The organism is Qipengyuania sp. ABI-127-1 (assembly GCA_022953095.1).
Taxonomy (GTDB): domain Bacteria; phylum Pseudomonadota; class Alphaproteobacteria; order Sphingomonadales; family Sphingomonadaceae; genus Qipengyuania.
On record JALJCR010000001.1, the window covers coordinates 849030 to 900000 of the forward strand.

At 62.5% G+C, this 50971-nt stretch carries 42 protein-coding genes and 1 tRNA gene (2 of these 43 only partly in view); 20 read left to right on the forward strand and 23 right to left on the reverse strand.

Features of this window, described 5'->3' with window-relative positions:
• The 5 genes from MUY37_RS04110 to cysD all read right to left on the reverse strand — a co-directional run.
• Positions 1 to 1253 carry the 5' portion of an NAD(P)/FAD-dependent oxidoreductase gene (locus MUY37_RS04110; RefSeq protein WP_499194130.1) on the reverse strand. Its footprint begins 73 nt before the window's first position, so 1253 of the gene's 1326 nt are visible here — the first part of the coding sequence; it begins with the start codon at positions 1251 to 1253; the stop codon falls past the left edge of the window.
• Positions 1250 to 2725 (reverse strand): N,N-dimethylformamidase beta subunit family domain-containing protein, encoded by a 1476-nt coding sequence (locus tag MUY37_RS04115; protein WP_499194131.1) that lies wholly within the window; start codon positions 2723 to 2725, stop codon positions 1250 to 1252. Before MUY37_RS04115 ends, MUY37_RS04110 begins: the two co-directional genes overlap by 4 nt.
• A 427-nt stretch (positions 2726 to 3152) precedes the next feature.
• A complete protein-coding gene (locus MUY37_RS04120; RefSeq protein WP_499194132.1) occupies positions 3153 to 3470 on the reverse strand; it encodes a hypothetical protein in 318 nt (105 codons plus the stop codon).
• Between the two features lie 104 nt (positions 3471 to 3574).
• Entirely contained in the window at positions 3575 to 5527 is a 1953-nt protein-coding gene (gene cysN / locus MUY37_RS04125; protein WP_499194133.1) for a sulfate adenylyltransferase subunit CysN, read from the reverse strand.
• Between the two features lie 123 nt (positions 5528 to 5650).
• Positions 5651 to 6571, reverse strand: coding sequence for a sulfate adenylyltransferase subunit CysD (cysD, locus tag MUY37_RS04130; RefSeq protein ID WP_499194134.1), 921 nt, complete (start codon positions 6569 to 6571; stop codon positions 5651 to 5653).
• Positions 6572 to 6688: 117 nt separating this feature from the next.
• Between cysD and MUY37_RS04135 the strand changes: the two genes are divergently transcribed.
• Positions 6689 to 7666 (forward strand): helix-turn-helix transcriptional regulator, encoded by a 978-nt coding sequence (locus MUY37_RS04135; RefSeq protein WP_499194135.1) that lies wholly within the window; start codon positions 6689 to 6691, stop codon positions 7664 to 7666.
• Positions 7667 to 7873: 207 nt separating this feature from the next.
• Here MUY37_RS04135 and MUY37_RS04140 read toward each other — a convergent pair whose 3' ends face one another.
• Both MUY37_RS04140 and MUY37_RS04145 read right to left on the reverse strand, forming a co-directional pair.
• The gene (locus MUY37_RS04140) at positions 7874 to 8608 is read right to left on the reverse strand and encodes an acyl-CoA dehydrogenase family protein (protein ID WP_499194136.1); all 735 of its coding nucleotides are present in this window, start codon (positions 8606 to 8608) and stop codon (positions 7874 to 7876) included.
• Positions 8609 to 8619: 11 nt separating this feature from the next.
• Positions 8620 to 9756 (reverse strand): acyl-CoA dehydrogenase family protein, encoded by a 1137-nt coding sequence (locus tag MUY37_RS04145; RefSeq protein WP_499194137.1) that lies wholly within the window; start codon positions 9754 to 9756, stop codon positions 8620 to 8622.
• A 127-nt stretch (positions 9757 to 9883) separates the two neighbouring features.
• On the opposite strand from MUY37_RS04145, the gene MUY37_RS04150 reads away from it, so the two are divergent.
• Positions 9884 to 11305 (forward strand): aldehyde dehydrogenase family protein, encoded by a 1422-nt coding sequence (locus tag MUY37_RS04150; protein ID WP_499194138.1) that lies wholly within the window; start codon positions 9884 to 9886, stop codon positions 11303 to 11305.
• 3 nt (positions 11306 to 11308) lie between these two features.
• Here the strand turns inward: MUY37_RS04150 and MUY37_RS04155 are convergent, their stop codons facing one another.
• The gene (locus MUY37_RS04155; RefSeq protein ID WP_499194139.1) at positions 11309 to 14881 is read right to left on the reverse strand and encodes a hydantoinase B/oxoprolinase family protein; all 3573 of its coding nucleotides are present in this window, start codon (positions 14879 to 14881) and stop codon (positions 11309 to 11311) included.
• Positions 14882 to 15029: 148 nt separating this feature from the next.
• On the opposite strand from MUY37_RS04155, the gene MUY37_RS04160 reads away from it, so the two are divergent.
• The 5 genes from MUY37_RS04160 to MUY37_RS04180 all read left to right on the forward strand — a co-directional run bounded on the left by MUY37_RS04160 (position 15030) and on the right by MUY37_RS04180 (position 26883).
• Positions 15030 to 16283, forward strand: coding sequence for a serine hydrolase domain-containing protein (locus tag MUY37_RS04160; RefSeq protein ID WP_499194140.1), 1254 nt, complete (start codon positions 15030 to 15032; stop codon positions 16281 to 16283).
• Positions 16280 to 17716 (forward strand): metallophosphoesterase, encoded by a 1437-nt coding sequence (locus MUY37_RS04165; RefSeq protein WP_499194141.1) that lies wholly within the window; start codon positions 16280 to 16282, stop codon positions 17714 to 17716. Before MUY37_RS04160 ends, MUY37_RS04165 begins: the two co-directional genes overlap by 4 nt.
• Positions 17713 to 21555, forward strand: coding sequence for a GMC oxidoreductase (locus MUY37_RS04170; RefSeq protein ID WP_499194142.1), 3843 nt, complete (start codon positions 17713 to 17715; stop codon positions 21553 to 21555). Before MUY37_RS04165 ends, MUY37_RS04170 begins: the two co-directional genes overlap by 4 nt.
• 9 nt (positions 21556 to 21564) lie before the next feature.
• Positions 21565 to 23985, forward strand: a complete 2421-nt coding sequence (locus MUY37_RS04175; protein ID WP_499194143.1) for a PAS domain-containing hybrid sensor histidine kinase/response regulator family protein — start codon at positions 21565 to 21567, stop codon at positions 23983 to 23985.
• Positions 23986 to 24201: 216 nt separating this feature from the next.
• The gene (locus MUY37_RS04180; protein ID WP_499194144.1) at positions 24202 to 26883 is read left to right on the forward strand and encodes a hybrid sensor histidine kinase/response regulator; all 2682 of its coding nucleotides are present in this window, start codon (positions 24202 to 24204) and stop codon (positions 26881 to 26883) included.
• Between the two features lie 12 nt (positions 26884 to 26895).
• On the opposite strand, the gene MUY37_RS04185 is transcribed toward MUY37_RS04180, so the two are convergent.
• The 3 genes from MUY37_RS04185 to MUY37_RS04195 form a co-directional block, all read right to left on the reverse strand.
• Complete coding sequence (locus MUY37_RS04185) at positions 26896 to 28746, reverse strand: EAL domain-containing protein (protein WP_499195111.1); 1851 nt, start codon at positions 28744 to 28746, stop codon at positions 26896 to 26898.
• A 163-nt stretch (positions 28747 to 28909) separates the two neighbouring features.
• Positions 28910 to 29479 carry a PilZ domain-containing protein gene (locus MUY37_RS04190; RefSeq protein WP_499194145.1) on the reverse strand — a complete coding sequence of 190 codons (570 nt, stop codon included), beginning with the start codon at positions 29477 to 29479 and terminating at the stop codon, positions 28910 to 28912.
• Between the two features lie 249 nt (positions 29480 to 29728).
• A tRNA-Ser gene (locus MUY37_RS04195) sits at positions 29729 to 29820 on the reverse strand.
• A gap of 218 nt (positions 29821 to 30038) precedes the next feature.
• Here MUY37_RS04195 and MUY37_RS04200 point away from each other — a divergent pair.
• From MUY37_RS04200 to MUY37_RS04215, 4 genes are all read left to right on the forward strand, one after another.
• Positions 30039 to 30836 (forward strand): DUF1134 domain-containing protein, encoded by a 798-nt coding sequence (locus MUY37_RS04200; protein ID WP_499194146.1) that lies wholly within the window; start codon positions 30039 to 30041, stop codon positions 30834 to 30836.
• Positions 30837 to 30941: 105 nt separating this feature from the next.
• On the forward strand, positions 30942 to 32123 hold the full coding sequence (locus MUY37_RS04205) for an amino acid aminotransferase (protein WP_499194147.1): 1182 nt from the start codon (positions 30942 to 30944) through the stop codon (positions 32121 to 32123).
• A 6-nt stretch (positions 32124 to 32129) separates the two neighbouring features.
• Entirely contained in the window at positions 32130 to 32669 is a 540-nt protein-coding gene (locus tag MUY37_RS04210) for a GNAT family N-acetyltransferase (protein WP_499194148.1), read from the forward strand.
• Positions 32670 to 32786: 117 nt separating this feature from the next.
• Entirely contained in the window at positions 32787 to 33296 is a 510-nt protein-coding gene (locus tag MUY37_RS04215; protein WP_499194149.1) for a hypothetical protein, read from the forward strand.
• On the opposite strand, the gene MUY37_RS04220 is transcribed toward MUY37_RS04215, so the two are convergent.
• The 7 genes from MUY37_RS04220 to MUY37_RS04250 are packed head-to-tail and all read right to left on the reverse strand — an operon-like array spanning position 33281 to position 37739.
• Complete coding sequence (locus tag MUY37_RS04220; RefSeq protein ID WP_499194150.1) at positions 33281 to 33868, reverse strand: protein-methionine-sulfoxide reductase heme-binding subunit MsrQ; 588 nt, start codon at positions 33866 to 33868, stop codon at positions 33281 to 33283. The genes MUY37_RS04215 and MUY37_RS04220 overlap by 16 nt on opposite strands.
• Positions 33869 to 33885: 17 nt before the next feature.
• A complete protein-coding gene (locus MUY37_RS04225; protein ID WP_499194151.1) occupies positions 33886 to 34503 on the reverse strand; it encodes a riboflavin synthase in 618 nt (205 codons plus the stop codon).
• 20 nt (positions 34504 to 34523) lie between these two features.
• Positions 34524 to 35501 carry a bifunctional diaminohydroxyphosphoribosylaminopyrimidine deaminase/5-amino-6-(5-phosphoribosylamino)uracil reductase RibD gene (gene ribD, locus MUY37_RS04230; RefSeq protein ID WP_499194152.1) on the reverse strand — a complete coding sequence of 326 codons (978 nt, stop codon included), beginning with the start codon at positions 35499 to 35501 and terminating at the stop codon, positions 34524 to 34526.
• Positions 35482 to 35946 carry a hypothetical protein gene (locus MUY37_RS04235; protein WP_499194153.1) on the reverse strand — a complete coding sequence of 155 codons (465 nt, stop codon included), beginning with the start codon at positions 35944 to 35946 and terminating at the stop codon, positions 35482 to 35484. Before MUY37_RS04235 ends, ribD begins: the two co-directional genes overlap by 20 nt.
• A 34-nt stretch (positions 35947 to 35980) precedes the next feature.
• The gene (locus MUY37_RS04240) at positions 35981 to 36703 is read right to left on the reverse strand and encodes a M48 family metallopeptidase (protein WP_499194154.1); all 723 of its coding nucleotides are present in this window, start codon (positions 36701 to 36703) and stop codon (positions 35981 to 35983) included.
• A complete protein-coding gene (locus tag MUY37_RS04245) occupies positions 36700 to 37167 on the reverse strand; it encodes a YcgN family cysteine cluster protein (protein WP_499194155.1) in 468 nt (155 codons plus the stop codon). The genes MUY37_RS04240 and MUY37_RS04245 overlap by 4 nt, the downstream gene beginning before the upstream one ends.
• Positions 37155 to 37739: an SCO family protein gene (locus MUY37_RS04250; protein ID WP_499194156.1), complete on the reverse strand. Its 585-nt coding sequence runs from the start codon at positions 37737 to 37739 to the stop codon at positions 37155 to 37157. Before MUY37_RS04250 ends, MUY37_RS04245 begins: the two co-directional genes overlap by 13 nt.
• 96 nt (positions 37740 to 37835) lie before the next feature.
• On the opposite strand from MUY37_RS04250, the gene MUY37_RS04255 reads away from it, so the two are divergent.
• The 5 genes from MUY37_RS04255 (at position 37836) to ssb (ending at position 41866) form a co-directional block, all read left to right on the forward strand.
• The gene (locus MUY37_RS04255; RefSeq protein ID WP_499194157.1) at positions 37836 to 38429 is read left to right on the forward strand and encodes an ankyrin repeat domain-containing protein; all 594 of its coding nucleotides are present in this window, start codon (positions 37836 to 37838) and stop codon (positions 38427 to 38429) included.
• 3 nt (positions 38430 to 38432) lie between these two features.
• The gene (locus tag MUY37_RS04260; RefSeq protein ID WP_499194158.1) at positions 38433 to 39092 is read left to right on the forward strand and encodes a COQ9 family protein; all 660 of its coding nucleotides are present in this window, start codon (positions 38433 to 38435) and stop codon (positions 39090 to 39092) included.
• A gap of 54 nt (positions 39093 to 39146) precedes the next feature.
• Positions 39147 to 39386 carry a FeoA family protein gene (locus MUY37_RS04265; protein WP_499194159.1) on the forward strand — a complete coding sequence of 80 codons (240 nt, stop codon included), beginning with the start codon at positions 39147 to 39149 and terminating at the stop codon, positions 39384 to 39386.
• A complete protein-coding gene (gene feoB, locus MUY37_RS04270; protein ID WP_499194160.1) occupies positions 39383 to 41245 on the forward strand; it encodes a ferrous iron transporter B in 1863 nt (620 codons plus the stop codon). Before MUY37_RS04265 ends, feoB begins: the two co-directional genes overlap by 4 nt.
• Positions 41246 to 41344: 99 nt before the next feature.
• Positions 41345 to 41866 (forward strand): single-stranded DNA-binding protein, encoded by a 522-nt coding sequence (ssb, locus tag MUY37_RS04275; RefSeq protein WP_499194161.1) that lies wholly within the window; start codon positions 41345 to 41347, stop codon positions 41864 to 41866.
• A gap of 172 nt (positions 41867 to 42038) precedes the next feature.
• Here the strand turns inward: ssb and MUY37_RS04280 are convergent, their stop codons facing one another.
• Positions 42039 to 42569 (reverse strand): YceD family protein, encoded by a 531-nt coding sequence (locus MUY37_RS04280; protein WP_499194162.1) that lies wholly within the window; start codon positions 42567 to 42569, stop codon positions 42039 to 42041.
• Complete coding sequence (locus tag MUY37_RS04285; protein WP_499194163.1) at positions 42566 to 43081, reverse strand: ubiquinol-cytochrome C chaperone family protein; 516 nt, start codon at positions 43079 to 43081, stop codon at positions 42566 to 42568. Before MUY37_RS04285 ends, MUY37_RS04280 begins: the two co-directional genes overlap by 4 nt.
• A gap of 162 nt (positions 43082 to 43243) precedes the next feature.
• Between MUY37_RS04285 and MUY37_RS04290 the strand changes: the two genes are divergently transcribed.
• From MUY37_RS04290 to MUY37_RS04305, 4 genes are all read left to right on the forward strand, one after another.
• On the forward strand, positions 43244 to 43705 hold the full coding sequence (locus MUY37_RS04290; RefSeq protein WP_499194164.1) for an outer membrane protein assembly factor BamE: 462 nt from the start codon (positions 43244 to 43246) through the stop codon (positions 43703 to 43705).
• A gap of 53 nt (positions 43706 to 43758) precedes the next feature.
• On the forward strand, positions 43759 to 44319 hold the full coding sequence (gene hslV, locus MUY37_RS04295; protein WP_499194165.1) for an ATP-dependent protease subunit HslV: 561 nt from the start codon (positions 43759 to 43761) through the stop codon (positions 44317 to 44319).
• Between the two features lie 89 nt (positions 44320 to 44408).
• Positions 44409 to 45710, forward strand: a complete 1302-nt coding sequence (gene hslU / locus MUY37_RS04300) for an ATP-dependent protease ATPase subunit HslU (protein WP_499194166.1) — start codon at positions 44409 to 44411, stop codon at positions 45708 to 45710.
• Positions 45710 to 46114, forward strand: a complete 405-nt coding sequence (locus MUY37_RS04305) for an ACT domain-containing protein (RefSeq protein WP_499194167.1) — start codon at positions 45710 to 45712, stop codon at positions 46112 to 46114. Before hslU ends, MUY37_RS04305 begins: the two co-directional genes overlap by 1 nt.
• 392 nt (positions 46115 to 46506) lie before the next feature.
• On the opposite strand, the gene MUY37_RS04310 is transcribed toward MUY37_RS04305, so the two are convergent.
• The 3 genes from MUY37_RS04310 to MUY37_RS04320 all read right to left on the reverse strand — a co-directional run.
• Positions 46507 to 48012 (reverse strand): SulP family inorganic anion transporter, encoded by a 1506-nt coding sequence (locus tag MUY37_RS04310; protein WP_499194168.1) that lies wholly within the window; start codon positions 48010 to 48012, stop codon positions 46507 to 46509.
• A gap of 125 nt (positions 48013 to 48137) precedes the next feature.
• Positions 48138 to 49958, reverse strand: a complete 1821-nt coding sequence (locus MUY37_RS04315) for an ABCB family ABC transporter ATP-binding protein/permease (protein ID WP_499194169.1) — start codon at positions 49956 to 49958, stop codon at positions 48138 to 48140.
• A 198-nt stretch (positions 49959 to 50156) separates the two neighbouring features.
• Positions 50157 to 50971: the 3' portion of a lipopolysaccharide biosynthesis protein gene (locus MUY37_RS04320; protein ID WP_499194170.1), read on the reverse strand. The gene runs 688 nt beyond the window's last position; 815 of the gene's 1503 nt are visible here — the last part of the coding sequence; its start codon lies beyond the right edge, outside the window; the stop codon is at positions 50157 to 50159.

Sequence of the window (50971 nt, forward strand, 5' to 3'; positions counted from 1 at the left end):
AGCCAGCGGAACGGCTCGGGAGGCAAGGGAAGCGAGCGGCGGCGGAGAAGTTCGACCCAGCGGTTTTTCCGGTCCATGACGAGGTCAGCCGCCATCGACCCGGCGAAGGTCGCCTGCGCGATACCGTGCCCGTTATAGCCCATTGCGTGGACGATCCGGCCCGATTTGTCGGCACCGAAGAAGGGCAGGAAATCCGCCGTCATCGCGATCCATCCTCCCCAGAAATCATCGATCGCGACATCCCCGAGTTCGGGGAATCGTTCGCGGAACAGGTCCGCCAAGGTTTGGAAGGTCGATGGTTGCAACCCAGGCGCGAGCTTGCTGCCGAAGGCATATTGAACGACCTTCGAGCCCCCGAGGATTCTCCCATCGGGCAGGGGGCGAAAATTTTCGAGCGATTCATGCGCGGTATAGATGCCTTCGCGGCGCGCCCAGCCGACTCTGTCCCATTCCGACGCCGACAGCGGTCGGGTGCGAAAAAGGGACACCCGCAGCGGGAAGACGCGATGGGCCATCCGGCCGAGCGTCGATGGTGTATAGGCGTTCGTCGCCAGCACCAGCTTCTCGCAATCGAGCGATCCCCTGGCGGTTCGGAGATGGACCCGGCTGCCTTTCCGTTCGATCGAGGTTACGGAGGTGCCTTCGAACAGGTCGCCCCCGGCTTGCAGCACGGCTCGCCGTAGTCCCTGAACGTACTTGCCAGGGTGAAGATGCCCGCCGCTGGCCTCGATCGCGCCGAATTTGACGAATTGCGGCAGGTTGCGCGCACGCACTTCGGCCTCGTCGAGAAAATGGAAGGGAGCGCCGACCATCTCCGCGACCCCGGCCGCGCGCTCCAGCGGTGGGCGATGGCGGGCATGCAGACCGGCAATTACATTGCCCGACGGGCGATAGTCGCAATCGAGCGATAACCGGACGATCGTCTTCTCTGTATGCCTGACCGCCTCTTCCGCGAAGCCGACGAGGTCACCGGTGCGCTGCTCCCCGAAATGTCTCACCAGCGTAGGCAGATCCTTGCCGATGGTCGGCGTCAGATGTCCGGCATTGCGCCCGCTCGCTCCGGACCCGCAGAAATCCTGCTCGAGCAGCGCGACAGAAAGCCCGCGTTCACGCAGGGCCAGAGCGGTGGAAAGGCCCGTATAGCCCCCGCCGACTATCGCGACATCGGTTTTCACATGTCCGAGCAATGGCGCTTGCCGGTCCTCCGGTTCGGAAAGCCAGGGGCTCAGCTCACGGAATGGGAAGGCGTTCAATCCGACGTTCCAATCGGTACGCCGAAGCGGGTCAGGACGTTGCGCGTGATCCGGTCGACATAGGGATCGCCCGCGGCCAGGCCATGCACCCATTCGGTGGTCCCGGCATTGAACACTTCGCCATTCCCGCGGCGGAACGAGGCCATGACCGCATGCCCGTGTTGCAGACGTTCGCGATTGACCGGATTGTCTTCGCCGTGGGCAATGCGCGCGAGTATCGAGACATCGCCCGGCGGCACGATCGGCGGGTAGGGCGCGGCTGGGTCTTCGAACAGCGTGGCCGGTGCGAGCGCGATGATGGAGAGATCGTCGGGAACTCCGAACCCTCCGTCGGGCACGGGCAGACCGCGCCGGTCGAAACGAATGGGGCAGCCATCGTTCTCGTAGCCGACCAGCGGGATGTCGCCGCCGATGCAATCGCCGTAGTAGAGATCGGTCCCCTCCAGCGCCCAGTGCTTGTCGTCATAGATGGTGTAGGCGGCCGATCCCCGTCCGACGCACAGGCCCAGGCGGTGATAGCCGCCATAGAGGAAGGAGAGCCCCGTCATCTCCGCTTCCGGGCGTCCAAAGGCAGGGTGCGACCACATATGCGTGCCGTCGCGACTTTCTTCCGGCGTGCCCCAAAGGGGATCGTCGCTCTCCCCGCGCCATTTGTGGACTGCCATCTCCTGGCCGTCCTCTTCCCAGCGAACCTTCCAGTAGGCCGTATTGCCGGAGAAGATGATCAGATTTCCTCCCGCCTCGTGCAGACTGTCGATCGCATCGCGTGCAGGGGCCGACCAGTATTCGCTATGGCCGACCAGGAAGACGGCTCGATACGGATCGAGGATTCCGGCACCCGCTTCGAGATCCTGATCGGTGAAATAGTCGAGTTCGACCCCGTTTTCTTCCGCCCAGCACACGAAAGCGTGTTCCCACTTGCCGACGAAGCCGGCGGAAAAGTCGTAAGGGGATGGCTGGTGCTCAGCCATCCATTCGGGCGTTGCAGGGTGCGCGGGCTGGCCGAATTCGCGTGGGGCGGGATTGACCAGCCGCGGTTGGCCGGGGCGAGGTATCAGCAAGCCCTGCGCATAAGGCCGCATGCGCGATAGCCGCCCTTTTGCTTCCAGTTCGGACCCGGCAGCATCGACCTCGCCACGCATCAATTTTTCGACATGCGCGTAGGAGTTTGCGCCGCCCCAGTAATTGTAGGCCTGGTAGGTATTGGTCGCGAGGACGATCGCGGCCCGAGCGCGAGGTTTGCTTGGTGCGGGTTTCAGGTTGAAGAAATGATGGGTGCCTTCACCATCGACTCCAGCAAGGTGCAGGTCGTAATAGCCGGTCTTCCAGTCGGCGGGGATCGTGAACCGCAGAACGACGGGCCAATTACACCCGGAAGATTCGACATTTGCCGGTATCTCGCCTTGGTCGACGGCGATGTCCTTGAACGTCGATTTGAGTTCGTTTGCGCTGCCAACCCGCGAAATCTTCAAGTGGTAAAGACCAGGGGGTGCGCTGGCGTGTATGGCGAGTTCGTCTCCGGGCGCTACGCTGACCCGATCCGGGTAAAACCATGGCAAGTTCATAAATCGATAAGTATCGATTTAAATCGGTCTGTCAACGCGTGCGCGACAATGCTCATGCTTTCTCGGTTCCCGAGAAGAAGCCGGGCCGTCCAGCTCTTGAGGACATGTATGGGGTGGATCGATCGGAGGTCCGCAGTGAGGCTGGTGGCGGCACCGTCTACCACGGCTCACAGCGGCGGCCGACGAACCCGGCTTCGGACGCTCGAGTAGATTGTTCTCGCAACCCCAAGCCGCCCTTGGCGCAGGCCAATTGGCTTGAAACAGCTCAGCTCGAAACACGCGCAATGGCAATTCGCATTTCTCGGGGTGGTGTGGCGCGTTACTTCAAGACGGATCAGGGCCGTTCATCCATCATTCGCGGGCAGGCAATCAGGGCCTGTCGGATCGCCGCTATGTCATCGAAATCGGCGCAGTCCATAGCCGGGACGGCCCCCGGATCCGCGCTCACCGTGACGCCGGGCCGAAGGCGCAATCCGATGAAAGAATCGCCTTCGAGAACCGCAATCCGGCGCGGAAAATCGTCCAGCTCGCTGACGAAGACGACGGGTGCAAGCCCGATCGATTTGCGAATGATGACATCACGGCAGCCATCGGGAACGATGGTTTCGTATCCAGCACTTCGGGCTGTGAAAGACCACTTCTCAAGGATCAATCGCTCGACCACTCAATCGTTGAAACTGCCGATAAGGAAAGCAGGAAACACTGTCCGGGGCCTTGTGCGGGAGGGGGCCGTGCATGGCGACGGCCCCCCGATGCCTATTTGAGCGGCAGGATCTTGCTGATGATGTAATCGGCCGCTTCCTCCGGTGTCATTTCGACGGTGTTCACCCGGATCTCGGGGTTTTCCGGGGCTTCGTAAGGGCTATCGATCCCGGTGAAGTTCTTCAGCTTACCTTCGCGGGCCTTCTTATAGAGCCCCTTGACGTCGCGCGCCTCGGCCACCTCGAGCGGGGTGTCGACATGGATTTCGATGAACTCGCCGCCATCAATCATGTCGCGCACCAGTCGGCGATCGGCGCGGAACGGGCTGATGAAAGCGGTGAGAACGATAAGCCCTGCATCGGTCATCAGCCTGGCCACTTCGCCGATCCGGCGGATATTCTCGATCCGGTCGCTTTCGGTGAAGCCGAGATCCTTATTGAGACCATGGCGCACATTGTCGCCATCGAGCAGGAAGGTGTGGCGGTTCATGATCGCCAGCTTCTTTTCCACCTCGTTGGCGATGGTCGACTTGCCCGAGCCCGAAAGCCCGGTGAACCACAGCACGCGCGGCGTCTGGTTCTTCATCTGGGCATGATGTTCGCGGGTAATGTCGGTCGCCTGCCAGTGGACGTTCTGGCTGCGCCGCAGGCTGAAATGCAGCATGCCCGCCCCGACCGTGTGGTTGGTGATCTTGTCGATCAGGATGAAGCCGCCCAGCGCCCGGTTTTCGGCATAGGGATCGAACACGATGCGCTTGTCGGTGGTGATTTCGCACACGCCGATCTGGTTGAGATGCAGCGTCTGCGAGGCGAGATGTGACCCCGAGCCCGCCGGATTGTTGACGTCGATCTCGTATTTCGGGTGCGCAACGGTGACGCTGACCGTCTGCGTGCCCAGCTTGAGCCAATAGGCGCGCCCGACCACCAGCGGTTCGTCATCCATCCATACGATGGTGCTTTCGAACTGGTCGGCGACCTCGGGCGGACTGTCGGCGGTTGCCAGCACATCGCCGCGCGAACAGTCGATTTCGTCTTCGAGCGTGATCGTGATCGACTGGCCGGCGACGGCTTCCTCGAGATGACCTTCCGCGGCGGCTTGGTTTGCGGCGCCGGCGCTGGGCATGACGACAACCGATTTCACCTTGCTCGTCTTGCCCGACGGCAGCGAGCGCAGCATGTCGCCCGGTTTCACGGTTCCGGTGGCGATCTGGCCCGAGAACCCGCGGAAGTCGAGATTGGGGCGGTTCACCCACTGAACCGGCAGGCGGAATGCCTTGTCGCGATTGGCCGCACTGCGCACCTCGATCTGTTCGAGGTGGTCGATCAGCACCGGACCTTCATACCATGGCGTATTGTCCGACCGGGTGGTGATATTGTCCCCCGCAAGGCCGGACATCGGGATGGCGGTGAATGTTTCGATCCCGATGCTTTCCGCGAAATGCTCGTAATCCGCGACGATGGCGTCGAACTTTTTCCGGTCGTAATCGATCAGGTCCATCTTGTTGACCGCGAGCACGAGGTTCTTGATCCCGAGCTGGTGACACAGGAAGCTGTGCCGCTTGGTCTGGACCAGCACGCCCTTGCGCGCATCGATCAGAATGATGGCGGCATCGGCAGTCGAGGCGCCGGTGACCATGTTGCGCGTGTATTGTTCATGCCCCGGGCAGTCGGCGACGATGAATTTGCGTTTCTCGGTCGAGAAAAAGCGATAGGCGACGTCGATCGTGATGCCCTGTTCGCGCTCGGCGGCAAGCCCGTCCACCAGCAGGGCGAAATCGATCTCCTGCCCCTGCGTGCCGACCTTCTTGCTGTCGTTTTCGAGCGCGGCAAGCTGGTCTTCGAAGATCATCTTCGAATCGTAGAGCAGGCGGCCGATCAGGGTCGATTTGCCATCGTCCACGCTGCCGCAGGTGATGAAGCGCAGCATCGACTTGTTCTGGTGCTGCTCGAGATAGGCCTCGATATCCTCGGCGATAAGGGCGTCGGTCTGGTAGATAGGGTCGGTCATAATTCTTGTCCCGTCATCCCAGCGGAAACCGGGATCGTTGTCGGAAATGGGGGAGCTTGGGGCGCGCGGCCCCGGATCAAGTCCGGGGTTGACGCTTCGGAACGCTGCGCATTCCGTGGCGCGTCAGAAATACCCCTCCTGCTTCTTCTTCTCCATCGATGCGTCGCCCGCATCCTTGTCGATCACGCGGCCCTGCCGCTCGCTGGTGGTGGTCAGCAGCATTTCCTGCACAACTTCCTGCAAGGTAGACGCCTCGCTTTCGACCGCGCCGGTCAGCGGAAAACAGCCCAGCGTGCGGAAACGGATCGATCGTTCGGTGATCTCGGGGCGATAGCCCATGACCTTTTCCAGCCGGTCGATATCGTCGGCCATGAACAGCCCGCCTTCATGTTCGTAGGTCGGGCGCTTGGCGCTGAAATAAAGCGGCACGATCTCGATGTTTTCGGCCATGATGTACTGCCAGATGTCGAGCTCGGTCCAGTTGGACAGGGGGAAGACGCGGATGCTCTCGCCCTTCTTCTTGCGAGCGTTGTAGAGGTTCCACAATTCCGGGCGCTGGTTTTTCGGGTCCCAGCCATGGGTCGCGGTGCGGAAGGAGAAAATGCGCTCCTTGGCGCGGCTTTTCTCCTCGTCGCGGCGCGCGCCGCCGAAGGCTGCATCGAAACCGTATTTGTCGAGCGCCTGCTTGAGCCCCTCGGTCTTCCACATATCGGTGTGCAGCGGGCCGTGATCGAACGGGTTGATCCCGCGCTCTTCGGCTTCGGGGTTCCGGTGAACGATCAATTCCATCCCCGCATCCTGCGCCGCCTTTTCGCGCAGCGCGTACATGTCCTGGAATTTCCAGGTCGTGTCGACATGCATCAACGGGAAGGGCGGCGGGGCGGGGTAGAACGCCTTGCGTGCAAGGTGCAGCATCACCGCGCTGTCCTTGCCGATCGAATAGAGCATCACCGGCTTGTCCGCCTCGGCGGCGACCTCGCGCATGATATGAATGCTCTCGGCTTCGAGCCGCTGGAGATGGGTCAAAGTGGTGGTGTCGGTCATAAAATCGTCCTTCGAACCCGTGCTGGCTATCATCCAGGACTGCTTGCGCACCTCCCATATGGGAGGTATCCTGCTCGCGAAATGCGGATTCCCAATCTTGGAGAGACAGAACTTCTTGTGCCCCTGCATGACGGGGTTTTCGAACAACCTCTATGGCACACCTTCCTCGATCGCTTGCGCGGTGTGTCGGGCGCTTCGGGGGCAATGCTGGTTCTGCGCTCGCGAGATGCGCGCGAGCCCATGGTCCTGTCGCGAGGCGAATGTGCGGGTCAGGCAGCAGTGCTGACGAGCGAGATGCGCGAGGGCCGGGTCTATGCGCTGGCCGAACTTGCAGAGGATGCGGCCGGCGACCTGCGCGCGCTGCGGCTGTCCGATGGTGGCGGATTGGAAGCCTGGCTGGCGATCCTTTCGGACGGGGAGTTCCGCGCCGAACACTCCAGCCTGCTGGCTGCGCTTGCGCCGCATCTTCGTGTGGCGCTCAAGGTCTTGTCGTCGCTCGAGCGGGAAAAAGCGCGCGCATCGATGAGCGAGGACGCCTTCGCGCGCATGAATTTCGGCTGGATCGCGATCGATGCCCGGTGTCGGATCGTCGGGCTCGATGGACAGGCGCAGCGATTTCTTCAACGTTCGGGAGTGTTGCGGCGCGGCCCCTACGACCGGCTGATTTCGTCGTCTCCGGCAGCCGATCGCGCGCTGACCCGCTTCGCGCGGGAATGTTCGGCCGATAGCGGGGTTCGCCCGCGCGCCATCAATCTGGCGCGCGATCCCTGGATCGATATTCTCGTCTCGCCGGTCCGGCTCCCGGCGCTGGCGGGCGATGGCGAGGCCGTGGCGATGATCTATCTGCGCGGCGACCGCTCGTCGAGCGCGGACCGTCACGAACAACTGGTCGACCTGTTCGACCTGACGCCCGCCGAGGCGCGGCTGGCATGGTCGCTCTCGCAAGGCGCCTCGATCGCGGAAGCGGCAAGGCTGCATGGCCTGACGCTCGAAACGGCGCGCTATTACTCCAAGCGGATCTACGCCAAGACAGGCGCGCGCGGGCAGGTGGATCTGGTGCGCAATATCCTGACCGGGGTGCTCGCCCTGGCCTAGGGCAGGGCGCCTTTCCTACAGGGCAGGGGCTCCGCTATGTCTGTTTCCGGTAGCAGGGCAGGGCCGGGCTCGGCGTGAGGCGGGAAACGATCGGCAGCGGGAAAAAACGCGCAATGTGTCACCCTGGACCGGCGAAAAGAGCAAATAAATAAGTATTTTCAATAACTTGTATCTGTAGGATTAGGCGGACACCGATGTAACCATGTGTCACCTACAGGCCGGGTCGGTCCGCGCCGTGAGGTCGGGCCAGAACCGGTCCGCGCCGCGCGCGGTGACCGCGCTGCCAAGCCTGCGGCTCCAATGGGCATCGTTGCCATATTCCGAACGCCACTGCCACAGGCGCCGGGTCAAGTGGTGCAGGGCGTATTCCTGCGTGAACCCGATCGCGCCATGCACCTGATGTGCGACCGTGGTGCCGATTTCGACGGCCCGGTTGGCGCGCAGCTTCGCGGCGGCGATCTCGAACTCAGCAGCTCCGCGATTCAGCGCTTGCGCGGCACCCATGGCGGCGCAGTTCGCGGCGGCCGCTTCGCAGGCGAAGGTCGCCAGCGATTGCTGGACGGCCTGGAACTTGCCCAGCGGGCGGCCGAACTGCTGGCGTTCGTTGACGTAGCCCACGGCGAGGCCAAGCGCGGCGTCGAGCGCTCCGGCGATTTGCGCCGCGCGGGCGAATGCCATGGCGAGTTCGCGCTCGATGCTTTCGGCCCGCTCGACGACCAGCGCGGGAAGGTCGATGCCGAGTGCATGGTAGCCCGCCAGCCGGAAGACGGTCAGCGCATCGAGCCAGTCGCCGCCAAACCCGCCCTCAGCCTCGGGCACGAGCAAGAGCGGCAAGCCCAGTTCCTCGAACTGCGGCAGGGCGCGCTCTTCGCTCGCATCCGGGCCGAGTTCGGCGAAGAGCGGATCGGCCATTTCGGCCAGCATGCGGCGGGTGTCGTTCATCCCAAGATCCGTCATCGAAGCCCCAGCCCCCTGGCAATGATCCCCTTGACGATTTCCCGCGTGCCCCCGCGCAGCGAGAAGCTCGGGCTGACCTGGAGGAGATAGAAACACACGGCGCGGAGCACCTCGGCCTCGGCATCGCCAAAATCGACCGCAGCCTGCACCAGTTGGGGGATTGCCTGTTCGTAGGAATTGCCCAGATCCTTGACGATCGTCGCTTCCAGAGCCGGGTCTTCGCCGCGTGCCAGCTTGGCCGCGACCGATGCGCTCATCAGCCGCAGCGTCCAGGCCTCGGCGGCGAGGCGGCCGACAAGTTCCTCAAGCGCCGGGTCACTCGCCGTGCCTGCATGGCGGACCAGTTCGAGGAACAGCACCATCGAAGAAAGATACCTTTCCGGCCCCGAGCGTTCGAGCGAGAGTTCCGCCGTCGCCTGCTTCCAGCCTTCGCCTTCATTGCCGAGCAGGGCCGAGGCGGGCAGGCGCACCCCCTCGAGGAACACCTCGTTGAATTCATGCGCGCCGGTGAGATCGATGATCGGCTTCACGCTGACGCCGGGCGTATCCATCGGAATCACGAATTGCGACAAGCCCGCCTGCCGCTCGCTCCCCGCCTCGCTGCGCACCAGCGCGATCATGAAATGGCTGACATGCGCGCCGGTGGTCCAGACTTTCTGGCCCTCGATGATCCACTCGTCCCCGTCGCGCCGCGCCGTGGTCCGTACCGAGGCAAGATCGGAGCCAGAGCCCGGTTCGCTGAGGCCGATGCAGGCGAACGCCTCGCCCCGCGCGATGGCGGGCACCCAGCGGCGTTTAAGCTCCTCATTGCCCAGCCGCAGGAGCAGCGGCCCGCTCTGCCTGTCGGCGATCCAGTGCGCGCCCACCGGAGCGCCTGCCGCCAGCAATTCCTCGATCACGACATAGCGTTCGAGCTGGCTTCGCTCTTGCCCGCCATATTCCGTCGGCCAGGTCATGCCCAGCAGCCCGGCCTCGCCAAGCTTGCGGCTGAATTCGGGGGCGGGTTTGGTCCAGCTATTGGCCCGCCGCACCGGGTCGCGTGTCCCATGCTCGGCAACCAGCGCGCGCACCTGCTCGCGCAGGGCCGGTGCGGTGTTGGGCCAGTCGACAGCCTCGGTGACAAAAGTTTGCATGTCTCTCCTCTCATCGCCTCTCTCACCAATTTGCCGCCCCACCGCAAGACCCGTTGCATCGAGCAACGAATCCCGACAGTGTGATGGCAAGAGACGAATCCCCCAGATTTGCGCGAGGAGAGAGACGATGGCTGACTACAGAAACCTGATCGATGGCGAGATGGTCGACAATGGCGAATGGCTGGAGGTTTTGAATCCCGCCAACGAAAAGGTTGTCGGCCGCGTTCCCGCCTGCGGCAAGGACGAGCTCGACCGCGCGGTCGCCGCCGCCCGCCGCGCCTTCAAGGACTGGAAGAAGACCTCGCCCGAAGAACGCCAGAAGGTCGTCCAGGGCATCGCCGCCGCGATCAAGGAAAATGCCGACGAGCTGTTCCGTCTGCTGACTTCCGAGCAGGGCAAGCCGCATGCCCAGGCGCAGCAGGAAATCTACGGCGCCGCCGGTCTCGCCGCCGCGCAGTCGACGCTGACGCTCGACGATGTGGTCAACCAGGATGACGACACGCGCCTGTCGCGCACCCGCCGCGTGCCGGTGGGTGTGGTCGGCGGCATCGTGCCGTGGAACTTCCCCGTGATGATGGCGATCCAGAAAATCGTCCCCGCGCTGGTTGCAGGCTGCACCATCGTGCTCAAGCCTTCGCCCTTCACCCCGCTGACCACGCTGCGCATTGCCGAGTTGATCAAGGACGTGGTGCCGGCCGGCACGGTGAACATCATCACCGGCGAGGATCACCTAGGCCCGATGATCACCGAGCACCCGGACATCGACAAGATCACCTTCACCGGCTCGACCGCGACGGGCAAGAAGATCATGGAAGGCGCCAGCGGAGACCTGAAGCGCATCACGCTGGAACTGGGCGGCAATGATGCCTCGATCGTGCTGCCCGATGCCGATGTTGAGAAAGTCGCCGAACAGCTCTTCTGGTCGAGCTTCTCCAATGCCGGCCAGGTCTGCATCGCGGCCAAGCGGGTCTATATCCACAAGGACATCTACGACGATCTTTCGAAGGCGATCGCCGAATATGCCAAGACCGTGGTCGTCGGCGACGGATCGCAGCAGGGCACGGGCGTCGGCCCGATCCAGAACAAAAAGCAGTACGAGCGCGTGCTCGAGCTGATCCAGGACGCCAAGGATAATGGCTACAAATTTCTGACCGGCGGGGACAAGGACCCCTCGGGCACGGGCTATTACGTGCCGATCACCATCCTCGACAATCCGCCCGAAGATGCGCGGATCGTGGCCGAGGAACAGTTCGGGCCGGTCATGCCGCTGCTGAAGTTCGACAGCATCGACGAAGTGATCGAACGCGCGAACAATTCGGAATACGGCCTCGCCGGGGCGGTGTGGACCAAGGATACCGACAAGGGCGTCGAGATCGCCGAACAGCTCGAAACCGGCACGGTGTGGATCAACGAATTCATGCACCTATCGCCGTTTTCGCCCTTCGGCGGGCACAAGCAGTCGGGCTTCGGCGCCGAATACGGCTTGGACGGGTTGAAGGAATTCACTTATCCGCAGGTCATTACGGTCAAGCGCGACGCGGCCGTGTGATAGCTACTCCTGGTTCGGGCGGGGCGGGCCGAAGCCCCCTCCGCCCGGGGTCAGGATCACGAAAGTATCGCCGGGCTGCATTTCAGCCGACCCGGTCGCGCCGAGTTCCTCTTGCGTGCCGTCGGCGCGTTCGACCCAGTTTCGACCCGGGGCGGCGTCCTTCCCGCCGCAGATACCGCGCGGTGCCACCTTGCGCCGGTTGGCGAGCATATTGGCCCGCATCGGTTCGAGGAAGGTAATCCGCCGCTCGACCCCGTCGCCTCCGCGATACGCGCCGTCGCCCCCCGAGCCGTGGCGTATGGCGAAGCGGTCGAGCCTGACCGGCAGCCGCGTCTCGAGGATTTCCGGGTCGGTCAGCCGTGAATTGGTCATGTGCGTCTGCACCGCACTGGTGCCGCCATGATCGATCCCCGCACCCGAGCCGCCGCAGATCGTTTCGTAATACTGGTGCGCCTCGTTGCCGAAGGTGAAATTGTTCATCGTGCCTTGGCTCGGCGCGAGGCGACCGGTTGCGGCGAAGAGCGCATCGGTGACGACCTGGCTCGTCTCGACATTGCCCGCCACCACTGCCGCGCCGGGTCTCGGGTTGAGCATGGAGCCTTCGGGCACGATCAACTCGACCGGGCGCAGGCAGCCGTCGTTCATCGGGATCGCATCGTCGATCAGCGCGCGCAGGACATACAGCGCCGCCGCGCGTGTAATGGATTTCGGCGCGTTGAAATTGTCGGAGAGCTGATCGCTCGTTCCGGTAAAGTCGAACACGGCGGAGCGGTCGTCCCGGTCGATGCGGATCGCAACCTGTACCCTTGCGCCATTGTCCATCGGGTAGACGAATTCCCCGTCGTCCAGCCTGCCAAGCAGGCGGCGCACGCTTTCCTCGGCATTGGCGAGAACGTGATCCATATAGGCCGTGACGACATCGCTGCCCTGATCGCGCGCGGCCGATTGCAGCAGCTCCATCCCGCGCGTGCAGGCGGCTAGCTGGGCGCGCAGATCGGAAATGTTGCGATCGGGCTTGCGGGCTGGGTGGATTGCGGAAGCGAGCAGTTCGCGTATCTCGGCCTCGCGGAAATGGCCTTTGTCCACCAGCAGGATATTGTCGATCAGGACGCCCTCTTCCTCGATCGTGCGGCTTTCGGGCGGCATCGATCCGGGCGCGATCCCGCCAATGTCCGAATGGTGCCCGCGCGCGGCGACGAACGCGTCTGGATCACCGTCTTGATCGGCGAAGAACACCGGCACGATCACTGTGATATCGGGCAAATGCGTTCCGCCGCGGAAGGGATCGTTGAGGACATAGGCGTCACCCTTGCGGAAACCGCGCCCGTCGCGCCTTGCGCCGCGCGCCTCGATCACCCGCGCGATGCTGTCGCCCATGCTGCCGAGGTGCACCGGGATATGGGGCGCGTTTGCAATCAGCGCGCCGCCTGCATCGAACAGCGCGCAGGAAAAATCGAGCCGTTCCTTGATGTTGACCGAAGTCGCGGTCGACTGGAGCACGACGCCCATCTCCTCGGCAATTGCCATGAAGAGGTTGTTGAAGATTTCGAGCCGGACCGGGTCGACCCCGGTGCCCGCCGCGCGTTCGCGGGTGAGGGGCACCGTGCGGGTGAGGACGAGGCTGCCTTCCTCGGCGAGGCGCGCCTGCCAGCCCTCTTCGACCACGGTGGTGGAGGAGGGGTCGATGATCAGCAGCGGGCCGTCGCGGGTCTCACCCTCGCTCATCGCCGCGCGTTCGAGCGTGGACCAGCTACCCGAAGCCGCGCCGCTGGCAGCGACGGGCTCGGCCTGGAGCGCGCCGAGCCCGCCGGAAGTGCCGCTGGCCTCGACACTCAGCGCCTCGACGATGATCGGTGCCTCGGCATCGAAATAGCCGTAGCGCTGGCGATGCTGCGCGCGGAACTGCCGGTCCATCTCAGCAATTTCGCCGCAGGGAATTGCGAGCAGGCTGTCGCTGCCCTCGAAGCGGAGCCGGGCGCGGGGTTCGAGGGTTATGGCATCCTTGGCAATCCCCTGTTCGAGCAAAGCCTCGCGCGCCTCGCCTTCTAGCGCGGCAAGCTCTTCGCCCAACCCGTGCTCGAGGCCGCGCACCACGCTCACCTCGCGGATCGCCTTCACCGGGGCGAGCCCGATGCCATAGGCCGAGAGAATGCCTGCGAGCGGGTGCACGAGCACGGTCTCCATCCCCAGCGCATCGGCGACGCGGCAGGCGTGCTGGCCGCCCGCTCCACCGAAACAGGCCAGCGCATAGGCGGTCACATCGTGCCCGCGTGCGACGCTGATCTTGCGGATGGCGTTGGCCATGGAATCGACCGCGATGGCAAGGAAGCCCTCGGCGATCTCCTCGAGCGATTTCGGCTCGTCCAGCGCGGCAGCGACCTCTTCCAGCCGCGCCCGCGACGCCTCAGGGTCGAGCGCCTCATCGCCGCCGGGGCCGAACACGCTCGGGAAGAATGCCGGGTCGATGCGCCCGAGGAAGAGGTTGCAGTCGGTCACCGTCAGCGGGCCGCCCTTGCGGTAGCAGGCAGGGCCGGGATCGGCGCCGGCGCTCTCCGGCCCGACGCGGAAGCGCCCGCCATCGTACTGGCAGATCGACCCGCCGCCCGCCGCCACCGTGTGGATCTGCATCATCGGCGCGGCCACGCGCACGCCAGCGACCACGCTGTCGCCGGTGAGCTCGTATTCGCCCGCATAATGCGCGACGTCGGTGCTGGTCCCGCCCATGTCGAAGCCGATGAGCTTGCCATGCCCCAGCGGCTCGCATGCCGCGACCATGCCGACGACGCCGCCCGCCGGACCCGACAGGATCGCGTCCTTGCCGCGGAAGGCGCCGACCTCGGCCAGCCCGCCATTTGACTGCATGAAGCGCAAGGTCCCGACTTCGGGCAGGCCCGCCTGCAATCCCTCGACATAGCGTCGCAACACCGGCGAGAGATAGGCATCGACCACCGTCGTATCGCCGCGCGGGACGAGGCGGATGAGCGGCGCGACCTCGTGGCTGACGCTGACCTGCGAAAAACCGATCTCCCGGGCAATCGCCGCCAGCCGCTCCTCATGCTCGCGATATTTCCAGCCATGCATCAGGACGATGGCGAGGGCATCGAAACCGTCCTCGCGGAGTTTCTCGAAGGACCGGCGCGCGGCATCCTCGTCGAGCGGGGCGAGCATTTCGCCGTCCGCACCAACGCGTTCCGAAACTTCCACGACCTGCGCCGAAAGCTGCTCGGCGAGCACGATATGCCGCGCAAATATTTCGGGCCGCGCCTGGTTGCCGATGCGCAAGGCATCACCGAAACCCTCGGTGATCGCGAGGGCCAGTCGCTCACCCTTGCGCTCGAGCAGGGCATTGGTGGCAACGGTCGTTCCGATGCGCATCTCGGCCACCGGTGCCGCGCCGAAACGCGCCATCAGGCGGCGCACTGCTTCGCTCGCCGCATCGGAATAATGGCCGGGATTTTCGGACAGGAGCTTGTCGGTTACCAGACGCCCGTCCGGCGTCACCGCCACGACATCGGTGAAAGTCCCGCCGCGGTCGACTGCGAAGCGCCATGCGCCAGTGCCCTGGGTTTCGTTCATCGCCCGCGCTTCGCATGGCGGACAGCGGATTTCAAATCCTGCCGCCTGTTATCAGGGAAAGTCCCAACCGGCTGTTAACCATTCTCCGTTACGCCTCGGAAAGACCGGCGGGAGGGGGTCTCGCCGACGCTCGACACAGGGATCGCCCATGCAGCAGCACGCCCGCTCGCAAGAGCAAAATCGGACCGGCCTTTCTGACATCGCCAGCGAATGGAGCCGCGGATTCGTCGCACCGGGTTTCGAACCCGTCGCTCACGCCTTTGCCTCCGCCATCCAGGCGCAAAGCGCGCTGGGTGCGGCCTGCACGATCATTCATCGGGGAAGGACGGTCGCCGACTTGCAGGGGGGATGGCGGCAGAAGACCCGACAAGAGCAATGGCAGGGCGACGACATCGCGCTCGTCTACTCGCTGACCAAGGGGCTCACCGGAATGGCTGGAGCGGTCGCTGTGTCGCGCGGTCTTTTCGCCTATGACGAACCGGTCGCCGATATCTGGCCGGAGTTCGCCGCGCATGGGAAAGGCGCCATCACGGTCGGTCAGGCCTTGTCGGAACAGGCGGGCCTTGCCGCGATCGACTTCAAGCTCACCCTCGACAATATCGGCGACGAGGAGGCGATTTGCGCCGCCATCGCCGCACAAAAGCCCAACTGGACCCCCGGCGACCACAGCGGCAACCACGCCTATACGCTCGGCTGGATCGCCAGCGAGCTGATCTGCCGCCGCGATCCGCAAGGTCGCCGCCTGCTCCGATTTTTCGCCGAGGAAATTGCCCGGCCGCTCGGTGTCGATGTCTTTATCGGCCTACCCGACACCTTCGACCGCAACCGCATCGCGCGGATCAAGGGCTTCGGTCTTCAGGACCTCTTCATTCACCACACCACCATGCCCTGGCCGCTCACTTTCAAGATGTGTCTGCCCGGTACGCTGGCTTTCCGCACGCTCAACAACCCGTTGATCCTGGCAGGGCCGGGTGCGCTGGATCGCGAAGCATTCTGGCGGGCGGGGCAAGGCGCGGCGGGCGGCATGGCCTCCGCTCGCGGGCTGGCGGCGCTATACCAGGCTTTCGTCGAAGGAGGCAAGAAACTGGGCGTCACCCCCGAGGTGATGGCCACGCTTTGCGCAGGGCATGCTTATCCGCGCAAGGGCCTGAGGGACCAGGTTCTTACGGCCGACATGTATTATTCCCACGGTTTCGAAAAGCCTTTCGCCGAGTGGGAATACGCCCGCACCCGCAGCGCATTCGGCAGTTTCGCGGTGGGCGGCAGCCTCGCCTTCGCCGACCCGGAAGACGAAGTCGCCTATGCCTGGATCACCAATCAGCTCGGTACCGGCAAATGGGACGATCCGCGCGAGAAAATCGTGCGGGACGCCTTCTATGCCTGCCTGGAGACGCACGCATGAGTATCGCCCAGATCGTTCTGTCGGACCTGCACCTTGGCGCGCGGGACAGCCTGCTGACGCATGTGAACGCCCATGACGAAATCGCCGACGGGCCGTCCGAAGTCCTTGCCGCCTTTGCCGACGGATTGCGCGAAACGCTGCGCGAAGAGCCCAAGCCGCAGCTTGTCCTGCTCGGCGATGCGCTCGATCTTGGCCTGTCGCCTTTCGGCGATGTTTCGAAGAGCTTTCTTCAATTGATCGACGCCTTCTTTCCCGAAGATGGACAAGAGGTGTTTCGCCGCGACATCGTCTACATCGCGGGCAATCACGACCATCATATCTGGCGCATGGCGCAGGATCACGGTTTCATTGCTTCGCTGCAGGCAGGCGACATCCCCGGCGATCTCGAATACGTCACATCGATCACCGGGTCGCCAGCGCACCGCTGCCGCCTGATGGAATCGTTGATCGCGCACCGGCCGCACATGGCAGGGGCCACGGTAAGCATCGCTTATCCCAACTGGGGTCTCGCCGATGGCGATACGGGCCGCGCGGTGGTTATGCATCACGGGCATTATCTTGACGGGATGTACCGCGCGCTGTCGAGCCTGCGCGGCTTTCTCGAAAACGGCGAAGCGCGGCCCGAGACCATGCAGCAACTCGAGGCCGAGAATGGTCCCTGGATCGACTTTCTATGGTCCGACCTGGGCAGCGCGGGCGAGATCGGCGGTGAAGCGGGTTCGCTATACGCAACCATGCTCAGCGCCGGTGCGAGCCATGATTTCGCCGAAAGCATCGCGCGGCGGATTACCGGCGGGTTGAACTCGAAGCTGGGCATCAATCCGAAGATGCAGCTCAAATACGGTATCACGCTCGATAACCTTATCCGTGCGAGCGTCGACCTTACCGCTGGCCGTGCGGCGGAGCGTCAACGCGAGGGATACGGCCATGTGCTGGGTGAAGCCGAGATCGCGGATATCGGATGGTATCTCGGAAGCCCGGTCGCCCATCAGCTACGCGATGAACTGGGAGAATTGCCGCGCGAGCTGAGCTTCGTCTTCGGACACACCCACAAGCCGTTCCAGGATGAATTGATGGTCGAGGGGTACACATTGCCCGTCGGCGTTTTCAACACCGGGGGCTGGGTGCTCGACGAACCCACGCTGATGCCGGTGCAGGGATGTTCGGCGGTTCTGGTTTCGGATGACCTCGAAGTCGCGTCGCTGCGCCTGTTCAACGATCCCACCGACGGTGTCATGGCCCCGGTTCGGGTCGAAGGCAGCGGCCGCGTGTCGCGTCTTGCCGAAGAGGCCGGTGCCGCAGTCGAAAAGGCGGCCAGTCACTGGGCCGATTTCTCGCACATCGTCCATGAACGTATCGTCGAGGAGGCGGACAAACGTGTTCGCCGTATGCTCGACAAGTCCAACGAGGCTGATCGGGAGGCCGCGGAATGACCATGCAAAAGCGGATTGCCAGGAGCCTCGACCGGGCCAGGTCGCATTACACCGTCCTCGTTATCGGTTCGGGCTATGGTGCGGGCGTTGCCGCGTCGCGTCTGGCACGTGCCGGGCAGGATGTCTGCGTTCTCGAGCGGGGCAAGGAACTGCTGCCGGGCGAGTATCCGGACAGGATTTCCGAAACTCAGGGCTCGGTCCAGATCAATGCGAAGGGCGGACGCATCGGCGAGCCGGACGCGCTGTTCGAAGTCCATGCGAATGACGACCAGTATGCGCTGGTCGGCTGCGGGCTCGGCGGCACCTCGCTGATCAACGCCAATGTCTCGCTCGAACTCGACAAACGCCTGCTCGACCAGGCCCACTGGCCTGCGGCCTTCCGCGACAATCCGCATGAGATCGACGCGTATTACGAGCGCGCCCGCGAGATGCTCGCTCCCAATCCCTATCCGGACAGCCATCCGGCATTGGGGAAGCTGGAGGCGCTGGAACATTCGGCCAAGGCGATGGGCAAGCGGTTCTACAAGACGCCCATCAACGTCACTTTCGAAGACAAGCTCAACCGGTTCGGTGTGCCACAACCGGCCTGCACCAATTGCGGCGATTGCGTATCGGGCTGCAATGTGGGTGCCAAGAACACCACCTTGATGAACTATCTGCCCGATGCGGCGAATCACGGTGCGGAAATCTTCACCCAGGCCAAGGTACTGTGGATCGAGCGTTGCGGCGACATTTGGCGCGTCCATATCGAACCCAACGGCACGGATGCGCCGACAGGCCCTGGCAGCATCACGGCCGATCATGTCATTCTCGGCGCCGGTGCGCTGGGTTCGACCGAAATCCTGCTGCGCTCGCGCGGCAAGGGGCTCGCACTTTCCGATCGCCTGGGAGCAGGCTTCTCCGGCAATGGCGATGCGCTGGGTTTCGCTTATGACAGCTATCTCAAGGCCGAAAAAGAAGGCGACGAGCTGACCGCCAAGCCGCTCTATGCGATCGGTGTCGGTGCTTCGGATATTGCGAAAGACGCCTATCCCGGCCCTTGCATAACCGGCGTGATCGACATGCGCGGGACGAAGGACCCGGCCAAGGGCCTCGTAATCGAGGAGGGTGTGGCGCCGGGCATTCTCGCAGCCGCGCTCGCCCCCGCTTTTTTCTTCGGGGAGGCGCTGGCGGATGGTTTCACCCGCTTCGGCATGGATCAGGTAAAACCCCGCCTGATGGACGCCAAGGCCATGGGCGAAGCGCTGCAGACCGATCCCGGAAATATCGCCGAATGGGCCTATAAGGGGCCGATGGCGCGAACCCAGACCTATCTGGTGATGAGCGTGGACAATGCCGGTGGACAACTCGCTCTCGAAAACGATCGGCTGACGATCCACTGGTCCGGCGCGGGCGAACAGCGCACCTACCGCCGCGATGACGACAAGATGCGCGAAGCCGCGGAAGCGATCGATGCGCAATATTTTTCCGACCCGCTGTGGAGCGATCCGTTCGGCAAAAAGCTGATTACCGTTCATCCCATCGGCGGCTGCGGCATGGGTGACGATGCAAGCCGCGGTGTGGTCGACGATACGTGCCGCGTATTCGCTGGCCGCACGGGTGCCGATGTTCACGAGGGGCTGTATGTTTGCGACGGTGCGGCGCTTCCGGGTTCGGTAGGGGTCAACCCGCTGCTGACCATTACCGCCGTGGCCGAGCGCGCGGTCGAGAAACTCGCTCTGAGGCAGGGTTGGACGATCGAGTATGCTCTGGGAGCCGAAAGCCCGTTGCCTGAAACGCAAGCTGCCACAGAGCCGGCTTCGGAGCCAGCGTCAGAGCCCGTTCTCGCGGCGGGTGCCGATACATTGCGCCTCGGCGTCGCCAAATGGGTCGCGGGTCACGCCATCGATCCGGTATCCCGTGGGATCGAGGAGGCGGCACTGCATTATGAAAGCGGCGCGCTCGACAAAGGAAAGGCGGCGATACGCCGACTGGTGATGAATCATCCGGCGGCCATGAGCCCGGGACTTTCCTTCACCGAAACGATGGCCGGGCATATCAGCGCCACCGGATGCCATCATCATCCCTGCAGTAAGGCAGAACGCATTCGCGACGACTATGCGAATGGCGAAGCCTGGGGACGGACAGAAGCAAGTGGATGCAGTTTCCTGCTGACAGTGGCGACCGACAATGTCCACCGCATGATCGAGGACAGTCAGCATCGCTCGCGCATCACCGGCACCGTTACGGTGAGCGCCATTTCGCCCGATCCGCTGCCGGTGCGTGACGGCACCTTTCGTCTGCTGATTGCCGATCCGGCCAGGGCGGAAAGCTGGAAAATGCTGTATGAGATGGTGCTGGAAGGCCCCGATGGCCCTATTCACTTTCAGGGTTTCAAGACGCTGGAACAGCGAAGCCAGTCCGATCCCTGGACCGATCTCACTACGCTGTTCGTGACCTTGCGCCACGGCGAGGACGCTTCCGGCGATTTGATCGGTCGCGGTGTTCTCAGGCTCGGCATCGACGAGTTCATGCGTCAGCTCACGACGATCAGGCTTCATGCCTCCGGCAGTCTGATCGGATATATCGTGAACCTCATCCCGCGCGCTAAGAAGGCGATTGAGACCTATTTTTTCGCGAAATATGCAGGGTTCTTCGCGATGACCGTGTTCCGCGCCTATGGCGGCATGCTGGCCACGCTGAATGACTTCGCGGGTAAGGATGCAGCCAAGCTGGTGGCGCGCGAACTGCGCCTTCCGCCCGCCGAAAACCACATCGTGCCCACTGGCGACGGCGTGAATATCGGCCTCACCCGCTATCGCGGCGGCTCGCGCGGGCCGCTGGTACTGGCACCCGGCTTCTCGGTCCGCGCATCGAGCTTCGCAACCCCGGCGGTGGAAGAGAACCTTGCCGAAAGCCTCGTTGCGCAGGGTTACGATGTGTGGCTGTTCGATTATCGCGCCAGCGCCGATGCCGGCAACGATCTCCAGCATCCACCCGAATTCACCATCGACGCCATAGCCCGCCACGACTGGCCTGCTGCGATCGCGAAAATCCGTGCCGTTTCAGGGGCGCCAAGCGTACAGGCACTTGCCCATTGCGTCGGTTCGATGAGCCTTTTGATGGGCATCGGCGCGGGATGGGTTTCGGGCATTCGTTCGCTGATTTCCTCGCAGCTTACCCTGCATCCGGTCACGGACTGGCTCAATTACCTCAAGGCCGATCTCGGTGTGGCCGGGGCGTTGGGGCAGATATCGCTTCTCGATGGTCATCTGGATTTCGTCAGTGGGGGAACCGAGGCCGACTACGAAATCGACGCGATCGCCTACCAGATACCCATGCCCGAAGGGCAGGCGTGCAAGAATCCGACGTGCCGCCGTGTTTTCGGCGTATTCGGCCCTAGCTGGGACCACAATCAGCTCGGGCATGATACGCATCTCGCGCTTGGAAGCATGTTCAGCCGCGTCTCGCTGAAACCCTTCGAACAACTGCAGGAGGTGATGTGCAGGGGGCTGGCAGTCGATGCTGACGGGCAAGCGATCTACACATCCGATGATGCCGCGCGGCGCCTGGCTTTACCGATCAGCTTCCTGTCGGGTGCGACCAACAAGATCTTCTATCCCGAAAGTGGCCAGCGTACGCGGGTCTGGCTCCAGGACAAAAACGGTCCCGATCTCTATCAGCAGCGGATCGTACCGGATTACGGGCATATGGATTTGTTCATCGGTCACAACGCCCATCGCGACGTGACCCCCATCATCCTGGATCAATTGGCGTGGCTGGACGAGCGGAGCGGAATGGGGATGGATGGATCGGCTCGGTGTGGAATTCCTGGTGCTCATACCGGGAAGGGGGCATAGCCTTCCGTGATGGCCGACGCAGGCGACACTTTAACTGCTGCCACCCGAACCGAAGCGATCGGCCCAGAAAGACGCGGCGCTTTGGCGATCGGATGCGTCGTTTCCGCACTCACGATGGGGCTGTTGCAGCCTTTCATCTATGCCGCGAGCCTCTTACTGGTCGAGGCATTCACCCCGGGCGCGCTGCTTGAGGCCCTCAAGGGGCCGCTTCTCATCTATATCGTCGCGGCCTCAGCTGCGCTCACTTATATCGCCCACTGCAATTCGCGCCGGATCGAGGATGCGATGTCGGGTGCGGAACGGGTCGAGCGGCCGGACATTAGCCGCCGGGCGCAAACTGTCTTGATTCTCGCGATGGGGCACAGCTTTCTGTGGCCTGTCCTGCTCCTCAGCGCGCTCGGCGTGCCATTGCCCCAGAGCTTCGATTCGGCGGGATCCCACGTGGTGGGATTGTGGGCGCTGGTCTTCATATCGCCGGCCGTGCAGATATCCTTGTTCTATACGTTTTACGACCGCCTCATTTTCAAGCTACCGGCTGAGTTGGTTACCATCAGGCCCGTAACGCTTAGATCGCGCTTGATGGTCTATATGGTCATCATCCCCGGCGCACTTGCGGTTTCGCTCGTGCTGTACATGAACGGGGCGAAACATGCGGGGTCGACGATCGGGGCCGAGGCGGCTCTGCTGGTCCTGCTCATCTGCGGAGCGAACTACTTTTCGATCTACCAGAATTTCCGGAAGACGCTCGACAATGTTTCGCGTTTCGTCGCGCACGAACTGACCCGCGAAAAGACCATCCACGAGCCCGTCCTTCCTTCGACGCCCTTCGCATTTGTCGAAATCGCCAAAATTCTGTCGGAACTAGACCGATTACGGGAAGACAACGCCGATTTCATCGCACGCCTCCAGGCCAGTGAAGCGAGGCTCAACGAAGCCCAATCGCTCGAACGGCTCGCGACGTGGGAAGCGCATAGCGATGGCTCGCTGATCTGGTCGGAGCAGGCCTATGAGCTCAGCGGTGTCGCGCCTTTGGAGTTCGACGGAACGGTCGATTTCTTTTTCGACATGATCCATCCGGATGACCGGGCTCGGGTCGAGCGGACCTATGCGGAAGCGCTCGCGGAAGGGAAGCGTTACGACACGACACATCGGCTGATCCGACCCGATGGGAAGGAGGTGGTTCTGCGGCAGCGGGCCATCTTCAAGAAGGATGCCGAAGGTCGCCCCCAGTCCGCAGTGGGCATCTGCCAGGACATCACCCAGTTGGTTAAGCTGGAACAGGAGCTTCGGCAGACCCAGAAGATGGAAGCTATCGGGCAATTGACAGGGGGGATTGCGCATGATTTCAACAATATCCTCGCGATAATCCTGGGCAATCTGGAAGTGCTGCGCGATTTCGAGAAGATCGATCCATCGCAGCGGGAGCTTGTCGACGATGCCATTGGTGCAGCAATGGAAGCGGTGGTTCTCACTCGCAGCATGTTGGCTTTCGCGCGCAAGGCGCCGCTCCAACCGGAAATTTTCGATCTCAACGAAGTGGTCGACGAAACACGGAAGTGGAGCGCGCGTGCTCTCCCTGAAAACATCGAGATCAAGGCGGTTCTCGAAAGCGATCTCTGGCCGGTGGAGGCAGATGTCGGCTCGACCCGTAGCGCATTGATAAACCTGATCCTCAATGCGCGCGATGCCATGCCCCACGGCGGTACATTGATGATCGAAACCGCCAATCTCGTTCTCGACGAAGCCTGCGTCAGCGAAACGCATGAGGATCTGCAACCCGGGCGCTATGTCGTGTTGTCGGTCATCGACGACGGTGTCGGTATCGAAGCCGGACTGCTGGAAGAGATCTTTTCCCCATTCTTCACCACCAAGGCGGCAGGCATGGGATCGGGGCTCGGATTGTCGATGGTCCATGGATTCATGAAGCAATCCGGAGGGGCTGTCAGAGTCTCCACCGAACTCGGCCGCGGAAGCACGTTCAGGCTCTATTTTCATGCCAAGGATGCAGCGCATCTCGCCTTGCAGGAAGACGACGAAGCTTGGCAGGGCAAGGTTTCGCAAGCGCGCATACTCGTGGTGGAAGACAATTCGGCAGTGCGCGATACCGTTATCCGGACGCTCGAGCGGAGCGGTTACGATGTTACGGCAATGGCCAATGGCAATGCTGCTCTCGACGCTTTCAGGCGGAGACCGGGTTTTGACCTGGTTCTGACCGACGTCGTAATGCCCGGGCGTTTGCAAGGCCCCGACCTGGCCAAGGAGATCCGGGCGCTCGATCCGGAGGCGCGAATAATCTTCATGTCCGGCTATGCCAGCCAGACGAATATCGACGAGCATGGCTGGACGATCGGCCAACGGCGGTTGACCAAGCCGATCCGAAGGGCCGATCTGATCGATGCAATCGAAGGCGCTCTCGGGGGACAGGGCTGATCGACCGGTGCAGCGCGGATCGTCGGTTCCCGCCAGGCCGGGAGAAGCCCCGATATTCGGGGGAGGAGGTATGGAAAGATCGATTTCTCCGACTGGCTGGGCAGAGTGTTCGATTATCGAAAATGCACTCGCATACTGGAAAACCGAATGGTTATTCTGTAGTTAATTCGGGCGGACCTACCATGCGGCCGGGGCTGTAGGAAGGTAAAGGTGGTTATGCAGGATTTATTCTATCGCAAAGCGCTTCAGGCCGTTGACGATGGAATTCTGTTCATCGATACCGGCGAAGAAATAACTTACGCCAATCGGGCCTTACTCGACATGATAGGCCATTCCGGGGCGGAAATTCTGGGCAAGAACTGGCGCCTCTTGGAAAGGGGTGAAACGACAGCCGAACTCGCGGAGCGCATTCGGGATGCGCTCGGCAAACGAGAGCGCTTTGAAGGCGAAGTGGTCGCTCATCGCAAGGGTGGAGGTGCATTCCGGCACAGGCTGACGATCCTGCCCCAATTCGACGAGAACGGGGATTTCGTCGGCCTGATAGCAAAGCTGTGCGAGATCGATTACCGCGAGCCCGAGCCAGATATCGACCCGTTTCAAGAACAATCACGCGTGATCTTCGAAAACATCGGTATGGGGGTGATGATCTGTTCGCCCGATGGCGTGGTGAGAAAGGTCAATCCCGAGGCCATGCGGCTGCTCGGATTATCGCCGTCGATCGAAGGGCACATCATAGACCGCTCCAAACTCAATCTCATCAACGAAGACGGTTCTGCCTTTACCGAGCAAGACTGTCTTGTGAAATCGGTGATGGATCGCGGCGAAGCGGTCCGCGATGCGATAATCGGTATACTGGCTACCGGTTCGGGTGAAACACAATGGTTTCATTACAACGCCTTGCCGATAGTGGAACCGACAGGTGAAATCTCGACAATCATCCTTTATTTCAACGATATCAGCCAGCATCGTAACCATGAACTGGCGGCGAAGTCCGATCAGCTCCGCTTCCAGCTTGCCTTGCGGGCAGCCCGAAGTGTCGTGTGCGATTGGAACCTGCTGACCGAAGAATTCTGGGCGAGCGAAAGCTTCGAAACCGTTTTCGGATCGTCCCCGCCGGGCACAAGGAGCCTCACCGAGGTCCCGCAATATGTCGTCGAGGAAGATCGCGATCGCTACCAGCGCCAGCTAATCCAGGCTCTAGAGAAGCAGGACCGCCGTTTGCAGCGGGAGTTCCGGTTCGTCAGGCCGGAGGGCGGCATCGGGACTTTGCGGTCGGAATTCACCATCCGTTATGACGATGATGGAGAACCCGTCCGGATCATCGGATCGACAATCGATCTGACCGAGTTGCGCCAGAAAGAGGAAAAGCTGGCGAGTTCGGAGGAGCGATTGCGGATTGTGACCGAGCTATCCAGCGATATTCTGTGGGAGATGAACCCGGATACGGAGGTGGTTTGGCGTGCCGCCGAAGGCGTGGAACGGCTCGGTCTGGCCCCCGACCTGGCGCCCTGTTCGGGTGGGGCCTGGATCGATCAGGTCAGCCCGGAAGACCGGGAACGTGTGGTTTCGAGCCTGAGCGCGGCGCTCGAAGGCGGTGCCGATCGCTGGCGCGAGGAATACCGGATGCAAAAGGCCGACGGCTCGACTTTGCTGGTTCAGGATACCGCTGCCCTCATCAGAGACGAAAATGGCGCCGTGACGCGAGTTGTGGGTGCCGTGCGCGATATTACCGAAAGTCGGCGCCTCGAGGATTTTCTTCGCAACAAACAATCGCTTGAATCGCTGGGCAAGCTGACGGGCGGCGTGGCGCACGATTTCAACAACATGCTCATGATCATCATGGGCAACACCGAGATATTGCTGGATGAAATCGATGATCCGGACATGCGCGAACTGCTCGATCTGATCCAGTCGGCAGCCCGCAACGGCGCCGAACTGACCAGCCGGTTGCTGTCTTTCGCGCGGCAACAACCGCTGGCGCCGCAACTGATGAACATTGCCGAGCAGATGGAGCAGATCGGCAAGCTCATCAGGCACGGGCTGCCGGAAGACATCACCCTGTCGGTCACGGCGAGCGAAGACGATCTTTTCGTCGAGGTCGATCCCAGTCAGCTCGACAATGCGCTGGTCAATCTGGCGATGAATGCGCGCGACGCGATGCCCGAAGGCGGTCTGCTGACGCTCGAGGCATCGTCATATCGCGTGGAATTGGGGGCATTCGAAAATGTACTGGCGCCCGGCGAATATGTCAGGATCGCGATGACCGATAGCGGTTCAGGGATGCCTTCTGAAATCGCCTCTCGCGTGTTCGAGCCCTTTTTCACGACGAAAGCGAGGGGAGATGGGACGGGCCTTGGACTGAGCATGGTGTACGGTTTCGCCAACCAGTCGGGAGGCCATGCCTTCGTGGAAACCGCGCCAGGTGAAGGAACGACGGTCTGCGTTTTCCTGCCGAAGATCGAACCGATCGAGGACGGATCCGAGAGCCGCAGAACCGAGTATCCCTTTCCTCGAGACAGCGCCACGAAGATACTGATTGTGGAAGATGAGCGGCAGGTGCGGCGCTACGTCGAAAAGCTGTTCGAAGCCGAAGGCTATTCGGTCCTCAGCGCGTCCAACGGCCCGGACGCAATGGCGCTGCTCGATCGGCATGAGGACATCGACCTCCTCTTCACCGATATCGTCATGCCCGGCGGAATGAATGGGCTGGAACTGGCTGAAAAGGCACGGCACCGTTTGCCGGGAGTAAAGATCATTTTTTCATCGGGCTATGCCAGCGTGCGCACACTTGGCGACAGCTTCGATCCCGGTAGCGATATGTTGCTGCTCAAGCCCTATACGCGCATGGAACTGGCAAAAGCGCTGGAGCGTGTGGCCTGCCACCCGGTCTGCGACTGATCGGAAAGAGCGCTATTTCGATAGATTGGCTTTCTCGAATATCAGGGTGAATTCGACTGCGTTACGCACCCCCAGTTTCTTGAAGATATTCGCCCGGTGTACCTCGACCGTGCGCGGGCTGATGTCCAGCGTTCTCGCTATTTCCTTATTGCTGTTGCCATCGACGATCTGCGCGGCGATTTCGCTTTCGCGCGATGTTAGAAGCGCGATCAGCGACTTGTTCCGTTCTACTTCGTCTACCTGGCGACGCAGCTCGATGGAATGCGCAATGTGCTCATTGATTTTCCTGGCGAATTCCTTGATCGATACGGGCTTCTCGATGAAATCCACCGCACCGTTTTTCATGGCCTCGACCGCCAGGCTGATCTCGCCATGCGAAGTCAAAATGATGATCGGAACCGCCTGCGCTTCGTCGGGAACGCTTTCCAGCACAGCCATGCCGTTCATTTCGGGCATTCGCATGTCCAGAATAACGCAATCGGGTAGTTCGAATTCGAGGCTTTCGAGAAAATCGACTCCGCTTCGGTAGGGGCGACAGGCAAACCCCTGTCTTTCCAGACCTCGCACCAGGGTCTGCCTCACGCCGGATTCGTCGTCCACAATGGCCACTAGCGGCCGCGATTTCGTATCGTCATCGGATTGGTCGGGGCTCGCGCTCAAGAGACTCTCCACCTTTTTCCTGTCGGTCCTTGCAGCATCCGATACCAGCCTGGCCGCCTCGTCGGCGGGGGCCGGGCGTCCGGTCCAGAAGCCTTGCAACTGATCGCAACCCGCCTCTTCCAATATCTGTGCGGCCGATTCGGTTTCGACTCTTTCCGCAGTGCACAGGATCCCGGTTCGTTTCGCCAGCCTTACCATGGCCCGGACGATTTCCGCTGCCCGTTCTTCCTGTTCCATCCGGGCGACGAAGTTGCCGTCGATCTTCAGTTCCGAGAACGGGAAATCGGACAATTGCTTCAGCGACGAGGATCCGATCCCGAAATCATCGATGGCGATACCATACCCGGCGACGCGCAGCTTGGTGAACGATTTCAGAACATTTTCGTCATCGGGCAGGCCCGAGCGCTCTGTCACTTCGAAGATGAACTGCGAGGCCTTCAGCCCCTTTTCCTTCCGCAGACGCTCGATTTTCTCCAATCCGTCCGGCTGGTCGAAAAACTCCGGCTCGATATTGATGGCCAAGTGGAGATCGTCGGTTAGCACCTCGGAAGCCCACTCCATGCTTTTCTCGATCACGGTTTCGGTCAGCGAGTCCATTCCGCCATAGCTCTGCAGATGCGCGATGCAGTCGCCGGTCGACAGTATTTCGCCATCCGCGTTCCAAAACCGGGCCAGCGCCTCGAACCCGGCCAGTTTGCGGGACTTGGCCCAGATCTTCGGTTGGAAATACAGTTCGAGCGTTGCCTGGATCTGCGCAAATTCCTCTCGCGAACATGTCAGGATGTCGGGAGGCGAGGAGGTTTTCTCGTCGGGATCGACCGATGGCTGCGAAGTCACCAGCCGTTCGAAATCGGCAAAGCTGAACGGTTTGGGCAGAAGTCCAGCGATCTTCGCCCCGCTGCCGGAAAGCAACCGTCCGGCCGCCTCGAGCACTGGCGCGTCGGCCCCGCTGGTCAGGAAAACACGGCCCGAAAAATCGGCCTGCTGCAGCTTTTCCGCGACATCTATACCTCCGATGTCGGGCATGTGGAGGTCGAGCAAGACGTCCGGTGAGGTGTCCCTCGCGGACAGCGCGGCAAAGAAATCGCGCGGTTCGGTGAACGCCACGGCCTGAAGGCCAGCCTTCACGGCGAACCGCTTGAAGAGCTTCGCCGTCTGCGGATTATCGTCTAAAATAAATAACGAATGCACGTTGCCTCCCACTCGGGGCAAGGCGCGGGTATCATCCTAAATTAATTAGCGCAAACCCCGACCGACCGGATTGGGTGGTATAATACTATGAAGAGTATAACTTCTTTATTAAGTCATGCGGTGATGGGATTGCGTCCCGCAGGCAAAATCGCAGGGCATGGGACGATCCAACCTTTCATTCCGGATTGGTGAGAAACGCCAATGCCCGAAGGGACATCGGCTTTTCCAGCGCAAGTCCGGCGCTGCCTCCTTGCAACCAGCGGATGGTGGCATTCGGGAATGTCGCTCCGCACACTTCTATGGTGCATAAACAGCCCTCGGGTATCGGTTCGTCGAGCGCGATACACAACCCTTTCTGCGCGATGTTGAGCGCGGCGGCATCGATCCGGCGCCCGCAGACGAAAACGGATGCCGAATGTTCGAACGGGATGCGCACCGAGCGATAGGGGAACCCGGCATTTGTACCGATATCGCAGGGCGCATCGTTCATCAGCCCGAACCGCGCGCCGTCTACCCAGACGACCGTGGCCGTCACGAACGCCCTGCTGCTCCAGCGATAGCGCACGGGTTGCCCCGGCGTCAGCGGTATCGCCCCCTCGAAACCGCAGCCATACTCCGAAATGTCCTTCATGGTCGCCAGATAGGCTTTGCCTTCGGCCTCGATACAGGCCGGCCGGAATGTGCGAATACTGCGATCTTCTTGCCGTCGCTCCGGCTGTAAAACCGGCTGCGAACCGATCGCCATGTTCGACAAACCCCTGGGTGCCGAATTCCTCATCCAGCCTGCCTAGCGACGGGCGATTAAGCAACCTGCAAGCCGGATATTGAGATATCTCTATGTGACGAAAGAGGGTTTTTTAACCACGAGGCTCTGTGGATAGAGCGCTGCCTCGGCCGGGCATGGCCCATGCCCCGACCATTTCGCAAGCCTGCCACGCGCCGCACATCCACCGGATGAAGACCGGTGCTCCAGTATCAAGGGCATGAGAGCAAGTGGCGGAGACGGAGGGATTCGAACCCTCGATACCCGTTACCAGGTATGGCTCCTTAGCAGGGAGCTGGTTTCAGCCACTCACCCACGTCTCCGCTGACGCATCGGCTGCGAGGGGCGCGCTATAGCCATGGCCCTGCATGCCATCAAGGGGGCTTTTGCGCATTGTCGCGGGTAATCTTCGCGCGTGACCAGTAACTCGCTTCGCCGCATTTTCGATTCGGTTCATCGCCGTTTCATTGCTGCCTCGCTCAAAGGGGATTCTTCTCGACGCGCAGTTGTCTGCGCATAGGCCGCCGACACGGAGGGATCGATGATTAAATGCACACGTAATCTACCGCGCTTGGGCATCGTGCTGGCCGCCTTTGGCCTCGGCGTAAGCCCGCTGGCGGCGCAGGTCGAAACGATCGATCCCGACACCGCGATCGATGGTGACCTGGTGGAGCAACCAGGCGACCAGCCCGTTTACGGCGAACCGGCAGAAACCAGCACCTATACGGCGGAACCCGATACGGCAGCCTCTGTCGACAGCTATCCCGAGCAGCCCGAGCAGCCTCAATGGTCCGAGCAATCAGCCGAAGAAGCCGCCAGCGAGGCGGTGGATAGCGCCGCGGTTGACGATCCCGAGACGACCTATCGCGAGGATGATCTGATCGGGGCGGCCGAAGGTGTATTCGGCAAGGGTGCGGAAGGGGTCGCCAAGATGGTCCGCAAACTGCTCGCCGAACAGGGCGAGCCCAATGCCTATATTGTCGGGCGCGAGGCGAGCGGCGCCTTCATTGTCGGCGCGCGCTACGGTTCAGGCACACTGTATCACAAGGTCGAGGGCGAGCAGCCCGTCTACTGGACCGGGCCGTCGATCGGCTTCGACGCCGGGGCCAATGCGGGCAGCACCTTCGTGCTGGTTTACAACCTTTACGATAGCGAGGAGCTCTACGAGCGGTATCCGGCGGGGGAAGGGCAAGCCTATGTGATCGGCGGCCTCACTGCGAGCTATCTGCGCAAGGGCGATGTCGTGCTGATCCCGATCCGCATGGGGGCCGGTCTGCGGCTGGGCATCAATGCCGGCTATATGAAGTTTTCGAAGAAGCAGCGCTGGCTGCCATTCTGAGGCGAAAGCAGCCCTTCGTGGCGCCCAACCAGAAATCCGGAAAGCATAGTGGCCATGACAGGATTTCCTGTTGCGGCTCCATCCATATCGGGCAATGAGGCGCGCATGCTTGACCAACTCGAAGCCCAGTCGCCCGACGCGCTGCTCGCGCTCATTAAGATGCACGCCGAAGACCCGCGCGAGGACAAGATCGACCTTGGCGTGGGTGTCTATCGCACGAATGACGGCGCCACCCCGGTCTTCCGCTCTATCAAGGCGGCGGAGCAGCGGCTGGTCGATACGCAGGATTCCAAGAGCTATCTCGGGCCGGAAGGCGATACCGGCTTCGTCCACGCATTAAAGCCCTATATCTTCGGCAAGAACGCCACTATGAGCGGACGTATCGAGGGCATGCAGACCCCCGGTGGTACCGGCGCGGTACGCCTCGCCGTGGCGCTGGCCAAGGCTGCGGGCGTCACCCGCATCCATCTCGGTGTACCGAGCTGGCCCAATCACGCGCAGATCCTGCAGGATGTGGGGGTCGAAACCACCACCTTCCACCATGCCAAGGATGACGGCGCGGCCGATATCGACGCGTTGCTCGACGCGATCGGTAAAGCGCGCGAAACCGATGCGGTGCTGCTGCACGGGTGCTGCCATAACCCCACCGGGGTCGACTATACCGACGAGCAGTGGGAGCAGATTGCCCAGGCCTTTGCCGACAAGGGCATCCTGCCGATCCTCGACGTTGCCTATCATGGGCTCGGACACGGGCTCGAGGAAGATGTCGCGGGAGTGCGTAAAGTGCTCGCCAAGGTGCCCGAGGCGCTGGTGGCTTATAGCTGCGACAAGAACTTCGGCCTCTACCGGGATCGTGTCGGGGCCTTCTACATGATCGCGAAAGACGCCTCCGACCTGCCCACCATTACCTCCAACGCCAACGCCCTGGCCCGGGCCAATTGGTCGATGCCGCCAGATCACGGCGGCGCGGCGGTGCGGACGGTGCTGCGGGACGAGGAGTTGACCAGGCAGTGGCTCGACGAGCTCGGCGAAATGCGGGCGCGCATGCGCCGGGTGCGCGCGCGGCTGGCGGCGGCAGACAATGAGGCGCCCGGCCTCAATCTCGCCGCGCTGGGCAAGCAGAACGGTCTGTTCGCCATGCTGCCGCTTTCCAAGGATCAGATCGTCAGGCTGCGCGAAGACCACGGCGTCTACATGGCCGGGTCGGGCCGCATCAATGTGGCCGGCTTGCATGAAGGCAACACGCCCAAGTTCATCGCCGCGCTGGCGGACGTCACGAAGGGCTAGGCGGAGATGGATCGTCAGCCGACTCTCGAGACCGAGCGGCTGGTGATCCGTCCGCTTGCCGAAGCGGATCGCGAGGCACTCTACGCAGTCGCCTCCGATCCCGGAGTGTGGGAACAGCATCCGATCCACGACCGCTGGCGGCGCGAGATCTTCGATCGCTTTTTCGACGACGGGCTTGCGAGCGGCGGAGCGCTGGCGGTAGTGGACAAGCGCGGCGGTTCGATCATCGGCTCCACCCGGTACGACAAATACGATCCGGACGAGGGCGGGGTGGTCGAGATCGGCTGGACCTTCCTCGCGTCCCGGTACTGGGGCAAGGGCATCAATCCCGAGATGAAGCGTGCCATGCTGGCCTACGCGTTTCAAAGCGTGGCGCTGGTCGAGTTTCGCGTAGGCGACACCAACTACCGCTCGCGCAATGCGCTGGAGGCGATCGGCGCGGTGCGAACCGACCGGTACGAGCTTGAGAAATACCAAGGCAAACGCGTAGTCCACCTCGTCTATGAAATCACCCGGGAAAGCTTCGAGCGAGGCCCACTCGCCTGAAATCGGGCTGAAAGGCCGGTTTGCGGACAGGGTGTTCATGGTCCGTGACCAAATTCCGCTTTATCTTGCGTCACCGCCTGCTAATGAGAATTCTTCTCAACAAGAGGATATCTCCCAATGCGTAAGCTGGTACTTGCCGCCGTCCTTTCGGGCACCATGGTCACTCTTGCCGCCTGTTCGGGTAGTGCCGATGAAGGGGCAGAAGCCGAAGCTCCTACAGCCGTCGAAACGACCGAAACGACCGAGGCTGCTGTCGAAGCCGCCGTGCTCGATGCAGGCACCGCCACGGTCGAACAGCTCGCCGCTGTCGAAGGCGTGGGCGACGAACTGGCCGCGGCGATCGTTGCAGGTCAGCCCTATGCCAGCGTGACCGATCTGAACGCCAAGCTGCTCGAAACGCTGAGCGCCGAAGAAGCCGCCGCGGTGCTCGAGAGTGTCTTCGTTCCGGTGAACCTAAACACGGCGAGCAAGGAAGAACTGCGTCTCATTCCCGGCATGACCGACAAGATGGAGCACGAGTTCGAAGAATACCGCCCCTATGCCGATATGAGCGAATTCGATCGCGAAATCGGCAAATATGTCGACGAGGCGGAAGTCGCCCGTTTCAGAAACTACGTCACTCTCTGACGGCGCTGCAACATTACCCTGACGATCTCGATCGCGGCCAGTATCCCCACATGGATCCAGGCCGTGGTCGGATCGAAGGCCGACCAGATCCAGTGCAGGAAGGTCAGGACGGCAGCCGGATAAACAAGACGGTGCAGCTTCTTCCACAAGCGCTTGAGGCGCCGCACCGAAACATCATTCGATGTGACTGCCAGGGGCAGGAATAGGGCGAAAGCGATCCAGCCAGCAAGGATGTAGGGCGTCGACAGCTCGGCGAAGATCAGATCGGGCGAAGCTTTCCGGACGAGATAGACGAACGTATGTCCGGCAGCGTAAGCGAAGCTCGCTACGCCCAGGTCGCGGCGTCTGCGCATCAGCCAATTGGTCCAGCGCCTCCGGCGGAACATCAGGCGCAAGGGGGTGACTGCGAGCGTCGCCATCAAAAGCCATGCAGCCCAGTCGCCGGTATCGCCGATGGCATGTCCATAGCCATAGCTATCGGGGGTTATTGCCCAGCGCCAGGCGATCCATAGGCCCGGCAGGGCAAGGACCAGCCACAGCAGCGGACGGGACTTGGCGATGGCTCTCAGCACGGGCCTGGGCCGCACGGTCAGTTGGCGAGGCTTTGCATTCGCTTGAGATAGCGCGCGAGTACATCGATTTCGAGATTAACCGCATCGCCTTCGGACAAATCGCCCAAGGTCGTCACTTCGCCCGTATGCGGGATTATGTTGAGTGCGAAGCGGACATCGCCATTGGGTTCATCCTCGACATCGTTGACCGTCAGCGAAACGCCGTCGACGGTGATCGAGCCCTTTTCGGCGACATAGGGCGCGATGTCCTCGTTTGCGAGGATTTCAAGACGAGTGGAGCCGCCGAGATCCTCGGCCAGAGCCACTCGGCCGACAGCATCGACATGGCCGGTGACGAGATGCCCGCCAAGTTCGTCGCCCAGCCGCAGGGCTGGTTCGAGGTTGAGCCTGCGGTCTTTGCGCCATTGGTCCTGTGCCGTGCGGCTTACCGTCTCGCCAGAGACATCGACCGCGAACCAGGCATCGCCCTCCTGCCCGCCCTTTTCGACCACGGTCAGGCAAACGCCGGAACAGGCGATGGAGGCGCCGATATCGATACCGGCCGGGTCCCACGGACAGCTTATGACGACACGCAGGTCGCCCTCCGTCTCGACGCTCTTGATGATGCCGATGGCTGTAACGATCCCGGTGAACATGCGTGCTCCTGGCTAACGCTCTATTTCTGGCGCAGGCGGCTGTAGGCTTCGAAACTGTCGCTGCCAAGCTGGCGGCGTTCCTCAAGCGCCCATCTGCCGTGTGCATCGGAAAGGACGCCAAGCCCGATATCGCCGACAGCCGCATACCCATTGCCGATCACGATGGGCGCACGGTAAATCTCGAGGCGATCGACAAGATCGGCGCATAGAAGGCTCGCCGCGATATTCGCGCCGGCCTCGACATAGAGATAGAACGCATCGAGTGTGTCGATCTGCTCGGGTGTGTTGATGACCTTCACACCATCGGGGGGCACGCCGCGCGTCAGCACCGCGCGCTGCGGGCTGCGCTGCTCCAGTCCGGGGAGGCGCACGTCGAGCCTGGGCTTGTCGCTGCGCCATGTCCCGCCACCGACCAGGATCGCATCGGCCCCCGCGCGGCGCGCATGGACATGGGCACGGGCCACATCGCCGGTAATCCATTGGCTTTCGCCGCTGGCCATCGCGATACAGCCGTCCAGCGACATGGCGATCTTCATCGTGACATGCGGGCGCCGATGGCGCGCGCGCATGAGATAGCCGACAAGACTTGCCTCGGCAGCGGGGCTGGCGAGAAGGGCGGTTTCGATCCCGGCCTCGCGCAGACGGGTTAGCCCGTTCCCGGCAGTACGCGGATCGGGGTCCTCCACACCGGCGACGACCCGCGCGATCCCCGCTTCGACCAGCAGGTCGCTGCAGGCCGGGCCGCGCAAGGAACGATGGGCACAGGGTTCCAGCGTGACATAGGCGGTCGCTCCACGCGCCTTCTCGCCCGCCTGTTGGAGTGCGGCTGCCTCGGCATGGGGGCGTCCGCCGGCGGCCGTCCAGCCGCGACCGACGACTTTGCCGTGCTTGACAATAATGCACCCGACCCCGGGATTGGGATAGCTGGCGGGCCGCGCGCGCATCGACAGGCGCGCGGCAGCATCGAGCCAGCGCGCGTCAGTCGCCTGCGTCGTCAACCGCCTGGCCTGCCTGATAAAGTTCGCGCCGCTGCGCAGCGGCTTCGGCCGCTTCGCGTTCGCGTTCGATGGCCGCTTCGCGTTCCATCGCGTCGACATCGAGCCCTGTGGCCCGGCCGAGCGATTTATACGCTTCGATCTTGCGTCTTTCCAGTTCGGCGCGTTCCGCTTCCAGCGCATCCTTGCGCTGTTGGTTCGCAATGTTCGACTGGCGGATCTCTTCCTCGCTCCGCCCTTCGGCGAAGGTCGAGATATAGGTTACCTCAGGGGCATCGGGCGGGCGGAAATGCGATTCCCGCGAAAGCAGCGCGAGCCCGGTTACGGGGATCGCGAAAGACACGGCCAACAGCGTCCAGCGGTAAGGGCGTGGTTCGCGGACATAGTCCCACAGATCGGCAAACCCGGCCTTGGCATTGAAACGTGTCTTCAGACGCATGCCGTTCAAGGTAGGGCCTTTCCATGAACCGCGCCAGTATTAGCTAACCGAATGTCGCGTACAGATCGCGCCCGTGACGGCGCAGCCAATGGTTCGCCGCCTCGATATCGCCTTCGTAGAGGCGCCCCAACAAGGCATGAAAGGCGGGCGAATGGTCGAAATGTACGAGATGCGCGACTTCATGCGCGACGACCGAGCGGCGAATAGAGTCGGGCGCCTGCACCAGGCGCCAGTTAATGCGCAAAACGCCCTGCGAAGAACAACTGCCCCAGCGGCGGCGCGCGCGGCTCAGCCGGACCTCGGCGGTTTCCAGATCGCCGCGTGCACAGTAATGAGCCGTCTCCTCCGCGAACAAGCGCAGCGCCTCACCCTCGAGCCAGCGCTGAAGGCGTTTGCCGAGCGTTTCCTCCGGCCCGCCCAAAGTGAGCATTCCGCCGTTGAAGTCGGCTTTTCGCGGCGCGTCACGGCGCCAGTCCACGCCGATTTGTTCGCCTCGGTACAGCAGCTTGCCCTCACGGGCGGGATCGCGCCGTTGGGGCAGCCTGGCAAGCTCGTCGGCAAGCCATTCGCGCCGGGCATGGGCGAAATCGACCGCCTCGGCGCTGCGGCACCAGTGGGGCAGGGTGATGCGCACCGCGCTGCCATCGGGCGCCAGCCGCATGGTCAGCCGCCTGGCGCGGCGATTGCGGGCGAGTTCGATGGGCAGTTCGCGCCCATCCAGCTCGATCACCGGCTCCTGCGCTTCGCGTCGGAGCCAGTCGATCATGCCGCCGCCTCGTCGTCGTACTCGTCTTCGTCCCAATGGACGACATGATGCTCGAGCGGGCCTGCCATGTCCTCGCTCACGACCCGGCCCGCCACCGAAATTCCGGCGCGCACAACCCCCTCGCGGTCGCCGGTCAGCAGATGATGCCAGCGTGGCAAGGGAAGGCCATCCGCGCGTCGGCGATAAGCGCAGGTCGAAGGCAGCCAGCTCACATCGTCGACGATTTTCAGCGTGAGCCTCAGACAATCGGGCACGAAGGCCTTGCGATGCTTGTAGTCGGTGCAGCGCGCGGTCTGCGTATCGAGCAGCTTGCACGCCACATTGGTGTGCTCGATCTCGCCCGTATCCTCATATTCGACCTTGTGGAGGCAGCAGCGTCCGCACCCGTCGCACAGGGCTTCCCATTCCTCTCCATTCAGATCGGCCAGTGGCCGTTCCCAGAAGCGGTCTCTCAACGCACCCATTTTTCCAGCTCCGCCGCGACTGCTTCCGGGCCTTCGTCGGTCGGCAGCATGGCCAGTGGCTCTCCTTCGGGACCGAAGAGGTAGGTGATGTTGGTATGGCCGACCAAATAGCCGCCATTGTCCCGCTTCTCGCCGATCGAATAGGTTGCGGCGAACGATGAGGTGATCCGATCGAGTTCTTCCTTCGTGCCGGTCATGCCGATCAGGCGCGGGTGGAAACTATCCGTGAATTCGGCGAGCACTTCGGGTGTGTCGCGTTCCGGATCGACACTGACAAACAAGGGTTGGATCTTGGCGCCGAGTTCCGGATTGGTTTTCTCGAAGGTTTTCAATCCCGCCATGGCGCGCTGCGTATCGACCGGACAGACATCGGGGCAGAATGTGTACCCGAAATAGAGCGTGCGGTACTGGCCGGTGAAATCGGCCCAGCTCACGGGCTGGCCGTCTTCGCCAGTCAGCGTGAAATCACCGCCAATGGCCGCACCGGCCAGGGGTGGTTCGGGGGGCGTTTCCGCCTGGCAAGCTGTCAGCATGAGGAGGGCGGCGATCAGAGGAGTATGGTTGCGGGGCATGGTGTGAGGGTTCATGGTCTGCTAACCGGCGCTCGACAAGAGCTAGTCGGCCATTGAATTGCGGATAGTAGGGGCTTGCACACGGTGAAACGTTTCGTGAAATTTTCTCTGTTGGCCGCGCTGGCCGGATCGCTGATTGCAGGCCCGGTCCATGCGCAGATGCAGCGCGACGGGTATAAATTCCTCGAGGCGGTCAAGGAGCGCGACGGCACGCAAGTGACCGAATTCCTGTCCGAACCTGGCAGTGTGCTGGTCAACACACGTGATGTCGTCAGTGGGGAAACCGCGCTGCATATCGTGACCCAGCGGCGCGATGCGGTGTGGCTGCGTTTCCTGCTGGCCAAGGGCGCCAATCCCAACATCGCCGACAAGAACGGGACTACGCCGCTGCAACTCGCTGCCCAGTTGGGATTTTCCGAGGGGGTCGAGGTGCTGGCCGAAGGCGGTGCCGATGTGGATGTGCCCGACAGCACGGGCGAAACGCCGCTGATCGCAGCGGTGCACCGGCGCGACAGCGGTCTTGTCCGGCTGTTGATCGACAAGGGCGCGAATGCTGACCGGGCCGATAATTCGGGGCGCACTGCGCGCGATTATGCGATGTTGCTGGGCGCGCGTTCCAGTATGCTTGAGGAAATCGAGCGCGCTGAAGCCGAGCGAGGCGAAGACTCGCAAGCCTATGGGCCGAGCTGATCGATGGAAGTAGAAGACCTCACGCTCGACGAACTGCGGCTCGCGCTTGCTCCCGGCATTGCGGAAGCGGCGGTGTTCGATGGCTGGAGCAACGAAGCACTCGATATGGCGGCCGATCAGTTCGGCGCCGATCGCGATGTGGCGCGACTCGCCTTCAAGGACGATGGCGCCATGGGCATGATCTGCGCCTGGATAGAAACCATCGACCGGCAGATGGCGATCGACCTGCCTGCCGAAAAACTCTCGGAGATGAAGATCCGCGAACGTATCCGCAGCCTGATCCAATATCGTCTCGATGCGGTGGCGGGTCTGGAGGAATCTCTGCGTCGCGCGCTTGCGATCATGGCCATGCCCCAGAATGCGGCGCGGGCGCTCAGAACCGGCTGGAGCAGCGCCGACGTAATGTGGCGGCTCGCCGGGGACACCGCGACCGATTACAACCACTATACCAAGCGGGCGATTCTCGCCTCGATCTACGGCGCGACGCTGGCCATCTTCGTCGATGACGAAAGCAAGGGGAAGGGCGAAACCAAAGCTTTTCTCGACCGCCGGATCGACGGCGTGATGAAGTTCGAAAAGGCAAAGGCGAAATGGCTCAACTCTGAGCGTGAGTCCTTCAGCATGTCACGCTTCCTCGGACGGCTGCGATACCCTGCGCGTTAGGTCGCTATTGATAACCAGTTGCAACAAGCGCTGACATCTGACAGGGCGGCACCTATGACGCTCGATGGGTTCGAACACGATAAGGCCGCGCGAATCGTTGCGGTGAACTGGGCCATGCTGGCCGGGGACGAAGGCAAACGCCTCAAGGCGCTGGGCGTGGACGAGGGAGCGGAAGTCGCCGTTGTCCACCGCGGTATTTTCGGCACCCGCGACCCGCTGGCGGTCCGTATCGGGCGCATGACCATCGCTCTGCGTCGGTCGCACGCGCTCGCAATCGAGGTGGAGCCCGCATGAGCCGCCACGATCCCGTGAAGACGCGCACTGCCGCCCTTGTCGGCAATCCCAATGCAGGCAAGTCGGCGCTGTTCAACGCGTTGACCGGCGCGCGGCAAAAGATCGCCAACTATCCCGGTGTCACCGTGGAACGAAAGGCGGGGCGGCTCACACTTCCAGGCGGCGACAGCGTGGAGCTGATCGATCTGCCCGGCTCCTACAGCTTCGATGCCGCGAGCCCCGACGAGGAAGTGACGCGCAAGGTCGTCCATGGCGAGTTCGCCGGCGAGTCGATACCCGACGTCATCGTGCTGGTGGTCGATGCGGCGAATCTCGAACAGCATTTGGTGTTCGCGCAGGAGGTGCTCGAACTGGGGCGGCCCACAGTAGTCGCGCTCAACATGATCGATTTGGCCGAGCGCGACGGGCTCACGCTCGATCCCGAGGCATTGTCCGAGGCTCTGGGAGTGCCGGTTGTTCCCACGGTGGCGGTGCGGCGCAGAGGCTTGGCCGAACTTGCCGAAGCGATCGCCGAAGCGGAAGCGCATGCCGACGAGGACGCCCACAAACGCTGGCACATTACATTGCCCGAACGCAGGCTGGCGGCGAAGCATATGGCGCGCGCCGCGATCCTTTCCAAATCGACTCGCCATACGGTCGAAAACGGCATTGATCGTGTGCTGTTGAACCCATGGATCGGACCGGTGATTCTATTCGGCCTGCTGTTCGTGATCTTCCAGGCGGTTTTCGCCTGGGCAACTCCTTTCGCCGATGCGCTGGAAGATGGCGTCGGGGCTATATCGGGCGTGGTCAGCGCCAGCCTCCCGTCCGGTTTCGTGCATGATTTCCTCGTCGAGGGCGTTCTGGCGGGCGTCGGTTCTGTTGTCGTCTTCCTGCCGCAGATCGTGATCCTGTTCTTCTTCATCCTGCTGATGGAGGCGAGCGGATATATGGCGCGCGCAGCCTTCCTGATGGACCGGCTCATGGCGGGTGTGGGGCTGTCGGGAAAGAGCTTCATTCCGCTGCTTTCCAGCTTCGCCTGCGCCATTCCGGGCATCATGGCGACGCGCTCCATCCCCGATCCCAAAGACCGGCTTACGACTATACTGGTCGCCCCGCTGATGACCTGTTCGGCGCGGCTGCCGGTTTATGCGGTAATCATCGCCGCAGTGATTCCGCAAACCACGATCGGCCCCGGCGTCGGGCTTCAGGGATTGGTCCTGTTCGCCCTCTATATCGCCGGGATCGTCGGGGCCATGATCGTCGCGCTGGTGCTGCGCCACACGGTGACAAGCGGTGCTGCCAGCGGTTTCATCATGGAAATGCCGCGGTATCAGCTGCCGCGTTTGAAGGATCTCGCCATCGGTTTGTGGCAGCGCGCCTGGGTGTTCCTGCGCCGCGCGGGCACGATCATTTTCACTGTCACCATCGTGCTGTGGCTGATGCTGAGCTTCCCCAAGGCCGAGCCGGGTGAGAGCCAGATGGACGCCAGCGTCGCGGGGCGTATCGCCGATGTAATGCACCCCGTTCTGGAACCGATTGGCTTCAACCGGGAAATCAGCCTGGCGCTGATCCCGGCCATGGCCGCGCGCGAGGTGGCCGTGTCGGCGCTCGCCACGACCTATGCCGTCGATGCCGAGGACGAGGACCTCGCTGCCGCCGGTGTCACCGACAAGATCGCCGCGCTGTGGAGCCTGCCGACCGCGCTGGCTTTCCTCGCCTGGTTCGTCTTCGCGCCGCAGTGCATTTCGACCATCGCGGTCGCCCGGCGCGAGACCAACGGGTGGAAATGGCCCGCCTTCATGGTGGGCTATCTTTTCGCATTGGCCTATATTTTCGCCGGGCTGACCTTCTGGATCGCGACGGCGCTCGGCTTGTAGCCAAGCTGATCCACTGCGGGGGAAACTCGGAAGGAACCCTAGAAGCGACTCGAAGCCTCGGTTAGGCCCGACGCCAACAGTTTACGAAGGGACGATTCGATGGCCGGTAGCCTCAACAAAGTCATGCTGATCGGAAATCTGGGCGCAGACCCGGAAATCCGCAGCTTCCAGAACGGCGGCAAAGTTTGCAATCTGCGGCTCGCCACCACCGAAGCGTGGAAGGATCGCAATACGGGCGAACGCCAGGAACGGACCGAATGGCACACCGTGGCGATTTTCTCCGAAGGTCTGGTGAGCGTTGCTGAACGCTTCCTGCGCAAGGGGAGTAAGGTCTATGTCGAAGGCCAACTGCAGACCCGCAAGTGGCAGGACCAGTCGGGCAATGATCGCTATTCGACCGAGGTGGTGCTGCGCGGTTTCAACGGTACTCTGACCATGCTCGATGGTGCATCGGGCGGCGGTGGCGGTGGTGGCGGCGGCCAGCGCGGCGGGAGCGGAGGCGGCTCCTACGGCGGCGGTTCCTCGGGCGGCGACAGCGGCGGTGGCTGGAACCAGGGTGGCGGCGGCTCGTCGGGCGGTGGGTCGAATTACGACGATCTCGATGACGATATCCCGTTTTGATCGTGAGCGCTGAATGGCGCGCAAACTTTTAATCTATCTTGCATTAGCGGCGGCCTTTTTCCTTCTCGGGTGGAAGGCCGCCTGGTTCATGGCGCAGGACAGCTGCCTCGATGCTGGCGGCCGATGGGGCGGCTCGGAATGCGAGGGCATCGCACCGACCGGCTAGTGCAGATCAGTCCTTCTTCAGCGCCGCCAGCGCCTCGGCCAGCGGACCGCTCGGGGCCTTGTCTTCGTCGCTGACGATCCCGGCCGTCTCCCGCGCTTCGTCGGCACCAGGTCCTTCGCGATAGGGGTCGATTGCAAGCGCCAGCGTTTGCGCGATCGCTTCGCCGAGATCGAAAGTCTCGCCCTCGTACTCGATCTCGTCGAGGTCCTCGCTGTCGAGCTCTATTTCCTCGTCGGGCGCATGGGCGGGCAGCGAACCGGCGGGGACGAAACGCAGGACGAGCGGTTCCTCGACATCGTATGTCAGCTCCACGCCCGTAATGGCACAGGGCTGCTGGATCGTTGCCAGTAGCTTGCCATTGACGAGCACGGCCTCTTCATCGGTGGCAAATTCGATATGCGCGGCGAGGGCGGGGACGGCGGTAACGCTGAACCGCTTTGCCAGCGCCTCGCGCTCGGTAGTGTCGGCAGTGATCGTCATTGCTTCCGCGGGCAGGGCGCGCGGCTTCACCAGTCGGCTGAGTTCAGTCGCGCTCATGCCGCAATCTCGCCCGCGCGCAGTTGGTCGATGCTCGTCCGCTCCAATCGCGCATGCAGCGCCGCCATGCGCTGGACCAGCGCCTCGGCCTCGTCGGGCTGGGCCATGGTGACATTGCGACGCACCGCCTCGACCAGCACCTTCGGATTGGTGCGCAAGCCTTCGCGATAGGCGCCGATGCGCCCGTTCAGGCTTTCCATCAGCGCATTGATCTTCTTGCCCACGGTGGGATCGCCGATGCCGGCTTCGCGCATCTGGCCTTCCATGTCCTCGACGAACAGTTCGGTCAGCCGCGCGGTGCTGGCCTCCATGCCGCCTTCGTTTTCCAGCCGCAGCATGACCAGTGTCAACACCAGCGTAATCATGTCGTAACGCCCCTCGATGCTGTCGGCGACGCCGCACATGCGGTACCAATCGGGATCGCGGCCTTCGGCCACGGTGCGGTGCCACAAGGCGCGCCATTCTTCGCGCGGGTCTGATCGGTTGCCGAAAAGGCGGGACAGAAAGGACACGAAAATTCTCCGTTCAGCGGCAATACAGGCCGCGATCCCCAAGCGTCCCCCATTGCCGAGTTGCATGGGCAGACGCTTTCGGATTAAGGCGTTGCCCGAGCATATAGGCAGGGGGTCGCCCGCGGCCAAGCGCCTGCCGACAGACGGAGATTTGCTGTTCCCATGAACAGGTCGAAAATTCTGGGTTTTGCCGCCATCGGCGCGGCGGCCATCGCAGCAAGCGGCTGTACCGCGATCCGCGAACCGCGCGGATACATCATCGATGCAACATTGCTGCAGACGGTCCAGCCCGGGATCGATAACCAGCGCAGTGTCGAGGGCACGCTGGGCCGCCCGACTTTCGAAAGCCAATACGGCCAGCCGACTTGGTATTATGTGTCGAGCACCACCGGGCGCAAACCTTTCGTTCGCCCGCGCATCCGGGAACATTCGGTGCTGGCGGTGAAATTCGACGAGGCTGGCAATGTCGTGTCGGCGGAACAGACGGGTATCGACAAGGTCGTCTACCTGAGCCCAGATGGCGATGAAACGCCCACACTCGGTCGGGAGCGGACGTTTCTCGAGGATCTGTTCGGCAATATCGGCGCAGTCGGTGCGCCGGGCGCCGCAGGGCCGGGACAGTAAGCGCCCGACACGCACGGCTTGACCCCCGCCTCACGCGCCCCATATCGCGCGGCATGAGTTCACAAGACGATCGCCACGGGCTGACCCAGTGGCATTCCACGACCATCATCGGCGTCAAGCGCGGCGATACCACCGTCATTGCGGGGGACGGACAGGTCTCCATGGGCAATACGGTGATGAAACCCAATGCCCGCAAGGTTCGCCGGATCGGGGAAGGCGGCAAGGTCGTCGCCGGGTTCGCCGGGGCTACCGCCGATGCCTTCACCCTGTTCGAGCGGCTCGAAAAGAAGCTCGAACAGCACAATGGCCAGTTGCTGCGTGCCGCGGTCGAACTGACCAAGGACTGGCGCATGGACAAATACCTGCGCAATCTCGAAGCGCTGATGATCGTCGCGGACGTGGAGAACCTCCTCGTCTTGACCGGCAATGGCGACGTGCTGGAACCGGAAGGCGGGATCGCTGCCATCGGCTCGGGCGGCAATTACGCGCTCTCGGCCGCCAAGGCGCTGGTCGACTACGAAGACGATGCCGAAACCATCGCGCGCAAGGCCATGGCCGTTGCTGCCGACCTCTGCGTCTTCACCAATGGCAACGTGACCGTGGAGGTCGTCTGACCCTTGCCCGTTCGTGTCGAGCGTAGTCGAGACACGCTCGCACTAACGGTTTTCGACTTCGCTCGAACCGAACGGATTTTTTAGAATTTATGACCGACAATCTCACCCCGAAAGCCATCGTCGCCGCGCTCGACGAACACATCATCGGCCAGAAGGATGCCAAGCGCGCTGTCGCCGTGGCGCTGCGCAATCGCTGGCGCCGCCAGCGGCTCGGCCCCGAACTGCGCGACGAGGTGACGCCCAAGAACATCCTGATGATCGGCCCCACCGGCTGCGGCAAGACGGAGATCAGTCGCCGCCTGGCAAGGCTGGCGGAGGCCCCCTTCATCAAGATCGAGGCGACCAAGTTCACCGAAGTCGGCTATGTCGGCCGCGATGTCGACCAGATCGCCCGCGATCTGGCGGAAGAGGCGATCCGCTTGGAAAAGGAACGCCGCCGCGAGGCGGTACGCGAGGCTGCCAGCGAGGCGGCGATGGAACGCCTGCTCACTGCGCTTGTCGGGGACAATGCCAGCGAGGCGACGCGCGAGGCCTTCCGCCAGCGCATCGTCGAAAACGCGATGAACGACACCGAGGTCGAGATCGACGTGCGCGAACAGCCCGGTCAGCAGATGGACATCCCGGGCATGCCCGGCGGTGTCGGAATGATCGACCTCAGCGATATGCTCGGCAAGGCGATGGGCAAGAGCCCGATGAAGCGCCGCAAGCTGAAGGTCCCCGATGCGTGGGACCGGCTCGTCGACGAAGAGGCCGAAAAGCGGATGGACCAGGACGACGTCAATCGCGTTGCGCTCGAGAATGCCGAGACCAACGGGATCGTCTTCCTTGACGAGATCGACAAGATCGCGGTTTCCGATGTCCGCGGGGGGAGCGTCAGTCGCGAGGGCGTGCAGCGCGACCTGCTGCCGCTGATCGAGGGCACTACCGTTGCCACCAAATACGGCCCGATGAAGACCGATCACGTGCTGTTCATTGCGTCCGGCGCATTCCACGTCGCCAAGCCGTCCGACATGCTGCCCGAATTGCAGGGCCGCCTGCCGATTCGCGTCGAGCTGCGCGCTCTGACCGAAGAGGATTTCGTGCGTATCCTGAAGGAAACGCGCGCCAATCTCGTCGAGCAATACACAGCGCTGATCGGCACCGAGGACGTGACGCTGGACTTCACCGAGGATGCGATCGCCGAGGTCGCCAAGCTGGCAGCGCGCGTCAACGAAACGGTCGAGAACATCGGTGCCCGCCGCTTGCAGACCGTGATGGAACGCCTGCTCGAAGACATCAGCTTCGAGGCCGAGGAACATACCGGCGAGACGATCACTATCGACGCAGATTATGTGCGCGAACGGCTGGAGACGCTCGTCGGCGACGCCGACCTGAGCAAGTATATTCTCTGATGACCGGCCCGATGCGCAATGGCCGGGCGATGATCGCGAAGATGAACCCGCGGCTCGACCAGCGGCGCTGGCGCTTTGTATCGGTTACGCCCGAGCGCGCTCCGGAACTGCTCGGTGCGGCGACCGCCACGTTTCGCGAGGATGAGGGCGTGTCCGCGATCGTTCCGGTCGAACTGGCGGATGAACTAGGGATCGAAGGACCCGACTTCGCGCACATCACGCTGATGGTGCATTCGGATCTCGAAGGCGTCGGGCTCACCGCCGCAGTCGCGAGCGCACTCGCCGATGCCGGGATCGCCTGCAACATGGTCGCGGCTTACCACCACGACCATGCCTTCGTGCCTGCTGCCCGTGGCGAGGAGGCAATGGATGTGTTGCACGCACTGGCCGCGGGATCGAAGTGACGGGGTTGGGGCCGCGTTCCAAACCAAAAGCCGCCATTGCCGAATGGCGGTTAGCGACGACATTGCGGACATCACAGCGGCCAACTCACTGCCGCCTCGAAAAACGCTTTGACGCTACCTTGATAGCCAGCACGACTGCGCTGGCCGCGGTCGTGAACCATGTGGCAATTTCGAGGTAGAAAGCACCTTTGTCATAATCTGACGACGACAGGTCAGGCTGATGCGGTAATATGTGACCACTATAGGCCCAGGCCACGATTAATGCGCTCGTGCCTAGGAGGAATAAGGCGGTCGACAGCAAGGTCAGAGTTTCACCAATCCTCATCGGCAAAGCGTAGACGCTAAGCTGCTGCGGTCAATGTTCGCTGACCACCCCTAGGCGGACAGTCAGCTCAAGGATGCGGGGCCAACCCGCTTTCCACACCCGTCTTGTCGGTCAGGGCGAACTTGTCGACCAGATCGGCACTGGCGCGATTGAGGCCGACCACCTTCACGCTGCGGCCGTGGCGGCGCATGCGTTCGACCACCTTGTCGAGCGCGCCGATGGCCGAGATGTCCCAGAAATGCGCCTTGGACACGTCGATCACCACATGATCGGCGGGGTCGGGCATGGCGCCTTCCGGGCCGAGAGCGGCTTCGAAGCGTTCGACGCTGGCATAGAAGATCTGGCCCTTGGCACGGTAGACGGCCTTGTCGCCGTGGCGTTCGCGCACGACCTCGAACATGGTCATCACCTTGTGGGTGAAGAACACGCCCGACAGGATCACCCCAGCCAGTACGCCGAGCGCCAGATTGTGGGTGGCAACCACAACCACGACAGTCGTGACCATCACCACGGAAGACTGCCACGGGTGCTTCGAGAGGTTGGGAATCGAATTCCACGAGAAGGTGCCGATCGACACCATAATCATGATCGCCACCAACGCGGGCATCGGTACCTGGCCGACCAGATCGCCGAGCAGCGCCAGCAGGATCAGCAGAGAAAGACCCGCGGTGAAGGTCGACAGGCGTCCGCGCCCGCCACTGGTCACATTGATGACAGACTGGCCGATCATCGCGCAGCCGCCCATGCCGCCGAACATGGCCGCGACGATGTTGGCCACGCCCTGGCCGCCGCTTTCGCGGCGCTTGTTGCTGCCGGTATGCGTCATGTCGTCGATGATCTGCGCGGTGAGCAGGCTTTCGAGCAGGCCCACGGCGGCCATGGTCGCCGAATAGGGGGCGATGATCGCCAGCGTTTCCCAGGTAAGCGGAACATCGGGCAGGGCGAAATATGGCAGGCCTTCGGGCAGTTCGCCCATGTCGGACACGGTGTTCACCGGCGCATCGATCCAGATGGTCAGCGCGGTCAGCATGATGATCGCGATCAGCGGGCTGGGCACTGCGGTGGTCAGCTTGGGGATCAGGTAGATCATCGCCAACGCGGCGGCGACCATGGCATAGGTCATCCAGCCGATGCCGTCGGCGGTCGGGTCGAGCTGCGGCAACTGCGCCATGAAGATGAGAATCGCGAGCGCATTGACGAAGCCGGTGATGACGCTGCGTGAGACGAACTGCATCAGCAGGTCGAGCCGCAACAGTGCGGCCAAGCCCTGAAACACGCCCATCAGGATGGTCGCGGCGAAAAGGTATTCGACCCCGTGGTCGCGCACCAGTGGAACGACGACCACGGCCACCGCGGCAGTCGCTGCCGAGATCATGCCCGGTCGTCCGCCGGTAAAGGCGATGACCATGGCTATCGCGACGGAGGCGTAGAGGCCCACACGCGGATCGACGCCCGCGATGATCGAAAAGCCGATGGCCTCCGGGATCAGGGCAAGCGCGACAACAAGGCCGGCCAGCACATCGGCACGGATGTTGGAGAACCAGTCGCGGCGAATCGCGGCGAGGTCGAGCATGGGGTTTGTCCTGTCTGATCCGGGAAGGCGCGCATGAGAAGGCGCAAGAATTCATCCGCTCTATGAACGATGTTGCATTGCAGCACAAGACCGGGTCGGCAGGCGCGCGCGCGGGAAGCCCGTTGCTAGTCTACGGGTTCGGGCCGTGCGCCTTTCTCTGCCTGCTGTCTGGCCCACATCTCGGCATAGAGCCCGCGCGCCGCGAGCAGCTCGCGATGCGTGCCGCTTTCCGCAAGACGCCCCTGATCGAGCACGAGGATACGGTCGGCATCGGCAATGGTCGACAGGCGATGCGCGATGGCCAGCGTGGTGCGGTCCTTCGATACACGCCGCAGGGTCGCGAGGATTTCCTGCTCGGTCCGACTGTCCAGCGCGCTGGTTGCTTCATCGAGCAGCAGGATCGGCGGATCCTTCACCAGCGTGCGCGCAATGGCAACGCGCTGTTTCTCGCCGCCGGATAGTTTCAGCCCTCGCTCGCCGACCTCGGTATCGAACCCTTCGGGCAGGCGCTCGATCAGGGGCAGGATCGCTGCCGCGCGCGCTGCCTGCATCACCCGTTCGGCACCCGCGTCGTCACGACCATAGGCGATGTTGTAACCGATCGTGTCGTTGAACAACACGCTGTCCTGCGGAACGATGCCGACCGCTTGTCTCAGGCTTGCCTGCGTGACCTGCGAAATGTCCTGTCCGTCGATCAGGATGCAGCCGCTCCAGGGATCGTAGAACCGGAACAGCAGCCGCCCGATTGTGCTCTTGCCGGCGCCCGATGGACCAACGATGGCCACATGACTGCCAGCAGGCACCTCGAAGCTGACCCCGTGCAGGATCGTGCGTCCATCTTCATATCCGAACACCACCTGATCGAACACGACGGTGGGCTGCCGCACCACCAGGCCGGGGGCACCGGGTGCGTCCCGCACTTCGGGCTCCGTATCGATCAGGCGGAACATTTCAGCCATGTCGATCAGCCCTTGTCGAACGGTGCGGTAGACCATGCCGAGCATATCGAGCGGACGGAAAAGCTGGAGGAGATAGGTGTTCACCAGCACAAGGTCGCCTGTGGTCAGCACGCCCTTGCTCCATTGCCAGACGGTAAACCCCATCGCGCCGCCCATCAGCAGGTTCATGATGACTGCCTGGCTGATATTCAGCAGGCCGAGCGAGTTTTCCGACCGAACCGCGGCCTCGGCAAAGGCCCGCGCAGATTCTGCATAGCGCTCGCGCTCGCGAGCCTCGGCTCCGAAATATTTGACTGTCTCGTAGTTGAGCAGGCTGTCGACCGATCGGGCAAGTGCCGTACCGTCGAGCTCGTTCATCTGGCGCCGCAATTCGTTGCGCCATTCGGTGATCTTGCGCGTTACATAGATATAGAGCGTCACAGCCAAGGCAGTCGCCGCCACAAGCTGCCAACCGAAATTGAGGTAGAAAATGATGCCGACTGCCGTCAGCTCCAGTGCGGTCGGCGCGATGTTGAACAGCAGGAAATAGAGCATGATGTCGATGCTCTTGGTGCCGCGATCGATCGTCTTCGTGACCTCGCCGGTCCGGCGCGACAGGTGGAAACGCAAGGATAGCTGGTGGAGCCGCGAAAAGGTGTCTTCGGCGAGTTGGCGCGTGGCATCCTGGCCAACCCGTTCGAAGGTCATGTTGCGCAGGTTGTCGAACACCACAGCGGTAAGGCGCCCCGCCGCATAGGCAATGACCAGTGCAAGCGCCGCCATGGCCGCTTCGTTTGTCGGCGTGGTCATCGAATCGACCGCACCTTTATAAGCGAAAGGCAGCGCCAGCATCGTAGCTTTGGCCAGCAGTACGAACAGCATGGCGCCCACGATTCGACGGCGCAAATTCGGATTGTTCGCAGGCCACAGATAGGGAAGGAAGCGCCGGACGGTGGCCCAGCCTTCCGGATCGTTGTGCTGGGCGGAGTCGGGAGCGTCGGGCGGCATCGCCCGACTATGTGGGGAGACCATGGCTGTGCGGCAAGGTCGGGCGCCTCTGCGCACGAGTGGGGCCATACCCGGCGGGAGAAAGCTCGAGAAGGCCGGTCTTGGAACCTATGACGATCTTGCGATCCGCCATCCACCGGGCTGGCGAGGGCGGTTAAAGGCATCACCGCCATGGGCGGCGATCGAATACCGATCTTGTCAGGGTAGCGGGGTGGGGGCGACCGCGGCACGCGGACTGCGCAGCATCCGCAGGCTGTCCTTCACGATGTCCGGCCACAGGACGAATAGCGTCGCGGCATAGACTGCCGCGCCCGAGATGGCGAGAATGGCGAGAACCGCCGCAGCGTGAAGGTCGCTCGGCAGAATGCTGCGGAGGCCCAACACGCTGGCGGCCATGATCGCGCAGCCGACCGTCGAGGGCACGGCCGTGGCGAAAAACCGTGCCGCGCCGAATTTCATGCGCGGCAGGATGAGGGCAAGAGTGACCAGCAATAGCGTGGGGGCGGCGAACCACCACGCTTTGACCAGTCCCGGGGCGCCGTACCGGATGCCAATGAGGAATGCGCTCGCGAAGATCGCCGCGCCGACAATGTTCGTCGCCAGATAAATGCGTTCTTTTCCGATGGCCGTCACGGTGGGCGAGCAGATGATCTGCACTGCCATCAACGGCATCACAATGGCGAGCCCGGATACATAGGGAGCCATGGCTACCCACTTTTCTCCAAACACGACCAGAATCGCTTCGGGTGCGGTCAGCGCCAGGCCGATATAGATCGGGCTGACCACCAATAGCACGCTCCGTACCGTCCGCTCGAAATAGGGCGCCAGGCTGCGGCCGGCCTTGTGCAATTCGGCATAGGCGGGAAAGGCCACGTCGTTGAGCGGGGGGATGAACCGCCCCGTTACGATCAGCGTCAGAAACAGGGCTTCGGAATAGAGCCCGAGCTCGTATGTGCTGAGCACGCGGCCCGCGATAAAGATGTCGCTCTGGCTCTGGATGATCCAGAAGAACT

Coding starts and splice junctions, on each gene's coding strand:
- cysN (WP_499194133.1), bottom strand. CDS start 5,527: ATGACCGACCCTATCTACCAGACCGACGCCCTTATCGCCGAGGATATC.
- cysD (WP_499194134.1), bottom strand. CDS start 6,571: ATGACCGACACCACCACTTTGACCCATCTCCAGCGGCTCGAAGCCGAG.
- MUY37_RS04140 (WP_499194136.1), bottom strand. CDS start 8,608: ATGAACGACACCCGCCGCATGCTGGCCGAAATGGCCGATCCGCTCTTC.
- MUY37_RS04145 (WP_499194137.1), bottom strand. CDS start 9,756: ATGCAAACTTTTGTCACCGAGGCTGTCGACTGGCCCAACACCGCACCG.
- MUY37_RS04150 (WP_499194138.1), top strand. CDS start 9,884: ATGGCTGACTACAGAAACCTGATCGATGGCGAGATGGTCGACAATGGC.
- MUY37_RS04155 (WP_499194139.1), bottom strand. CDS start 14,881: ATGAACGAAACCCAGGGCACTGGCGCATGGCGCTTCGCAGTCGACCGC.
- MUY37_RS04160 (WP_499194140.1), top strand. CDS start 15,030: ATGCAGCAGCACGCCCGCTCGCAAGAGCAAAATCGGACCGGCCTTTCT.
- MUY37_RS04165 (WP_499194141.1), top strand. CDS start 16,280: ATGAGTATCGCCCAGATCGTTCTGTCGGACCTGCACCTTGGCGCGCGG.
- MUY37_RS04170 (WP_499194142.1), top strand. CDS start 17,713: ATGACCATGCAAAAGCGGATTGCCAGGAGCCTCGACCGGGCCAGGTCG.
- MUY37_RS04175 (WP_499194143.1), top strand. CDS start 21,565: ATGGCCGACGCAGGCGACACTTTAACTGCTGCCACCCGAACCGAAGCG.
- MUY37_RS04180 (WP_499194144.1), top strand. CDS start 24,202: ATGCAGGATTTATTCTATCGCAAAGCGCTTCAGGCCGTTGACGATGGA.
- MUY37_RS04190 (WP_499194145.1), bottom strand. CDS start 29,479: ATGGCGATCGGTTCGCAGCCGGTTTTACAGCCGGAGCGACGGCAAGAA.
- MUY37_RS04200 (WP_499194146.1), top strand. CDS start 30,039: ATGATTAAATGCACACGTAATCTACCGCGCTTGGGCATCGTGCTGGCC.
- MUY37_RS04205 (WP_499194147.1), top strand. CDS start 30,942: ATGCTTGACCAACTCGAAGCCCAGTCGCCCGACGCGCTGCTCGCGCTC.
- MUY37_RS04210 (WP_499194148.1), top strand. CDS start 32,130: ATGGATCGTCAGCCGACTCTCGAGACCGAGCGGCTGGTGATCCGTCCG.
- MUY37_RS04215 (WP_499194149.1), top strand. CDS start 32,787: ATGCGTAAGCTGGTACTTGCCGCCGTCCTTTCGGGCACCATGGTCACT.
- MUY37_RS04225 (WP_499194151.1), bottom strand. CDS start 34,503: ATGTTCACCGGGATCGTTACAGCCATCGGCATCATCAAGAGCGTCGAG.
- MUY37_RS04240 (WP_499194154.1), bottom strand. CDS start 36,703: ATGATCGACTGGCTCCGACGCGAAGCGCAGGAGCCGGTGATCGAGCTG.
- MUY37_RS04245 (WP_499194155.1), bottom strand. CDS start 37,167: ATGGGTGCGTTGAGAGACCGCTTCTGGGAACGGCCACTGGCCGATCTG.
- MUY37_RS04250 (WP_499194156.1), bottom strand. CDS start 37,739: ATGCCCCGCAACCATACTCCTCTGATCGCCGCCCTCCTCATGCTGACA.
- MUY37_RS04260 (WP_499194158.1), top strand. CDS start 38,433: ATGGAAGTAGAAGACCTCACGCTCGACGAACTGCGGCTCGCGCTTGCT.
- MUY37_RS04265 (WP_499194159.1), top strand. CDS start 39,147: ATGACGCTCGATGGGTTCGAACACGATAAGGCCGCGCGAATCGTTGCG.
- feoB (WP_499194160.1), top strand. CDS start 39,383: ATGAGCCGCCACGATCCCGTGAAGACGCGCACTGCCGCCCTTGTCGGC.
- ssb (WP_499194161.1), top strand. CDS start 41,345: ATGGCCGGTAGCCTCAACAAAGTCATGCTGATCGGAAATCTGGGCGCA.
- MUY37_RS04280 (WP_499194162.1), bottom strand. CDS start 42,569: ATGAGCGCGACTGAACTCAGCCGACTGGTGAAGCCGCGCGCCCTGCCC.
- MUY37_RS04290 (WP_499194164.1), top strand. CDS start 43,244: ATGAACAGGTCGAAAATTCTGGGTTTTGCCGCCATCGGCGCGGCGGCC.
- hslV (WP_499194165.1), top strand. CDS start 43,759: ATGAGTTCACAAGACGATCGCCACGGGCTGACCCAGTGGCATTCCACG.
- hslU (WP_499194166.1), top strand. CDS start 44,409: ATGACCGACAATCTCACCCCGAAAGCCATCGTCGCCGCGCTCGACGAA.
- MUY37_RS04305 (WP_499194167.1), top strand. CDS start 45,710: ATGACCGGCCCGATGCGCAATGGCCGGGCGATGATCGCGAAGATGAAC.
- MUY37_RS04310 (WP_499194168.1), bottom strand. CDS start 48,012: ATGCTCGACCTCGCCGCGATTCGCCGCGACTGGTTCTCCAACATCCGT.
- MUY37_RS04315 (WP_499194169.1), bottom strand. CDS start 49,958: ATGCCGCCCGACGCTCCCGACTCCGCCCAGCACAACGATCCGGAAGGC.